Origin of the sequence: Flammeovirga aprica JL-4, assembly GCF_012844305.1 — a bacterium.
Lineage (GTDB): Bacteria > Bacteroidota > Bacteroidia > Cytophagales > Flammeovirgaceae > Flammeovirga > Flammeovirga aprica.
In genome coordinates this window covers 1-57,671 of sequence record NZ_JABANE010000015.1, presented here as the reverse complement: position 1 = coordinate 57,671, position 57,671 = coordinate 1, and the positions used below count along the sequence as shown (strand labels likewise).

Annotated in this window: 35 protein-coding genes (1 of these 35 running past the window's edge); 28 read left to right on the top strand and 7 right to left on the bottom strand. The window is 36.3% G+C overall.

What is annotated here, in order from left to right; genetic code table 11:
- The 6 genes from HHU12_RS07575 to HHU12_RS07550 all read left to right on the top strand — a co-directional run.
- Positions 1 to 1,913, top strand: the 3' portion of a protein-coding gene (locus HHU12_RS07575) for a glycoside hydrolase family 2 TIM barrel-domain containing protein (protein WP_205959814.1). The gene continues 1,387 nt to the left of window position 1, outside the view; only the last 1,913 of its 3,300 coding nucleotides appear in the window; its start codon lies off the left edge, out of view; its stop codon occupies positions 1,911 to 1,913.
- 812 nt (positions 1,914 to 2,725) lie between these two features.
- Positions 2,726 to 5,812: a SusC/RagA family TonB-linked outer membrane protein gene (locus HHU12_RS07570; RefSeq protein ID WP_169656145.1), complete on the top strand. Its 3,087-nt coding sequence runs from the start codon at positions 2,726 to 2,728 to the stop codon at positions 5,810 to 5,812.
- 17 nt (positions 5,813 to 5,829) lie between these two features.
- Entirely contained in the window at positions 5,830 to 7,563 is a 1,734-nt protein-coding gene (locus HHU12_RS07565; RefSeq protein ID WP_169656144.1) for a RagB/SusD family nutrient uptake outer membrane protein, read from the top strand.
- A 12-nt stretch (positions 7,564 to 7,575) separates the two neighbouring features.
- Positions 7,576 to 9,189 carry a hypothetical protein gene (locus HHU12_RS07560; RefSeq protein WP_205959813.1) on the top strand — a complete coding sequence of 538 codons (1,614 nt, stop codon included), beginning with the start codon at positions 7,576 to 7,578 and terminating at the stop codon, positions 9,187 to 9,189.
- 434 nt (positions 9,190 to 9,623) lie between these two features.
- Positions 9,624 to 10,550, top strand: coding sequence for a hypothetical protein (locus tag HHU12_RS07555; protein ID WP_169656142.1), 927 nt, complete (start codon positions 9,624 to 9,626; stop codon positions 10,548 to 10,550).
- Between the two features lie 404 nt (positions 10,551 to 10,954).
- A complete protein-coding gene (locus HHU12_RS07550; RefSeq protein ID WP_169656141.1) occupies positions 10,955 to 13,261 on the top strand; it encodes an Ig-like domain-containing protein in 2,307 nt (768 codons plus the stop codon).
- A 56-nt stretch (positions 13,262 to 13,317) separates the two neighbouring features.
- Here the strand turns inward: HHU12_RS07550 and HHU12_RS07545 are convergent, their stop codons facing one another.
- Together HHU12_RS07545 and HHU12_RS07540 are read right to left on the bottom strand one after the other, a co-directional pair.
- Entirely contained in the window at positions 13,318 to 13,668 is a 351-nt protein-coding gene (locus HHU12_RS07545; protein WP_169656140.1) for a helix-turn-helix domain-containing protein, read from the bottom strand.
- Between the two features lie 2 nt (positions 13,669 to 13,670).
- Complete coding sequence (locus tag HHU12_RS07540) at positions 13,671 to 13,970, bottom strand: type II toxin-antitoxin system HigB family toxin (RefSeq protein ID WP_169656139.1); 300 nt, start codon at positions 13,968 to 13,970, stop codon at positions 13,671 to 13,673.
- A gap of 268 nt (positions 13,971 to 14,238) precedes the next feature.
- Between HHU12_RS07540 and HHU12_RS07535 the strand changes: the two genes are divergently transcribed.
- The 6 genes from HHU12_RS07535 (at position 14,239) to HHU12_RS07510 (ending at position 21,567) form a co-directional block, all read left to right on the top strand.
- Positions 14,239 to 16,266 (top strand): glycoside hydrolase family 127 protein, encoded by a 2,028-nt coding sequence (locus HHU12_RS07535; RefSeq protein WP_169656138.1) that lies wholly within the window; start codon positions 14,239 to 14,241, stop codon positions 16,264 to 16,266.
- A gap of 61 nt (positions 16,267 to 16,327) precedes the next feature.
- Positions 16,328 to 17,386: an L-rhamnose/proton symporter RhaT gene (locus HHU12_RS07530; protein ID WP_169656137.1), complete on the top strand. Its 1,059-nt coding sequence runs from the start codon at positions 16,328 to 16,330 to the stop codon at positions 17,384 to 17,386.
- A 13-nt stretch (positions 17,387 to 17,399) separates the two neighbouring features.
- Positions 17,400 to 18,560, top strand: coding sequence for a mandelate racemase/muconate lactonizing enzyme family protein (locus HHU12_RS07525; RefSeq protein ID WP_169656136.1), 1,161 nt, complete (start codon positions 17,400 to 17,402; stop codon positions 18,558 to 18,560).
- Positions 18,517 to 19,980: an aldehyde dehydrogenase family protein gene (locus HHU12_RS07520; protein WP_169656135.1), complete on the top strand. Its 1,464-nt coding sequence runs from the start codon at positions 18,517 to 18,519 to the stop codon at positions 19,978 to 19,980. Before HHU12_RS07525 ends, HHU12_RS07520 begins: the two co-directional genes overlap by 44 nt.
- A 2-nt stretch (positions 19,981 to 19,982) precedes the next feature.
- Positions 19,983 to 20,942, top strand: a complete 960-nt coding sequence (locus HHU12_RS07515; RefSeq protein WP_169656134.1) for a 2-dehydro-3-deoxygalactonokinase — start codon at positions 19,983 to 19,985, stop codon at positions 20,940 to 20,942.
- A complete protein-coding gene (locus HHU12_RS07510) occupies positions 20,935 to 21,567 on the top strand; it encodes a bifunctional 4-hydroxy-2-oxoglutarate aldolase/2-dehydro-3-deoxy-phosphogluconate aldolase (RefSeq protein WP_317170459.1) in 633 nt (210 codons plus the stop codon). The genes HHU12_RS07515 and HHU12_RS07510 overlap by 8 nt, the downstream gene beginning before the upstream one ends.
- Before the next feature lie 425 nt (positions 21,568 to 21,992).
- Here the strand turns inward: HHU12_RS07510 and HHU12_RS07505 are convergent, their stop codons facing one another.
- Positions 21,993 to 22,805 (bottom strand): alpha/beta hydrolase, encoded by an 813-nt coding sequence (locus HHU12_RS07505; protein WP_169656132.1) that lies wholly within the window; start codon positions 22,803 to 22,805, stop codon positions 21,993 to 21,995.
- 396 nt (positions 22,806 to 23,201) lie between these two features.
- Here HHU12_RS07505 and HHU12_RS07500 point away from each other — a divergent pair, with 396 nt between their 5' ends.
- The 16 genes from HHU12_RS07500 (at position 23,202) to HHU12_RS07425 (ending at position 51,141) form a co-directional block, all read left to right on the top strand.
- Positions 23,202 to 25,364: a peptidase domain-containing ABC transporter gene (locus tag HHU12_RS07500; RefSeq protein WP_169656131.1), complete on the top strand. Its 2,163-nt coding sequence runs from the start codon at positions 23,202 to 23,204 to the stop codon at positions 25,362 to 25,364.
- A gap of 11 nt (positions 25,365 to 25,375) precedes the next feature.
- Positions 25,376 to 26,734 (top strand): HlyD family secretion protein, encoded by a 1,359-nt coding sequence (locus HHU12_RS07495; protein ID WP_169656130.1) that lies wholly within the window; start codon positions 25,376 to 25,378, stop codon positions 26,732 to 26,734.
- Positions 26,703 to 28,145 carry a TolC family protein gene (locus tag HHU12_RS07490; protein WP_169656129.1) on the top strand — a complete coding sequence of 481 codons (1,443 nt, stop codon included), beginning with the start codon at positions 26,703 to 26,705 and terminating at the stop codon, positions 28,143 to 28,145. The genes HHU12_RS07495 and HHU12_RS07490 overlap by 32 nt, the downstream gene beginning before the upstream one ends.
- 256 nt (positions 28,146 to 28,401) lie before the next feature.
- Positions 28,402 to 30,309 carry a transglutaminase domain-containing protein gene (locus HHU12_RS07485; RefSeq protein WP_169656128.1) on the top strand — a complete coding sequence of 636 codons (1,908 nt, stop codon included), beginning with the start codon at positions 28,402 to 28,404 and terminating at the stop codon, positions 30,307 to 30,309.
- A 492-nt stretch (positions 30,310 to 30,801) separates the two neighbouring features.
- Entirely contained in the window at positions 30,802 to 30,972 is a 171-nt protein-coding gene (locus HHU12_RS07480; protein WP_169656127.1) for a hypothetical protein, read from the top strand.
- Between the two features lie 309 nt (positions 30,973 to 31,281).
- On the top strand, positions 31,282 to 31,953 hold the full coding sequence (locus HHU12_RS07475; RefSeq protein ID WP_169656126.1) for a hypothetical protein: 672 nt from the start codon (positions 31,282 to 31,284) through the stop codon (positions 31,951 to 31,953).
- Positions 31,954 to 32,300: 347 nt separating this feature from the next.
- Positions 32,301 to 34,904 (top strand): VPS10 domain-containing protein, encoded by a 2,604-nt coding sequence (locus HHU12_RS07470; RefSeq protein WP_240970881.1) that lies wholly within the window; start codon positions 32,301 to 32,303, stop codon positions 34,902 to 34,904.
- Between the two features lie 92 nt (positions 34,905 to 34,996).
- Positions 34,997 to 38,143 (top strand): VPS10 domain-containing protein, encoded by a 3,147-nt coding sequence (locus HHU12_RS07465; RefSeq protein WP_169656125.1) that lies wholly within the window; start codon positions 34,997 to 34,999, stop codon positions 38,141 to 38,143.
- A gap of 17 nt (positions 38,144 to 38,160) precedes the next feature.
- Entirely contained in the window at positions 38,161 to 39,996 is a 1,836-nt protein-coding gene (locus tag HHU12_RS07460) for an Ig-like domain-containing protein (protein ID WP_169656124.1), read from the top strand.
- Between the two features lie 7 nt (positions 39,997 to 40,003).
- Positions 40,004 to 41,662, top strand: coding sequence for an apiosidase-like domain-containing protein (locus HHU12_RS07455; protein ID WP_205959812.1), 1,659 nt, complete (start codon positions 40,004 to 40,006; stop codon positions 41,660 to 41,662).
- Between the two features lie 12 nt (positions 41,663 to 41,674).
- Complete coding sequence (locus tag HHU12_RS07450; RefSeq protein WP_169656123.1) at positions 41,675 to 42,058, top strand: hypothetical protein; 384 nt, start codon at positions 41,675 to 41,677, stop codon at positions 42,056 to 42,058.
- A gap of 736 nt (positions 42,059 to 42,794) precedes the next feature.
- Positions 42,795 to 43,154, top strand: coding sequence for a hypothetical protein (locus HHU12_RS07445; protein ID WP_169656122.1), 360 nt, complete (start codon positions 42,795 to 42,797; stop codon positions 43,152 to 43,154).
- A gap of 172 nt (positions 43,155 to 43,326) precedes the next feature.
- Positions 43,327 to 45,855, top strand: coding sequence for a glycoside hydrolase family 2 TIM barrel-domain containing protein (locus HHU12_RS07440; protein ID WP_169656121.1), 2,529 nt, complete (start codon positions 43,327 to 43,329; stop codon positions 45,853 to 45,855).
- Between the two features lie 58 nt (positions 45,856 to 45,913).
- Positions 45,914 to 47,365, top strand: a complete 1,452-nt coding sequence (locus tag HHU12_RS07435) for a glycoside hydrolase family 28 protein (protein ID WP_169656120.1) — start codon at positions 45,914 to 45,916, stop codon at positions 47,363 to 47,365.
- A complete protein-coding gene (locus HHU12_RS07430) occupies positions 47,334 to 48,887 on the top strand; it encodes a sulfatase-like hydrolase/transferase (RefSeq protein ID WP_169656119.1) in 1,554 nt (517 codons plus the stop codon). The genes HHU12_RS07435 and HHU12_RS07430 overlap by 32 nt, the downstream gene beginning before the upstream one ends.
- Before the next feature lie 46 nt (positions 48,888 to 48,933).
- On the top strand, positions 48,934 to 51,141 hold the full coding sequence (locus HHU12_RS07425) for a glycoside hydrolase family 3 C-terminal domain-containing protein (RefSeq protein WP_169656118.1): 2,208 nt from the start codon (positions 48,934 to 48,936) through the stop codon (positions 51,139 to 51,141).
- Positions 51,142 to 51,397: 256 nt separating this feature from the next.
- On the opposite strand, the gene HHU12_RS07420 is transcribed toward HHU12_RS07425, so the two are convergent.
- From HHU12_RS07420 to HHU12_RS07405, 4 genes are all read right to left on the bottom strand, one after another.
- On the bottom strand, positions 51,398 to 52,030 hold the full coding sequence (locus HHU12_RS07420; protein WP_169656117.1) for a hypothetical protein: 633 nt from the start codon (positions 52,028 to 52,030) through the stop codon (positions 51,398 to 51,400).
- Between the two features lie 79 nt (positions 52,031 to 52,109).
- Complete coding sequence (locus HHU12_RS07415; protein ID WP_169656116.1) at positions 52,110 to 54,146, bottom strand: hypothetical protein; 2,037 nt, start codon at positions 54,144 to 54,146, stop codon at positions 52,110 to 52,112.
- A gap of 443 nt (positions 54,147 to 54,589) precedes the next feature.
- The gene (locus HHU12_RS07410; protein WP_169656115.1) at positions 54,590 to 55,204 is read right to left on the bottom strand and encodes a hypothetical protein; all 615 of its coding nucleotides are present in this window, start codon (positions 55,202 to 55,204) and stop codon (positions 54,590 to 54,592) included.
- A 253-nt stretch (positions 55,205 to 55,457) separates the two neighbouring features.
- Positions 55,458 to 56,954, bottom strand: coding sequence for an ATP-binding protein (locus HHU12_RS07405; RefSeq protein WP_169656114.1), 1,497 nt, complete (start codon positions 56,952 to 56,954; stop codon positions 55,458 to 55,460).
- Positions 56,955 to 57,671: the final 717 nt, after the last annotated feature.

Below are 57,671 nucleotides of genomic sequence, written 5' to 3'. Positions count from 1 at the left end.
ATGTGATGGATGAGGCCAATATTGAATGCCATCACTTAGGAAGTTATATTCCTAATCAGCCTTCATGGGTGGCTTCTATGATGAGTAGAGTAACAAGAATGGTGGAGAGAGACAAAAATCAGCCTTGTGTGATTTCATGGTCATTGGGCAATGAATCGGGTACTGGACCGGCATTCGCGGCAGCTGCATCTTGGATAAAAGATTTTGACCCTACACGTTTCATTCATTATGAAGGAGCACAGGGAGACCCAACTCATCCTGATTACAAAGAAGGGGATAATGTGGGTTACACTTCTCAAAATTGGGAATCAATGGCCAATCCTAGAGATGCTTTTTATGTAGATGTAGTGAGTAGAATGTACCCGAATTATGCTCAAGTGGTACATCTTTCAAAAAATAAAAATATTACAAGACCTATCGTTTTGTGTGAGTACATGCACGCTATGGGTAATTCTATGGGAGGACTTGGTGAATACTGGGATTATATCAGAGCAACTCCTAATGTAATGGGTGGTTTTATCTGGGATTTCAGAGATCAAGGCTTAGTGCATAAAAATGAGAAAGGTGAAGAGTATTATGCTTATGGAGGTGATTTTGGCGATGTTCCAAACGATCAAAATTTCTGCATCAATGGTGTTTTTGCTCCAGATTTATCACCTAATCCACATGCATATGAAGCGAGATATGTTTTTCAACCTGTAAGCATTCAATGGTCAAATAAAGAACAGCAAGAAATTGAGATTAAGAATCGTTTCTCTTTCACTGATCTTTCCGGTTATACTTTTGAATATTCTATTCAGGAAGAAGGAAAAAACATAAAAGAAGGGCAGCTTTCATCCATCAGTTGTACACCTCTCACTGCTACAAAAATCAATATCCCAATGGAAGGTATTCAATGGAATCCTCAAAAAGAATATTGGATCAATATTGAAATGAAGGAAGGGAAAGATCAGTTGTGGTGGAAGAAGGGGAATCTGGTGGCTTATGAGCAGTTGCAGTTGAAAGCAAGTGAAGAGGTCGCATCACAAGAAGTTGCTTCAGGTAAAGTAGAAGTAAAAAAGACTGCATCTCTTTTTGTACTGAAGGGAGAGAAAAGTACTGTAGAGATTGATGCGAAAACAGGTGATCTTAAATCATTTACTTATAATGGAAAAGACCTGTTGAGTAAGCCTATGCAACTGAACTTCTGGAGACCTTCTGTAGATAATGATGTAAGAGGCATAAGTGCTGGACCCATTGGAAAGTCTGCTAAGTTTTGGAAGGACATTGATCAAAGATGGACCACTGTGAAAGTGAAGTCTAAAAAAGTTGGAGAGAATGCGCTTCAAATTGATGTGAAGAAAGTCTTAAAAGACAGTGTTGAAGTAGTTGTATCTTATACGGTTTCAGACGATGCGATTGATGTGACTTCAGAGCTGACAAGATTATGTGAAGTGCCTAACCTTATTGCATTTGGTGTTCAATTTGGTATTCCAAAAACCTACAATCATGTAGCGTATTATGGTAATGGCCCTTATGAGTCCTATGAAGACAGAAAGAGAAGCAATTTGATGAATGTCTATGCAATGGAGACGAAAGATTTATATTTCCCATATATCAAACCTCAGGAGACAGGCAACCGAACAGATACAAAATGGGTGAGTTTGAGCAGTGAAGACAATCAATTGAAACTGAACAGTAATTCCTCTTTTAATTTTTCTATCTGGCCTTATTCTCCTGAAAAAATTAAAAGAGCCAAACATCAGTATGAGCTAGTGGAAGACGATTATTTCACAGTGAATGTTACCGCTGAACAAGCTGGATTGGGTGGTACTTTATCAGTCACTCAGCCACAGTACAGAATGGCTAAAAAGACCTATAGTTTAAGCTTTAGTATTCAGGGTGAATACCTGAAAAAAGATATTCAATACTAGAAAAACAAATGGTCGTAATGAGGTAAAATAAGGGGGGTAGTTCCTTTGTGTCTGCCCTCTTTACTGAAAAATCAACCATTATTTATTCTTGTATAAGTAGTTTAATAATAAATAAATAGTGTAATGCTTAGTTAAAAACGATCAATTCCATAAAAGTCTTAAGTGTAGACAGGCTTTTAGTACCTATGATAGATTTTGATGTAAAAATTTCATTTCATTTCATTGACACTAACTCCTAAGTACGATTACTTAGGAGTTTTTTATTGTAAGTAAGTACAAATTCAAAATTATCTAATACTAATTCTATTTATTGGGTAGTGCTCGTGCTCCTCTGGACTTGACTTCAAAGCCTTGACTTTTTTGCTTCGTTTATGTGTTAAGACAAAAATGAAGAAGAAGGTAGCTTGGAAGTAGAACATAAAAAGCTTGCAGAAAAATTGATTGAAAGTTGACGTTAATTTAGTTTACAGTGTGCATATCACGATTCAATTATTCTTGATGCAAATTCTTTACATAACGTCCTATAGTTGTTTTTATTCAAAAATTACCCCTAAAACAGCACTTTTTTACCCCCAAAACTATCCAAACCTAACCAAAACTAACTCCTTTTTACCCTTCCCGCCGAAGATGTTAAAAAAGTGTAAGTAAAGGGTAATTCTTACACATAAGCTCTCTCTAGTCTTGATTAATATTGTAATGTAAGATAGCAACGTTCATCTACATTAATTTTTTTCAGAGAAAGTGTGTTCAACTCACTCTTTCAATATCTGTTCATTAATCATAAAGTTATGTTATTCTTAAGTAAACTTAGTATGAATCGGAAAGTGATACCAAAAGCGGGTTTTATGACCTTCTTCTTAATGATTTTTTATACAACTATTTCTCTTGCTCAAGAAGTTGTTGTTTCAGGCCGTGTGTTAGATAGTGGTGATCCACTGCCCGGTGTGAACATAGTGGTGAAAGGTACGACAAAAGGTACAGTAACCGATTTTGATGGTAAGTTCAGCATCAATGTATTGAAAGAAGATGTATTAGTTTTTAATTACATCGGTTATGTAGGTCAAGAGCATCCAGTAGGAAGCACAACAAATTTTGACATCGATTTAAAAGAAGACCTTGAATTACTAGATGAAGTAGTTGTAGTAGGTTACGGTGTTCAGAAGAAAAAGGAAGTTACAGGTGCTGTAAACAATGTAGGTTCTGAAGCTTTAGAGAAGATGCCTACTCCAGATTTAGGAACAGCATTACAAGGACAAGTGGCAGGTGTAAACGTACAAGCATCAAGTGGTGCTCCAGGTGCTCCGGCTAACATTCAGATTAGAGGTGTAGGTTCAATCATCGGTTCAACAGAACCTTTATATATTGTGGATGGTATTCCTTACCAAAGCAACCCGAACATTGCTCCTTCGCAAATCAAGTCAGTTGACATTTTGAAAGATGGTGCATCGGCGGCGATTTATGGTGTAAGAGCATCAAACGGTGTCATCTTGATCACAACTAAAACAGGTGATCCAGGAAAAGTAAAAGTAGATTTTACAGCATGGGGAGGTTTCCAAAATATCACATCAGGAACACCATTAATGGATACGCATCAGCAGTTTTATCATGATCAATTAAGAGCAGATGCAACAGGTATTCCTTCATCAGTTTTATCTGAAAACCCAAGAGCTTTAGAAAATAATTCAGACTTTGTAGGAGCAATTCAAAACGATAATGCTTCGATTCAAAACTATGAATTGAATGTAGCTTCAGGTAAAGGTGATTTACAAATCAACGCCAATGTAAACTACTTCAATCAGGAAGGTGTAATTATCAACTCTGGTTTTGATCGTTTAGCTACTCGTTTAACGGGTTCGATGAACAAGAAGAAGTTTAAGATGTTTGCTTCAGTTGGTTTCCAAAATGAAAACAGAAGAAGAGAGCCATGGGCAATTTATGAAAGAGCGGTAACGCAAAAACCATGGAGTACACCACTTGAAGAACTGCCAACAAATGGTGATATTATTCAGATTCCAGATCAAAACGAGATTACATACAGTTATTTATCAGGAATCATGGCCAATACAGATGAGCAAAACACAAAGAGATTCAATTTAGCATTCAGTGCTTCTTATGAGATCTTAAAAGGTTTAACTTATCAAATAAGAGCAGGTGCTAACTATTTAAACTCAACAAGAAATCGTTTCCAACCAAAATATACTATTCTCGACGCAAATGGTAATTATGTAGCGGCGGCCTCAAGACCGCAAGCAAGATCAAACGAAGATTACGTATGGGATGAAAGATATACTTTAGAAAATATTTTGACTTACAATAAGTCGTTCGGAAAACACAATTTGAATTTCACAGGTGCCTATACATTAGAGCAGTATAAAAACAGACAAACAGGACTTTTGATGTCATTTGCTGAAAATGGAAACAACGCTATTCAAGTGCCAGATGCTGCGGTTTCTATCTCAAATCCACTTGGTGAAATTAATGAAACTGCTTTAATCGGTATGATGGGTAGACTTCAGTATAGCTATGATAGTAGATATTTATTATCAGTTTCATTGAGAAGAGACGGTACATCACAGTTTAGACCTGAAAATAGATTCGATGTTTTCCCTGGTATTTCATTAGGTTGGAATGTGGATCAAGAAAGCTTCTGGAATGTTGATTTCATCAGCGGATTGAAAGTGAGAGCAAGTTATGCAGAACTAGGTAACAACAGAATTGGTCCAAACCCTTATATCGCTTCAAGAGTAATTGAGCAAGGTGTGAATTACTTATACGGATACGACAAAGAATTGACGCCAGGTTTAACGCAAAGAAGATTTGCTAACCCTGATATTTCATGGGAGACATCAATTGCACAAAACATCGGTGTTGATTTAACGATGTGGAATGACAGAATTCAATTTACTGCAGATGTTTATAAAAACCAGAAGCAAAACATGATTCTTGGTCAGCACTTACCGCCATCAGCAGGTACAAACTTAACGAGAGAGAACAACGAGTCTCTTGAGTATAGAACGTTGACACTGAATGCTGGTGATATGACAAATACAGGTATTGAATTGGCATTGAACTACAAGAACCAAACAAAATTCGGTTTGAACTATAACATTGGTTTGACATTCACGAAAAATGTGAATGAAGTTACAAACTTGAACGGTATTGAAAGAGGTTATGGTGACGGTCGCCCATCACTGACTATTGGTTCAATGGACAATACAACATTTATGGCAGTTGGTCATGAAGCAGCGTCGTTCTTCTTAGTTCAAACAGATGGTATTATCAGAACAGAAGAGGAATTGAAAAAGTACCAGGAAGAACTTAACCCTACGGCTCGTTTAGGAGATGTAAGATATGTTGATCAAGATGGAGACGGTGCCATCACAGATAATGATAGAGTGTATGCAGGTTCTGGCATGCCGGACTTTGAATCAGGTATTATAGCTTCATTAGGTTACAAAGGTTTTGACTTCTTTGTTCAAGGTTACTATTCACATGGAGCAAAAATCTATAACGGTTCTAGACTATTTGCTTACTCACACAGTAGACACACTGATTTAGTGGGCATGTGGAGCCCGCAAAACCCTACTTCAGACATTCCATTAGTGACATCATTGCAAAGTGAAAACATAAGATCTCAATCAGACTTATGGTTAGAGGACGGTACTTACTTCAGAATCAGAACAATCACTTTAGGTTATGATTTGACAAATGTGATCGGTCAAGAAGCAGGTATTTCAAAAGCAAGAGTTTATATCTCTGCGGTGAATCCATTCACTTTCACAAAGTACAGAGGCTATGACCCTGAAGTAGGTGGAGAAAGACTTCAGATGAGAGGTGTAGATAGAGGTAACTACCCTGTATCAAGACAGTTCTTAATTGGTGCTCAACTTAGTTTTTAATTTAAAAAAGTATTACAATGAATGCTTTAAAGAAGATATTAATCGTAAAATTACTAGCAGGGATGTTCTTTATGACATCATGTAATCATGATGACTTTTTAACCCGAGACAATCCTAACGCTATTACGGAACAAACGTTCTGGCAAAGTGAATCAGACGCTGAAGCTGCTTTAACAACAGTATACGCCGCACTGCAGTATCAATCAATAAGTGGAGGTCACTTGACTTATGAAATGATCAGAGGTGATTTAGGAGGAACGAACGACTGGGTAAAACACTTCCCATACACTGAGTTGATCATTCCTGATAACAGTAGACCTGTTTTCAACAAATGGGCAGAGTGTTACAATGGTATTTTTAGAGCCAATCAGGTAATTGATAACATACCGACAATGGAAGTACTTTCTGAAGAAAGAAAAACTGAAATCTTATCACAAGCACGTTTTTTAAGAGCTTTCTTCTACTTCGAACTAGTGCATACTTTTGGTGGAGGTGTGATCAAAACTTCTTCTAAAATTACAGATCATAATATTCCTTTTTCTGATGCAACTGAGGTGACAAACCAAGTGATTCTAGGAGATTTGGAATATGCTATGGAGCACTTGCCACTGACTAGAGCATCAGCTGATTTAGGAAGATCAACTTGGGGTATGGCTACTACATTACTTGGTAAAGTATACTTATACAACAAAGAGTGGACAAAGGCAGCAGTAGAGTTTAAGAAAGTAATTGACTCAGGTCTTTATCAGTTGTCTTCAAACTATGCTGAAAACTTCAGACACGATGTGCTTTACAATTCTGAATCGATTATGGAAGTGCCATTTGACGGTTCAATAAACTCAGGTGCACAAGATGCAAGTAATGTGGATGACAGTGGAGATGTTTCAGGTGGTGAGTCTACAAAACTAGCACGTTGGTATGGTCCTTATTCTTTAGGTGGATGGCAAGGAATGATGCCTACTTACTGGGCACATGAATTAATGGTTGCTGATTCAGTAGCAGGTTCAAATGCTCACTCATCAAGATACAACGCCACTCTTGCAGGACGTGACGCTGAAGGATTGTATTACAACAAAACTCCAGCAGATTTAAAAACAGAAGTGCCTAGAAGATGGGGTAATGGTGAATCATCTTACGTGAAAAAATATGCGAACTGGTATCATATGGATCTTGAAAACATTGAGAACAGATCATCAATCAATTACAAGCATATGAGATTGGCAGACGTTTTCTTGATGTATGCAGAGGCTGTTTTAGAAGGTGAAGGAGACTTAAGCACAGCAATCGAGTACATCGATAAAGTAAGATCTCGTGCAGGTGTAGTGACAATCCAGGATTATATCAACAACGATGGCGGTATTCCTCAGTTGCACATCTCTCAAGAAATACATGGTGCTCATCCTATTGTACCAGCTACAATTGATAACATCAGAACTCACCTTCGTATGGTAGAACGTCCTACTGAGTTAGCGTTCGAAAACACAAGATGGAGAGACTTAGTAAGATGGGGTATGGTAAAAGATGTATTCACATCACACCATAATGATGAATTGATAAGAATCGAAAGGTTCCAGAAGAGAATTGACGACGCGAAGGAAAATGAATTACCAACTCCAGCGCCATTGCCTCCATTATACATTGAAGGTAGAGTACGTCCTGATTTTGTGAATAACTGGAACTTCTATACTTCTGGCAAACACGATTACTTCCCAATTCCATCTGCTGAAGTTCAAGCAAACGAAGCAATTTAAAAGAGATCTATCATGATAAATATGAAATATATAAAGTTATTCATTCTTTCATCACTTGCCCTATTATTAGGGGCATGTGGTGAGGAGTTGAACAATCCAACAGTAATGACACCGAGTCATAGTGTTGTGAGAGTGTCTCAAGTAGGCAATGATAATGTCATCAACATCAATCAGCATATTGATTTTGCAGATGTTTCTCAAGGCATTGAGAGCAGACAATGGATTTTCCCAGATTCTAACGTAACAGTAGATGGTAATCCACAAGATGCTCAAGTAAGAGGTACTTTCCATAAAGAAGGAAAATGGGAAGTGACATTGAGCCAAGTATTCCAGAACAACGCTTTTGTAGGTTCAGAAACTGTAGCGAGAGAAACAAATAAAATTGATACTACATTTGTGGTAACGGTAATGCCAGCTGTGAAATTGAACAGCATTAAGGCAAACTTATTATTGGCAGACGGTACACTTGGTGATGAGATTCCAATGGCGCCTGAAACACCTACAGAAATTCCATTTGGTAGTATTTTACGTTTCACTTATGATGCAACAGGTTCTCCTTCAAAAATTCAGGGAACACTTCACGGAGCTGAGCTAGTAGCTGAAAGCCCAAGTAACAACACGTTTGATGTGAAGTATGTAACATTGGATAAAGTATACAGTTTTGCACCTGTTTTCGTAAGACCTAAGCCCTACAGTGCAGACTCTTTATTAGTACTTGACTTAGTGAAGTGTGTACGTTCTGATGAGCCATTGCTTTTAGAAAACGTAACTGCTGATGCTGATAAGAAAATTAACTTAGTGTACTCAAGAGGTTTGAATGCGAACTCAGTAAAAGCTTCAGATTATTCTGTTTCAATTACTACAGCAAAAGGAGAAACGCTAACACCTGCAGTGACTGGTGCGTATGTAAACCCTGCAAATGCAAGCTACTTAGTACTTGAAATTGGAGATGAGTTAGTATACAGTAATGATGTTGTAAAAGTGACCTACACCGGAAACTCATTAGAGTCTCAAGATGCAGCAATTGCTCCTCAATTTACAAACGAAATGTTGGTAGGTTCAGAGGAAGATCTATTGAAAGCATCGGATTATGATTACAGCTATGAAAATTCAGCAATGACACACAAAGGTGCTGATCCTGCATGGTTAGGTAATGTTGTTCCAGAAATCTTGGAGCAGTCAACTGAACAAAAATCAGATGGTAATCACAGTTTGAAAGTATCTATTCCTGCAGCAACTGATTCTAGAGCAGTGATGCCTTCAGCAATTCAAACGTACTTGAACGGTGCATTACACAAGTTTGGATTCACTGAAAACGAAAACAATAAGTTGAGATTAGAATTTGATATTTACATCGAAAACAACGGCGGTGATAGACATCCTAATGCTACATTCGACTCAAATATCCGTTTCCACTTAAGTAATAAAGGTTCTGACTGGCAAGAAATGGCACATGGTTTTGCTAAAGCTGAAGAAGGTAAGTGGTTGACATTCTCAAATGTAATTGATGTGAAAAATGTAATTGCTGAGTACAACTTGATCATGAAGATTGTAAACACAGGTAGTGAGCCAGCTACACTTTACATTGATAATATCAGATTGAAAAGATACTATCCTAGACCTTAAGGATGAAGAATGCTGAATTAAGAATAAAGAGTGATTTTGATACTTAATTGTTGATTAATTAAAACATCTTTGTTATTGATTCCTTTTGAAGGAAGCTTATGATTGAAATATCTTGGGCTTCCTTCTTTTTATTCTAATTTGAGTAAAGAGGGGTGTTTGTTTCTTTCTTGGAATGGAGTGAGTTTTGTGATTCAAAACCCAGAATGGAAAACACTATGAAACTTATTTAGAATATGGTGGAATTATATTAAAACCGCTCTCTTAATTAGGGAGTCTTGGTAAAAGGTTAACTATCTGATAACAAGATGTTTTCTGAATAAAAAAGCAAATAAAAACCCCGAAAAATGTCCAATTTGGCTTTTTTCGGGGTTTTAGCTTGCCTAAATTTGAGTTACGACACAAAAAAATAGGTACAAACCAAGCTCAAATATAGTATGCAATTCGAAATATTCAAGTCAGAACAAGCTCAACCCCTTAAATATTATAAATTCAAGAATTCTGAGTTAGGAAAAATTCATTCTTGTATTCCCTGGGAAGAATTGGAGCAATTATTACCTTCTATTTCAAAAAAGGCAGGAAGGAAATCATGGTTTAATAACAGGGGAAAGTTAGCTCTTATGTTCCTCAAGTCTTATTCCGGTTTAAGTGATGAAAAATTAATTGATAGACTGAATACAGATTGGGCTTATCAGATGTTTTGCTTTCGCTTTTTAAAAGTTGATGAAACAATAAAAGACATTACTCTCCCCAGTACAACGCGTTCTTACATTTCATCAATTATTGATGTCGAAGAACTTCAATTTTCCTTATTAAAACACTGGAAAGGAGCTATTGAATTTTCTAACCTATTACTGATGGATGCTACCTGTTATGAAAGTGATGTCAGGTACCCTACAGATGTAAAATTATTATGGGAAAGTTGCCATTATATTTTTGAAAAACTGCTTTTCAGGTGCTGTGAAGAATTAAAAATAAAACGTCCCAGAAGTAAATATGTAGAGCAAAAGAGAAAATATTTGACTTACTTTAAGAGGAGAAGAAAAGGATACAAACTGACAAGAAAAAGAAAGCGTTCCTTGCTGTACTCAAACTTTAAAAAGAAAGGTCCAAAACCCTACACGAAAGAAGAAAATAGTATGGTTGAAATCATAGCAAAAGAAAGATCGACTCGTATGGAAGGGATTTTTGGAACCCATAAAAGAAGTTATGGACTCGGTAAGATAAAAGCGAGAACAGAAGCAAATGAAAAACTATGGATCGTGTTTGGTATTCTTACTTCAAATGCTGTTTTATTGGCGAAGAAAAAGGAAACGAAACTACCTGAAACAGCACAAGGAAGACAACTAAAATTAGCAGTCTAAAAAGTCATTTTCCCAATGTCCCTTGGATAAATGTGTCCATACAGTTCTTAAATAGGGTATTTTTTTGAGTTTTGTATTTAAACAAGCTGACCTTTTAGAAATGATTGAGTTTTTGAGTGAATTCTATATAAAATCACCCACTAAAATAGAAGTATTCTATCTTTTTTAGTGGGTGATGGGATCTATTTACCAAGATTCCCTAATTAAGGTTAAATATGCGCCATAAAGAGGTAATTATTAGGAAGTTGTTGTTGTGTCTAAAGTGTAAATTGAGGTGAAATAAATAAATTAATTCACAAAATGCTTAGTAATGAAATGAGAACGACTGTTTATTAGGTGTTTTTGTCGATTTATGTAAGATAGTACCAGCCTATCTGAAAGCATTTATAACCTTAGTTTAAATAATGAAACATTTACAATTAAACTATTCCCAAACTACGAAGCTACTACTCTCACTGTTGTTTTTCACTCTTTTCTCGGAGAGTGTGTTAGCACAACAACCAACAACAACTTCTAACCCTTCGGATGTATGGGAAATTCGATGGAGTGCCTCTGATGAATTCAATGGAGCTACTCCAGACTGGTCGAAATGGATCAAGACCGGCAATCTCCCTAACACCACGGCTTGGAAGTGGAACAACGATGACAATGTGAAAATTGAAAATGGAGTGGCGGCGTTGACCATGCGTCAAAACGCTAACAATGCTTCAGATGGAGGGACTTATTTTAAGTCAGGAATTCTGAAATCGTACCAAACGTTTACGTATGGATACTACGAAGCCAAGATCAAAGGAGCCGACATAGGAGAGGGCGTTTGTCCGTCTTTCTGGCTTTTCTCCAATTTTGATTATTCTGTTGGAAACGGCAAAACGGTTTACAGTGAGATTGATGTAGTGGAATTACAACAGTTTGACTGGTATGAAGGTCATCAAGATGACATTTATGACATGGATCACAACCTTCATGCAGTAGTAATGGAAAATGGAACAGGTGTCTGGAGAAGACCAAAACAACATCCTAACGAGCAATTGAACAAATACAGAGCTCCTTGGGACCCCACAAAAGATTACCATATCTATGGGTGTGAAGTGAATGAAAATGAAATTATCTGGTATGTAGATGGTATTGAGGTGGCGAGAAAACCGAATACCTACTGGTACCGCCCAATGAATGTAACTTTGTCATTGGGGTTAAGAAAACCCTTTGTGGAATTCTACAACAACAGAAACAACGCAGTCAATCCAGAGACAGATCCAGAAGCCAAAGCACTACTGCCAGGTATGCCAACAACAATGTATGTTGATTATGTAAGAGTATGGGAGAAATCCACTACTCCAGCTCCTCCAACTGTTGACGTAGGAGAAATTGGCAACCCAAGTTTTGAAGAAGGCGACCTTTCTTATTGGTCTGCAAGTATTGGTCTACAAGAAGTAGTAAGCAATACAAAATCATCAGGTTCTTATGGTGCAAAAGTGAACAACGGTAATGTAGCACAAGTGATCACTTTAGCAGCCAATACTACTTACACTATCTCTGTAGATGGTAAAGTAGGATCTAATGGAACAAGTGCATTTTTAGGCATTACAGATGCTGTATCGGGTGATTTTATCACTAATCAGGAATTCAGTTCTACTTCTTTTGAAAACAAAAGTATTTCCATCACTACGGGTGCTTCAGAACACAAGTACAGAGTTTGGTATTATTCAGATGGTGAGGCATACTGTGATAATTTCACAATTGGAACAGATGGTACGCCTCCAGCTGATGTGGATGTAAATGGAGTGTCTTTAAACAAAAACACATCAAGTATTGGAGTGGGAGAGCAAGTGCAATTAAGTGCTTCAGTTTCTCCCTCCAATGCCACTGACAAAACAGTTTCTTGGTCTACAGCTAATGCATCAGTAGCAACGGTTTCAAATGGTAATGTAACAGGAGTAGGAGCTGGTACTACAAAAATTACAGTAACCACAAGAGACGGTAACTTCAAAGCAGAATGCACAGTAACAGTAACGTCAGGTGGTGGCGGAGGTAGTGGAAGTTTACCAACTGTAGGGAGTGTAATCTGGTTGAAAACGCTTTCAGATGATTATGTAACGGTCAACACTTCTCAAGGAACAGCTTTACAAGCGACAAAATCATCAGTATCAAGTTTTGAAGAGTTTACAGTATTAGATGCAGACGGTTATTTCGCATTGCAATCTGTTGCTACTAATAAATACGTAACTGTAGCATCTGACAATACTGTCAAATGTGGAGCAACAGGTATTTTTGAAAGACAGAAATTAACTTTTGAATTGACGTCAGATGGTTATTTGATCTTGAAAGGAAAAATCAATGGTCAATACATCAGTACAAACAGTTCTGATGCTTTAGTTGCTAATCAATCGAATGCATCAAATGCTACAAAATTTACTTTTCAAAACGGCTCATCTTCAAGAGTAACTTCTACACAGCAATTGAAGCTTGAGCAAGAAATAAAAGTATATCCCAATCCTTATAATTTCGGGAACCTATACATCAACCTCAATAAAATAAATAGCGGTACGCTAAGAGTGTATGATGTTGGTGGAAGAGAATTTATAAACAAAACCTTCAACGAGGTAAACCAAATAGTTCTTAAACACGATGAATTGATGAACCATTCTGGTTTATTAATTTTCCAAATAGTCACAAAAGACGGCACTGCTACAACACGGACAATTTGTAATTAACACACTTACTAAAGGCTGGCATGATTGTCAGCCTTTTTTTTAAGTTAAAAGGTTTATTATGCTAATAGTATTTCTGCAGGAATTTTTAAATCCTTATATAATGATTTTATCATTTTGAGGCTCAAATTTCTTTTACGATTAAGCACTTCACTGACTCTGCTTTGTGATCCAAGGTATTGAACCATATCAGCTTTTGTCATACCCATTTGTTCCATACGGAATTTTATAGCATCAATGGGGTCAGGAGGGGCTATAGGATAATGTTTCATCTCGTAAGACTCTACTAAAGTGACTAACAAATCAAATTCATCTCCTTCAGGAGTATCTTTTTTGGCTCCCCAGAGTTCTTCTATTCTTTCTAATGCTTCATTATAATCAAGCTCTGATTTTATGGGTTTAATATTCATAATTAAATCGTTTTTACATCAATTTTATCATATTGTTTATGTGTTCCAATAAACCGTACGAAAACAACTTGAAATTCATATTCAATTTCAACAACTAGTCTATAATCATTGCCTTTAATATTAAAAACAACTCTACCGTCGCCAACTATACTAGCATGTTTATATTGACTCTTCAAATCATTAGAACTTTCCCATTTCGCCACTTTTACATCATGGTACCAAGCTCTCAATGAGGATTCAGAATCTGAATATTCTGGTTTTTCAAAAAACTCACGAATAGTTCTAAATGCAATGATTCTCATATGACAAATATACTGAAAATTAACAAAATCCCAAAATGGGATATTTTGATGCCTAATCATATTATGAATCTATGATAGTTATAATACTTGTGTCTAACCAATAATAACCATTATGCTAATTTTTTACCGAGAATGGATAATTTTTAAGAATTCATTCCCCTGCTTACCCTCTAATTTTACATTATGATCAAAGACTTGAAATAAGGAACTCTTCAATCTTTGGTTAATCAAGCTAATTACTCAAGAAAAGTTTAAGACTATATATTAAATGAAAAAGTTATTTGTAATGGCTTGTGCTGCTCTGATGACTCAGGTAGGTGTAGCACAGGAGAGAGGCGTTTTAGGGCAAGCAAACACCCCTAATGTAGCATTGAAAAGTATCAATTTAGGAGATTGTAAGTGGACGGAAGGTTTCTGGGCAGACAAATTTGAAGTCGCAGAAACATCTATGGTGCCTTATATGGGCGAAGTATTGACTGGTGATGTGGGACATGCTTTGAACAACTTCAAAATTGCGGCAGGTTTAAAAGAAGGAAAACACCAAGGGATGCACTGGCACGATGGTGACTTCTATAAGTGGATTGAAGCTTCAATGTATGTATATGCTCAGAATGGCGATAAAGCATTGTTGGAAGAGATCGACGGTTACATCAAAATTATTGGTGAAGCTCAAGAAGAGGACGGTTATATTCAGACGCAAGTTCAGCTGAGAAACAATGTAGACCGTTATGAAAACCGTAAGTTTCATGAGATGTACAACACAGGTCACTTATTGACTTCTGCTTGTATACATCACAGAGTTACAGGACAGTCCAACTTCTTGGATATTGCTGTGAAACATGCGGATTTCTTATATAAAACATTCAATACTGATGATCCTCGATACGGACGTTTTGGTTTTAACCAAACACAAATCATGGGATTGGTAGAGATGTACAGAACTACAGGAAATAAAAACTACTTGGACCTTGCAGAAAGATTTATCAATAACAGAGGTAAATATGAAGTAGAGGAAACACCTGAAACACAAGGTTATCCAATTGGTGATATGGTGCAGGAAAGAGTGCCATTGAGAGAGTCGGATGAGGCAGTTGGACACGCCGTTTTAGCATTGTATTACTATGCAGGTGCAGCGGATGTAGCATCTGAAACAGGAGAAAAAGCATTGGTAGACGCATTGGACAGACTTTGGGACAATGTGACAAATAAGAAAATGTATGTTACTGGTGCGGTAGGACAAGCGCATTATGGAGCATCAACAAACCGTGATAAGATTGAAGAAGGTTTTATTGATGCTTACATGATGCCAAACATGACGGCTTATAATGAAACTTGTGCCAACGTTTGTAACTCAATGTTCTCATACAGAATGTTAGGATTACATGGGGAATCAAAATATGCTGATATCATGGAGTTAGTATTGTACAACAGTGGTTTATCAGGTATTTCATTAGAAGGTAAAGATTATTTCTATTCTAACCCATTGAGAATGGTGCATGGATCTAGAGATTATTCGAAACACAACACAGAAACGCCAGTTAGAGAGCCTTACTTGGAGTGTTTCTGCTGTCCTCCAAACATTGTACGTACAATTGCAAAATCATCGAACTGGGCTTATAGTTTATCAAAAAATGGTGTAGCAGTAAACCTTTACGGAAGTAACAGACTAGAGACAAAATTACAGGATGGTTCTACAGTTATTTTAAATCAAGTAACGAATTATCCATGGGAAGGTACAGTAAATATTACTGTTGAAAAAGCGAAAAAACAGCCATTTGACGTTATGCTTAGAATTCCAAACTGGGCAGTAGGTTCAACTGTTAAAGTGAACAACGAAGCAGTGGATGTAAAAGTGGTAGAAGGAGAGTTTGCAACAATCAACAGAAAGTGGAAAAAGGGTGATATTGTCACTCTGGACATGCCAATGGAAGTGAAACTTGTAGAAGCAAATCCATTAGTAGAGGAAGCAAGAAACCAAGTAGCGGTAAAGAGAGGTCCTATTGTATACTGTGTAGAAACACCAGATTTACCGAAAGATGCAAAGATTTTGGATGTGTACTTCAAAGGAGGAGCACCGTTAAAAGTAAATTACAACAAAGACCTTTTAGGTGGTGTAGCAACAATTGAAGCACCAATTTTAATCAGAAAAGATCAAGCAAAAGAAGACATGTACTCAACAGTAGATGTACCTAAGTTTGATGAGTCATCGATACAACTTGTACCTTATTTCACTTGGAATAACAGAGGTGAAGCAGAAATGACCGTATTTATGCCAGTCATCTGGAATAATTTATAAAAGCCCCAGCAAGGAGACGATGTTCTCCTTGCTTTTCTAGTCTTAATAAACGAACGATAGAATGGATTTATTCGCAATTTTTTTAATATTATGTGCTAGTTTTTTTCAGGGGACTTTTGGCCTTGGAATGAAGCATATTGCTCCTTTAAAATGGGAGAATTGGTGGTTGGTACATGCCACTACCGCTATGATTATCCTACCCATTGCCTGGGCACTATTTGTAGAACCTAATACTTTTTCAATTATAGCTGATATCGATCAATCTGTTCTTTTCATGGCAATGCTTTTTGGCTTTTTATGGGGAATAGGAGGTATTCTTTTTGGAGTGAGTGTGGAGTATACAGGGGTGAGTATCACCTACGGAATTGTGATGGGTTTAGCCGCTTCAATGGGTTCTTTAGTGCCACTTTTCCAAATGGAAACTTTACCAGAAAATATGAATTTGGTATTGAGCGGAGTGGGCTTGCTTTTAGTAGGAGTAGGTATTACTGCAGTAGCAGGAGTGAAAAGAGATAAAGCTCAAAATAATGTATTAAATGCAGAGCAAGAGTTTGAAGAAGATGGTGATGTATTAGTCGCTGAACCTGTAGTGGCAGTTCAACCGAAAAAATCAATTCAAACAGGAGTCTTGATAGCGGTTACAAGTGGTGTGCTTTCAGCACTATTGAACGTTGGCTTTACAAATGCCTTACCCGTAGCCGATAATGCAGTTCAAAATTATGGCACTAACCCAACAGACGCAAGTTTAGTAGCATGGGTAGTGGTATTAATGGGTGCATATTTAATGAACTTCGGCTTTGCCCTTTTCAAAATGATCCAAAATAAATCATGGGGAGGTTTTGCGGTAGCAGGAAGCTCAAAAGCCTATTTATGGTCAGTTTTAGCAGGTGTATTTTGGTTTGGCGCCTTGGGTATTTATGGACAAGGAGCTGCTTTGATGGGAGACTTAGGTCCCGTTTTAGGATGGCCAATGATGCTTGGTATTTCATTGATTGTGAGTAATGTGTGGGGATATAGATCAGGAGAGTGGAAAAATGCATCCTCATCATTCAAAATTTTATTAGGAGGACTAGCAGTATTAATATTTGCGATTTGTCTATTGGGCTTCGCTAATGCTTAAATCAAAAAAGAAAATGAAAATTGTAGATATAACGCCTTACGTATTATCACAGGAACTAGAAACACCTTTTTATTTTTCCCAATGGCACTATGCCTCTAGAAAAATATGTTTGGTGAAAGTGACACTGGAAGATGGTACGTACGGTTGGGGAGAAGGATACGGTCCTGCAGATATGATCAAAACAGGGATTGATTTTCTCAAAGGATTCATCATTGGTGAGAATGTTTTGGAAAACGAAAAGATCTGGCAGATCATGTATCTCAGAACATTGGACTTTGGTAGAAGTGGTATTTTTAATTCAGCTATCAGTGCCATTGATGTTGCGTGTTGGGATTGTAAAGGAAAAGTATTGCAACAGCCTGTTTCCGTTTTATTAGGAGGGGTGAAAAACCCAATTATCCATCCTTATGCCACAGGTTTTTACTTTACGGATTCGCCAACTTTAGAAGACGATCTAATTAAAGAAGCGAACTATTACAAGGAACAAGGGTTTAGAGCGGCTAAAATGAAAGTCGGTTTAGGCATAGAAAAAGACGTTTATTATGTCAACCTATTGAAAAATGCCCTTGGTGATGATGTCAAATTAATGATCGATTCTAATCATGCTTACAATTATAGAGAAGCGTTGGAATTGTGTAAAAGAATAGAGCATTTGAATATCGGTTGGTTTGAAGAACCTGTTCACCCTGAGGATTTTAAAGGGTATAAAGCATTGCGTGAGAATACACATATTCCAATTGCAGGAGGAGAGTGTGAGTACTTGAAGCATGGTTTTAAAAGGCTTTTTGAAAACGACAGTGTAGACATCGCTCAGCCAGATATTTGTGCTACAGGCGGTCTAACTGAAGTAAAAAGAATAGCCACTCTAGCACAAAGCTACCATAAAGACATAGTGCCTCATTCGTGGGGAACTTGGATTGCCATCAGTGCGGCCATTCATTTTGTAGCCAATTTGGATCAGAACCCTGGACGTATGTTCAGAAATGCCCCAATGATTGAATTGGACAGAACAGAAAATCCATTGAGAGACGATGTGATCGAGCATCATATTGAAGTCATCAATGGAGAAATCAAAGTACCTGAATTACCAGGACTAGGAATTGAAGTAAACCAAAAATATCTAAATAAATATGGAGACAATAGTTCAAAACAAAGCCTTGAAGTTTGGCAGTAAAAAGTTATATATCAACGGAGAATTTGTAAATGGAGCTACTAACGCAACTACTTTTGCAACTTGTCCTCATGATCAACAGCCAATTTGTGAAGTAGCACAGGCTACAAAAGAAGATACAGAGTTTGCTTTGCAATCTGCCCATGAAGGTTTCTTGAAATGGTCAAAGTTACCGTTGGAAGAACGTTTAGAGTGGATCAAGAAATTACGTGATAAAATCATTGAAAACGGTGATCAGTTGAGAGAAGCTGTATGTCATGAAATGGGTAAAACTTGGGATGCATCTGTAGAAGATCTTACAAGTATCGCTGATTCATTGGCTTTTTACAGTGAGGAAATGAGAGTGAAGTCTGAGTTTGCTATTGAGGACCGTCAAGGAACACATACTCACCGTATGGTCTATCAGCCTTTGGGAGTGGTAACAGCCTTTTTAGCATGGAACTTCCCATTATTGAACCTTGGATTCAAACTAGGTCCAGCACTTGCAGCAGGTTGTTCTATTGTGATTAAAGCCTCAGAATCTTCATGTATCTCTTCTTTGATGATTGCTGAATTTGCACATCAAATTAATTTCCCGAAAGGAGTGATTACAGTGTTGTGCGGTAACCGTCAAAATGTAGGGGTGCCATTATGTGAAAGCACTATTCCAAAACTAGTCACTATGATTGGTTCTACTTTTACAGCACAAAAACTAATTGAGCAATCTGTAAAGACTTCCATCAAAAGATATTCAATGGAATGTGGTGGTAATGCACCATTTATTCTTTTCGAAGACGGTAATATGGAAGATGCCTTAGCGATCACAAAAGCCATCAAGTTTGGTGGTAATGCAGGTCAGGTATGTGTGGCACCCAACCGTTTTTATATTCACGAAAGTGTTTATGATCAATTCCTTTTACAGTTGGTAGAAGCGGCGAAAGGTACCAAATTAGGCTTCTTCAAAGAGCAAGGTATCAATATGGGACCTTTGGCCAATGCATCACAAATTGAGTCAGTAAGCCATTTTGTGAATCAATGCGTAGAGCAAGGAGGTAAGATCCTTACAGGCGGTAAAAAAGTAGAAGGAGAGGGCTGTTATTTCGAGCCAACTGTGATTGAATTAGAAAACCATAAAGCCGATATCCTTCAGCATGAAGTTTTTGGTCCTGTGTGTGTGATCATGAAGTTCTCAACTTTAGAAGAGGTATTAGAATATGCCAATGATTCAACAGCAGGTCTGGCATCTTACGTTTTCTCAGAAAATGAAGAGTTATTGGAGACGGTAGCCATGGAATTAGAGTTTGGTGAAGTACAGCAGAATGGTGTGAAATACGATATTAATCTTCCTCACTTGGGCGTGAAGAACAGTGGTATTAGCATGGACTGTTCAAAATTTGCCTTGGATGATTACTTGATTTTAAAACGTATCAGCAAAAAGCTTTAATCATGAGTTTACCCGAAACATTTATAAGTTGTGATTGGGGTACTACCAATTTGAGGTTGAGAGTGATTAACACTGCTACCTTGGACGTAATGAAAGAATTTTCTTCCAATCAAGGAGTGAAGGAATTGTATAAAAATTATTCGGAGCAAGATCTTCTGGATAAGCACAGTTACTATTCTAACTTTCTAGAACAAAAGCTTCAGGACATTACTGACCTCAATCAGAAAAATATCATTGTAGCCTCAGGTATGATTACATCATCAATGGGGATGTGTGAACTTGGCTATACTTCTATGCCGTTTTCAGCACAGGGCAAGGAAATTTTCAGTAAAGTGATTTCTATTTCAAAGGACCTTTCTGTTCTGATGATTTCAGGAGTAAAACAAGGTGATGATGTAATGCGTGGTGAAGAAGTGCAAGCACTGGGGCTGACGGAATATCTTGAAGGTATCAGTGAAGGTGTTTTGTTATTGCCAGGCACGCACAGCAAGCACCTTACTTTTCAGGAAAATACCTTCCATAAACTAGACACTTTCATGACCGGAGAAATATTCGATATGCTGACCAAGCACAGTATTCTCTCCAACTCCATTGCCAAAGGAGAATTCAATGAAACCAACAAAAAGGCATTTCAGGAAGGAGTCCAAAAAGCAGTGGCTGAAGGTATCAGTAAGAACTTATTTAAGGTAAGGGCTAAAGCGCTTTTAGATAATAGAGATAAGGTAGAAAGCTATTATTACCTCAGTGGATTACTGATCGGTGATGAGTTGGCCTACTTGAAAGATCAAAACCCAAAAGTTTGTATTGCTGCTTCAGGTATGCTGAATGAGTTATATCAGTTAGCATTAGAAGTGGTAGTAGAAGATAGAAACAGATTGGTCTTTTTTGAGGAGGATGTTCTTGAAAAAGCATTATTAATTGGACAGAAAAAAATCTTAGAACAACAATATGAGTGTGTGTAAAGTCAAGGAGTTTTCATGGACTAAATTCCATGATGCTCCAATTGTCGGTATTCTTAGAGGGGTAGACGAAACCACTTTGGAACGTATTATCCCCATTTATGTACAGGCAGGTTTAAGTACAATTGAGATCACGCTAAACACTCCAAATGCATTAGCGTTTATTGAAAAACTATCTGCCGCTTATCCTGATCTAAACGTTGGGGCAGGTACAGTTTGTGACCTTGAAGGTTTAGACAAAGCACTGGAAGCAGGAGCACAGTTCATTGTCACGCCTATTGTAGACCAAGAGGTCATCGCAAAATGTAAAAGTCTTGAGATTCCTGTTTTCTCAGGAGCATTGACGCCAACAGAAATCTACACGGCTTGGAAAGCAGGTGCGACTGCAGTAAAAATATTTCCTTGTTCTCAGTTTGGTGCTAATTACGTAAAAGACATTAAAGCACCACTCAATGAGATCAAAGTTTTACCAACAGGTGGAGTAGACAGTAAAAATATTCAATCATTCTTCAAAGCAGGAGCTTATGGAGTAGGGATGGGTGGTTCTTTGTTTCCTAAAGCATTACTAGTGGAAGGACAAGAAGACGCTTTACTATCTCACTTTACAGCTTTGAAAGATTCGTTTTAAAGAAAATAAATTGTGATGCGATTAATTGCCTTGAATAAATAGTTAATTATTCCATAGGAAGGGTTGAGTTGTGATGACTTAACCTTTCTTTTTTTCTGAAAATCTGAGAAAGAGCTCAAAAACCTTTATTGACTTATTTTGTGCTTTAGATTTTTGAACAAAAAGAAAAGAAATTGAAAATAAAAGGATGATTTTTTGAGAAAATGAAACCAAAATTTCTTACAAATTGAAAATAATTTTAATTTTTTCTTAATAAAAATCTTGGCTAACGTTCTTGAATCGAAGATTCTGAAAAATTCTTCTAGTTGCAACAAAAAAAGACAGATGAAATGTCATAAAAATTTCTTAATTTTGAATATAATTTCTATTAAGAATTAAGTGGCCCGAATAGTATTATTAGTATATTATTCGGGTTTTTTTGTGCTTTAATCTAAAAATGTAACTATTTGATCTACAATAGATTGAGTTCTTAGTATGCGAAAATGACCAGTGTTTTCTATACGTCTCAACTCGCAAACATCTCCCCACGCTTTCGCTACACTTTCCGATTGTTCAATGTTGACAACTTTATCATTTATATCGTGTAAAATCAACGCCTTTTTTACATTGGATTTTTTGACGAAATCAGAAACATTTTGATCTTTAACTTTTAAATTAAATTCAGATTCTAATTTATTGACAAGCCTTGTTTTTACTTTGTTAGTGATTCCTACAAATGCTGCAACATCATCCAAACGCTGTTCAAAGCGGTCAGGAGTAGTAAGCATTACATATTTTGAAATTTGGATATTTTCGTGATTCGCTAAACAGTGCGTAGTACCTACACTGCCAAAAGAGTGAGAAATGATCTGATGCATTTCATACTTTTCCAGCATATATTGTATGATATTACTGAAGTCAAACATGGTAGTTCTGCCTTGCTCACTAAACCCATGAGAAGGAGCGTCAAAAGCATAAACCGTATAGTCGTTATCAATCAAGCTTGGAATAATGTCAGAGAAGTTGCCTGCCTGACCTTCCCATCCATGCACAAGAAGGACTTTTTTGGAGCCATTGCCCCATTTATAAGTTTGAATGCCAATCCCATTAATTTGAACCTTATCTTTTTTAGCTTGTTCTAATACTTCAATTTCATGAGGACGAAGCTTAAAGACCTGAGGTTTTAGAATTTTTTTGTAGGCAATATTTACCACAACATTGGGTGCGGTAGTTGAAAGTAATTTGATGAGTGGTTTCATAGATCTGTCTTTTTTACAAAATTATTCTTATTTATTGTGAATAACAACTCATTCATTGATAAAAAAATAAGGGGCCAAATTGGCCCCTTATTTAACACTCTCTTACAAGAGTGCCTGTTAAAACAAACAGTTTGTGAAAATAGTTGGTGGATTAAAAGTATATCTTTAAACACTGTAACAGTGTTTTTTTTATTATTTCTTAAATAATACACACATAACATATTTTACCCTACTTGTTTAAGGAATGTTGCTTAACTTTACATTTATTAGGAGTTGAAAGGGGAAAGTTTTATAAATCTTAAATTTTGAAATATTTACTTTCACCTTATTAATTCATAAAACATTTAATGTAGTTTTGTGTTCAAGACTTAACACTACGAAACAACTTCTGTTTTTATGACAAATAAAGGATATAAAAAACTTAGTCATTTACTATCTAAACATATACAACATCAAGTCGAAGGAGATGTAATAGAGCCAATTCTAGACCCAAGCCAGGAAACGGATTTTTGGGGTAATCTTGTGCGATATGCTGATGGTATGAATCTGGCTATTATAAAAAATAAAGGGACAATCACTTCATTGGCCCAACATCTGGAAAAGAGCATTACGCCATTTGTGGCACTTTGTAAGCTTGAAGGCTCTACACTTCCTGTTATTTTTTATGTAAACGAAAGTGGTAAAACACTAGCTGCTGTAGTAGATGTTTTAGGACAGGAGACAGAAATTAACCTTACCATTGCTTTAGAAAACCTTATCAGGTTAGAATCGGGTGAAATTGAATACGCTATTCCAATTTCAAATAACCCTATTATATCTGACTCTACAACGAAGGAAAAGAGCAATTCTATTTCTCGTCTTTACAGATTGCTTTCTGCGGAGAAAAAAGACATTGCCTACATTTATATTTATGCATTACTGATTTCATTGTTTGGTTTAGTGCTTCCGTTAGGTGTACAGACTGTGATCGAACTTATAGCAGGTGGTGTGGTAATTGACTCCATCACCGTCATGATTGGTTTGGTGATTGTAGTGACCATGTTTACGGGTGGGCTACAAATTATGCAGCTGAAACTGGTGGAGACCTTGCAAAGAAGAGTTTTCGTGAAAGCGGCCTTTGAGTTTGCTTTCCGTTTACCGAGAATCAAGCTGGAGTCATTGATGGGAAGTTATGCACCAGAACTGATGAACCGTTTCTTTGATGTGCTGACCATCCAGAAGAGTTTACCGAAATTCCTGATTGATTTATCAGGAGCAATCTTGCAGATTCTTTTCGGTATGATTCTTCTTTCTTTCTATCACCCATTATTTATTGTATTCGGTATTGTATTGATTTCCCTTTTGGTGATCTTGTTTTACTACACAGGTCCAAAAGCATTGGATGCCAATATGGTAGAGTCAAAATATAAATATAAGGTAGTACATTGGCTGGAAGAAATGGCGAGAACGCTGTTGTCTTTCAAAATTGCAGGGGGTACATCATTGCCATTAGAAAGAACAGAAAACTTGACGAATCACTATTTGCATTACAGAGAAAAGCAATTCAACGTAGTGATCAATCAGTTCCTTTATGTATATATCTTTAAAACCTTAGTAACCGGTGGTTTATTAATTATTGGTTCTTGGTTAGTGATTAACAGAGAAATCAACTTAGGTCAGTTCGTTGCCTCTGAGATTGTGATTGTATTGGTACTTTCAGCATCAGAGAAGTTGGTATTGTCTATGGAAGTAGCTTATGATATGCTGACAGCTGTAGATAAAATTGCTCATGTAACAGATTTACCATTAGAAAAGAAAAACGGGGTGGTAATGCCTGTAAGAGATAGCAAAGGTTTTGAGGTGAAGGTAAAAGATTTACACTTTACATACCCTAATGGTAGAAAGGCTTTGAATGGTGTGAATTTGCATATTAATCAAGGAGAAAGATTATGCTTGCTAGGTTATAATTTCTCAGGGAAAGATGCGATGATGCTGGCATTGTCAAGTATGCTGAATGACTATAAAGGTGCGATTACTTATGATGACTACTCATTAAAAGATGTCGATCTTAACAGTATAAGAAATCAGATTTCAAAGAACCTCTCAGAAGAAGAGCTTTTTGATGGCACTATCCTCGAAAACATTTCTATGGGTAGAGAAGGTGTGACTTACGATGATGTATTGTGGGCATTAAAGAATGTAGAATTACTTGATTTTGTCAATAAACAGCCTCAAGGTTTAAATACATTGATCACAGCAGGAGGCAAGGTCTTCCCTGAAAGCGTAACAATGCGTTTCTTACTAGCGAGATGTATTGTGGACCGTCCGAAATTATTGATTCTAAACAAGACATTCCGTGAGTTGGACAGTCATGTGAGATTGAAAGTACTTTCATTCTTGATTGATAAAGAAAACCCTTGGACATTGGTATTTGTTGGTAATGACCCTATTCTTTCAAACTTATGTGACCGAGTGGCGATTATGTCGCAAGGTAAATTAGAGACAATAGGTACACTAGATGAAGTGAAGGGACACCCGAGTTTCCAGAATTGTATTTTACCACCAACAAATAACGCTTAAATCAGAAAGTTATGTTAAATATCACTCCAAAAAACTCTTCTGATCAGCAGGAATTTGACAGAAGATTTGGTTCTCTAAATACATTAAATACACCCTCTGAGGCAAAGAAAATTGCACAGTGGATCATGGCTATTATCGCTATCTTTTTTGTAGTAATGTTTTTGCCATGGCAGCAGAACATCAGAGCAAGAGGTGAAATGACGGCATTAATGCCACAAGACAGACCACAGAAAATTCAGTGTCCAATTGACGGTACAATTGCTAAATGGAATGTTGCAGAAGGTCAAGAAGTGGATTCGGGTCAGGTGTTATTGACTATTGCCGAAGTAAAAGATAAGTACATTGACCCAGATATGATTCTTCGTTTGGAAGAAGGTATTATGGCTAAAGGTGAGGCTATTGAAGCCAAAAGAGATAAAGTACAAGCCAAAGAGCGTCAATTAAGAGCTTTGGAAGAAGGTTTGATCATCAAATTAAAACAGTTTGATAACAAAATTCAACAAAGTCTACTAAAAGTTGAAAGTGATAGTATCGCCTGGCAAGCGGCTAAGGTAGACCTTAAAAACGCCGACCGTCAGTACAATGCCAATCAGGAACTTTATAATAAGGGCTTGATCTCTTTAACTAAACTAGAAGGCGTAAGAAGTAAATATCAGCAGTCAGTTTCAAAAGAAGTTGGAGCAAGAACTAAGTTCGAAATGGCAATCAACGAATACCAAAATGCAATTCTTGGTAAGAATGTCACTAGAAACGAAATGTTGGACAAAATTGCAAAAACGGATTCAGAATTAAGTACAACCCTGTCTGATATTGCAGATAGTGAAGGTGCTTTAGCAAAGGCTAGAAACGAGCTTTCAAGTATGGAAGTACGTGCTGGTATGCGTGTGATCCGTGCTCCTCAGAAAGGTATTGTAGTACAAGCGTTGAGCAGTGGTATTGGTGAAAACGTGAAAAGCGGTCAGGTATTGATGACATTGATGCCTGAAAATCCACATTTAGCAGCGGCTATTTATGTGAAAACGATGGATGTTCCATTGATTGAGGAAGGAAGACATGTTCGTTCGAGATTTGATGGATGGCCTTCAATTCAGTTCTCAGGATGGCCGAGTGTATCAGTGGGTACATTTGGTGGTAAAGTGGAAGTAGTCGATTTTGTAAATCAAGCTGACGGTACTTTTAGAATCTTAATTACACAAGATTTAAAAGAAAAAGATGATGAATGGCCAGTAGAACTCAGAATGGGTACTGGTGTATTTGGCTGGGTAATGCTTGAAGAAGTGCCAATATGGTACGAACTTTGGCGTCAGATCAATGGTTTCCCGCCTAGTTTGAAAAATTATGATACATCTGCAAAAGGAAAAAAGAAATAATATGAGAGTAGTTTTAATGGGGTTGTTATTGCACCTCAGTTTCTGTAATCTGCTGTATGCACAGGAAATTTCAGAAAATGACTCTACGGAAAGTATTCTTTCTTTAGATGATTTGTATGAAATTGTAATGGTATATCATCCCGTTGCCCAGCAAATTGCCCTACTCTCTGAGCAAGGTCAAATGCAGGTGCGATTGGGTAAAGGTTATTCAGACCCCAAGATTTATTCTAAGTATGATCAGAAGGTTTTTAAAACCAAAGATTATTATACAAAGTGGAATAGCTATGCTAAAATTCCCGTTTGGGCAGGTTCGATTAATGTAGGTTATGAAAGAAATGACGGCATTAATCTCAACCCTGAAAATGACACCAATGGTGGTAAGGGTCTGATGTATGTTGGCTTGGAACTTCCGGTCTTGAAGGGTTTGCTGATGGACGAACGTAGAGCAATGCTCAAAAAAGGTTACGCTATGCAGCAGATGACGGAAGCGGATCAGATCAAGCAAATCAACAAATTGATTCTTCAGGTAGCTAAGGATTATTGGACATGGTATTTCTCGTATCATCAATACCGTTTAGCCGAAGAAGGATATGATCTTGCTATTTTCAGAAAAGAAGCTGTTGATGAAAGAATTCGTCAGGGTGATTTGGCCAATGTAGACGGTGTAGAAGCACTAATTACAATTCAGGATAGAGAAATCAATCTTAAATTAGCCAAACTGGAATTACAGAAGGCACGTCTTGTTCTTTCTAATCATTTATGGAATGAAGAAGGAAAACCTCTGGAACTTCTTGATAACGTTCTTCCAGAAGAGTTGGGTGTTGAAGTATTGCCGGTATTGGAGAATTTACTGACTGAAGCGTCTGTGAAACATCCGGACATCGTTAAGATTCAAACCAAAACGACAATCTTGAAAGTAGATCAGCGTTTAGCCAAAGAAGCGGTAAAACCTGAGCTGAATTTAAAATACAATTATCTAGGAACCACTCCAGTAAGTGGATGGGAGTATGGTTTAGATGAAAATTATAAGTTTGGTGCCTCTTTCTCTATGCCTATTTTCTTAAGAAAAGAAAGAGCGAAATTGCAGATGACAAAGTTGAAGTTGCAAGACAACGACCTGCAGTTGATTATGACAAAGAGAGAAGTTGAAAACAACATCAGAAAAGCCTTTCTAGCCGTTCAGAACTATGTGGAACTGACGGATATGCAAAGCGAAATGTCTCAGAATTATGAGATTTTATTGCAAGGCGAAACTGAAAAATTTGATGCTGGAGAAAGTTCTGTTTTCTATATGAATGTCCGTGAAGGAAAATTATTGGAAGCACAAACGAAGCTTTTTAAAATGAAAGCGGAATATGCCAAGTCTGTTGCCGAATTAAACTGGACAACTGGCTTATCTCCAACACTTTAGTTGTGATTTAGAATTATCGAATAAAAAAATAAATGGAAAAGGATTGATGATTTCAATCCTTTTTTTAATAAAAGTTAAATATACGCATAATACTTTTGTAAATTTTTCGTTAACTTAATGTTATGAAATGATATGGCAGAGTGAACTCTTCTGTCTTTTGATTATTATTATTATACTTTTTTGACTGTAACTAAATAAAAACGAATTGATGTCCTAAGTGTGCTTTTGAACATTGGGGCAACTATTGTCTTCGGTTATGATGAACTCTCGATCTATCTACACACGTTTATTGCTCTTAACATTATTATCCTTAGGTTGTACCACAGTATTTTCACAAAACAATGCGTCCTCCACTGTTTTTGTGCCACGATATGCTGAACAATCTTTAAATGAACTGAGTAAATATTTGACTTCAAATGAAAACTCTGATTACCAAAAAGCCAAAAACATTTACGACTGGATTACCAATAACTTCCTATTGGAAGAGAGGTATAAAATCAAAAGGTATTCTATCCAGCAAATTTTGAAAAGAAGAAGGGGAACAGCAGAAGAATTTTCTAATTTATTTGATTCTCTTTGCCACAGGTCTGGGCTGGTTAGCAAGCAGATCGTGGGGTATACCTTCACAGAAAATAAACCGATCATCAAAGTGCTGTATCAGCCTAATCACTATTGGAATGCCATTCTGATAGATAAAAAGTGGTATCAAGTAGACTGTCTGTGGGGAAGTAATTATGGACGTTTAAAGAAACTTACTTTTGATATTAATGGCAATTCTGTCAACTATGAATTAAAAAAAGGGAAAGAAGCAGAAACCTATTTCTGTCCAGCACCTCAAGACCTAATCAAAACACATTTTCCCGCTGACCCTAACTGGCAATTGCTGGAAAATAGTATTACATCCAAAGAATTTATTCAAAATGACTTTTCAGGAGTAACCAATTCAAAACTGAGAAATGAAATATTGGATGAATATGCTACTTTAGAATGTTCTGATTACCTCTATCTAAGTTCAAAAAACGCTTTTGTTCATAACTCTAAAAATCATAGACAACTTGCTGTGTCTAGTTTAGAAAAAGGAAAAAATCTGGTATTTGATGTAAAAGCAACTCAAAAGGAAAAAGACTTGTTCTTTCAGAAGAAACAGATTTACTATCACGAAGCATCTTCTTCTGCATCCTCATACAGCAGTAACGTATCCTTATATTCGAAAGTCGAAAAAGAAGCACTTGTTTTGTGGATTAGACATAACATAAGTGGACCTATTGCTAAAAGAACAAAATACATCGACCGTTTTTCTTTTGATAAGCATAACATTGTGAAAAAGGAATTGCAGGAGAAAAACCTAGAAAATAATCTGAAACATTTCAAGGATAAGGTTTCTAAAAAGAACTATGCTTCACTCAAAAAACCAAGAAGAAAATCAGAACAAGATCCTTTATATTTTAAAGTGAACTTGCAACAGATAGAAGAAGCAGATTCTATCATACAAGAACTGGAGCTTAAAATAGCCAATCTGAAATCAATCAATAAGATCTTAATCGATAAAAAGAGAGAGCAGATCCTGGTAAAAAAGTCGTTGAACTATTCTCAAACTAGCTATCTACAGCAATTCAAATTACTGCTTCAAGTAGATGTTACATTGCAAGTATTAGGGCATCAATCTAGTCAGATTACAAGAGTAGATAATAGTATAGATGTATTGGTGAAATCTATAAAATCCATTGATAAAGATTTGGTATCCAATAAACTAGAGCTGTCTAAAAATATTTCTGAGTTAAAGAAGCAGATGAACACTAAACTAAGCTTGTATCGTGGGCTTTACATCGTGTCAAATGCAGAAACGGCTTACAAAAAAGAATACGATAAGGTAAACGAAAGTCTCAAAGAAGTTTTTGAAAATCAGATTAAAGCAAGAGAAGAAGAGTATGAAGCATTGGTGTGGAGTAATGATGCAATAATTGATGAGAATGAGGAATTAATGCGACAAAAGAAAATCATCAGGGATATAATAAAGATCAAATCTGATTTCAGGAAAAAGAAAATTGCATCTATTGCAAAAAGAGAAATCAGAGAAAAGAAATTCTGTGAGGAAATAACTCAAACTGTTTACGACGATTTAAATCAGATTAAAATCCATAAGAAAGAAGGGGTTTATAACTAGAAGTAAGCTGAGGTGCATGAGTAGTCGGATCTAACCTTCGTAGACCTTTTGATAGTTCAATAAGTAGCTGATCATAATTAAATATAGTTTATTAATGTAGAATGAATTGATCTCAGGTAAGGCAAAATTTACAGTCCTAGCCATAGCTAAGGCGAAAAATTTTAACGAAACCTGAGTTTAATTCAAATGCATTTAAGCTATAGATAATTTTGAACAGGTACTTATATAACTTAGAATAAATACAGAAACGTTAAAGTAACAATAAACATGTATTGTTACAGTATTTATTTTGAGTTGTTTATATGTGAAATAACGAAAGTACATTGTTATATAATTTAAAACAGGATGACTATTTTCGTTATTTAACTGTCAGTATATATTGCGTAAGTAGAGGTAAAGTCTTCAAGCGCTAAAGAGTACGTAACCGCTCTTTATTGTTTTACTAAATATGTAATATTGTTACATATCACTACCTAATCGAAATATATAGATATGAAAAAGAACCTAATCATTGCTGTATTAGTTGCCCTAGGGTTATCATCTTGTGATAATTGTGAATCTGTAATTTGCTCACAGTGCTATGAGGAACTTGGAGATTGCTCAAGTGAGCCGGCACATAAAGAATTTTGTCCTGCAAGAGGAGAAGAAGAGTATAATTATTAAAGTAACAGAGGTTTTATCTAGTTATAGAGTAGATAAACCTATTTGATAATTGTTTGATATAAGTAAGGAGGAATCAGTTTTATCATGAGGGTAGAACTGATTTTTTGTAGGTTGATGTTTACATTAATGACAAGAACAGGATTTTTGTAAATGAACAGTATAACAAAAGAGAATACCGCATTATAAAGTTGCAGTCATGTGATTTTTTTATTCAATACTAATCCTCATTAAATTATGTGAAGTTATACCAATAATTTAATTAGATCTATTATTTTGTGCATCACAAAATACAATGTAAATAACGATACTATGGCAACAGAAGAGCAAACTAAATTAGGTATTATTGAGCAGTTAAATTATCATCAGGCAAATGATCAATCTTATTTTGATGATGATTTTGACGATAAGCTGGAAGATACCCTTGTAGAGGAAGTATTACACTTTGCAAATCAAAACCCTGAAGCAATCAAAAAATACGTCAGGAGCAATATTATTTTGAATTATGTTTCAAGCAATTATTATGTATATAGAGCTATGACGTATAAGGAGGGGTCAACATGGTATCCTTTTCTTTTTGAGGAAATTAAACGAGTAGTAAAACTTGTCAATACTCATACTGTCACCATTGATGCATTAGATTGTCTCAATGGTATTTTCACATTTGATATTTATTACGATGACCATGATTTATATAATCAAATGTTGGAACATGTTACCGCCTGTCTGGATTTAAAGAGATCAGAAAAATATAATTTAGGTTTTCTTAGTTTGATATCATTTTTAGCGGTGGCTCCTGATTTTTCTGAGTTTAAAGGTTTTGAGAGATCAGAAAAGTGGATCAAAAGAGTACTCCACCTTGCCAATAATGGTCCCTTGAAAACAAAACTGATGGCACGTAGTGTGCTTGAAAAAATCTATTATGAACAGGGGATAAAAAAACTATCCTTCATGGAGAAAATATCAAGTCGTTTTATCTCTTAGTAAACCAAACAACACTATTTATATGTGTCAGTGGGCTCTCTATACTATTCGTTTAGAATTACTTCCCTGGCTTTGGCTTAAAAGCCTAGATTTTTTGTTTCGTTTTTCATCAATGGAAAAATGAGGAAGAGTGAAGCTTGAAAGTAGATCATAGAAAGTTTGTTGAAATACTTATTGAAAGTTAATGTGGTTCATATTGTGTCTTGCTGACATAGTATGAGCCATTTTTTTATGCATAAAGGGGTGAAAATTTTTCTATTTAGTGGGAGTAATTTTTTAATCGTTCTATTGACGTTTTTTTTATCTGATCTCCATTCTTTCGTCTTCTATTTTTGATGCGAAATGAAATGAGATCTATGAAGACAGACACTACTCCTAAGAAACTTTTTAGTTTACTATTATCCCTTTTTTTGCCTTGTTTACTTTGGGGACAAAGCATTGATAATTCCTATTTTAATAAAATAAGAAATGAGAAAGTAATTTCTGATACTTCTATTGTATGGAAGAACTTCGGCCCTGGAATGTCGGGCTATTGTGAGGAGTTTTGGTGCCACCCTACAGATACAAATGTGATGTTTATGGGACCCGATATGCATGTTACTTTTGGTACATGGGATGGCGGTCAATCATGGCAAACTGTAAAAGATTCAGATGGCTTGGGATATGATTTGGAGAGGACTCATGATATTCAATTTTCAAAGAACAACCCTGATTTTGGAGTAGCGATAGAAAGAGAAGGAGGAGTATATACTTCAGAAGATAGAGGAAGATCTTGGAAACAAGTAGCCGATATAGATAAGGCACATACAAAATTGGCAATTCATCCAAAGGACGATAAGACTTGGTACATTGGTGCAGGTGATTTTTGGAATGTAAAAAATAATCACCGTTCACTCAAAAATCTAAATGGCATTCAGCACAAGAGAGCTAATTATGGATATATATTAAAGACCACAAATGCTGGAAAATCCTTCAAGAGAATAGCGACAGGAATTGCAGACGATTTAGATATAGGAAGAATTATCATCCATCCTTCTCAACCCAATTTAATTTGGATAGCCACCAATCATGGTGTATTTAAGAGTAAAAATGAAGGAAAAAGCTGGAAGGCTTGTGCAGAAGGATTACCGAATAATTTGCCAAGAGATATGGTATCTTACTTTGATGAGAAAAATGAAAAATTCTCGTTATACCTTGTGGAGCAAACTTATTATAAAGAAGAAGGAAAGTCTGTAACAGCCAAAGGTGGTGTTTTTAGAAGCGATGATTTAGGGGAAAGCTGGAATGACATTACTGGAAATCTTTACTTCGATTTAAGTCAAATACATTTTACTGCTGAACATGATCGTTTTTACAGAACGATGGGCTATTGGTTTGGTATTTCAAAAAAAGAAGCGAAAGGGAAATTTACTCAGTTGCCACAAAAAACACTTTCCGTTTTCAATCGCATTGTCGTAAATCCTTTAGATCCCAATGAGATTCATGTGGCTTTTAATAAAAAGCATGATTTTACATTTGGCCCCGGAGATTTATGGTCAACAAGAGATGGCGGTAAAACATGGAAAGTGACAGCAAGACAAGGAAAGTATTGGTTGGAAAATAAGGATACAGCGTATTGGAAACAAAGAAACAATGATACAGGAAGCAATATTAAATTTGCTCATTTACAATATTATATGGATTTAGAACCTGCTCGTTCTGGCAATAGAATGTTGGCGGTCAATGCAAAAGGAGAGTTGTTTATAGGGATAGACCAACAAACATTAAAATCTACAGATCATGGCTACAGCTGGATCCAAATTGATGACGACGAGACTGCTGCTGGAAGCCAAAAATGGATAGGAAGAGGAGGAAGCAATTTACCCGGTAGATTTATGTTGTTAGAAACGGGTATTCCTGAACGAAGATTACTTTGCAGTGGTGAACATGGGCTTTGGGAAACTGCAAGTATTGGTAATTGGAAAGATCCTCAGGCAGTGGCTGTTCAACAGTTAGAAGGGCAGGTAAATCATTTTGGAATGCACTCTGTCTCTACGGTGGCTGTACATCCTAAAGACCCCAATATCATTTATATTTTGGGGTGGCGTCAAAGTCATAGAGGGAAACTTCGCCGATCAAATGATGGTGGGAAAACATGGGAAAACATCGCCACTATTTTTGATGTGGACAGTCCGCTCCATAAAAAGTTAGCCGCTCAGAACGCATTGATTATTGATCCTGAAAACCCTCAGAATATGTATTTCTGTGCCACTTATCAAATGATTTCTGAAGTAAGTGGAGGTAGAGGACCAAAGTTGACAAAAGGGCAATATGGTTTTTATCGTTCGCAAGATGGAGGTTATACATGGGAAGTGAGTAATAATGGAATGGATCATAAAGGGGCAAGTATCAGAAGAATCATCATGGACCCTGAAAATCCAACTACTTTATATGCCGCCGTAAATGACAATAATGGAGGTTTGTTTAAATCTACAGATAAAGGCAGTCAGTGGAAAAAGATGCGTATTCCATCAGAAATAAAAGCCGTCAATAATGTTTTTATAGATCGCAATACAAAACACATTTATATAAGTGCTGGAAGAAGAACGGGAGAGTACAACGAAGGTGGACTTTGGAAAAGTGAGAATAAAGGAAAAACATGGAAGAAGATCTTCAAAGCATCTTTTGTATGGCAAGCAGAAACTTCACCGGTCAATCCTGATTTAATAGTGATCAGTGTAGCTGGACAGGCGGGTGATCAGAAAGGAAAATTTAAAAATCCAGGAGTCTATTTATCTCAAAATGGAGGAAAGACTTGGAATAAAATTAACAAAGGACTCGGACAACCTAACAAAATAGTAGACGTAAAACCTGACCCTTATAATGAGAATGTACTTTGGTGTGCATCATGGGGATGTGGATGGTTTATTACGTACCTCAATAACGACGAAAAAGGCTGGCTCACTCAATAGTCAGCTTCACTCACACTTCAATTTTAATTACAAAAGTTTACACAAGTAGACTTCGCTTTTTCCCTTTTACACTTTAATAGAGCACACTATCTATGCAAAGAACAACTACTACTCTGATTTTTTTAAGCTTACTGCCTTTCCTAGGATGGGCACAAGATCCAGCTTTCTTTTCTACATTGAAAAATGAAAGAATGACTTCAAGTAACAAGATCACTTGGAGTCAGTTTGGCCCTGGAAACGCAGGTTATGTCAATTTTTTAAGGTATCACCCTACCAATCCAGATATTTGTCTGACTTCTCCAGATATGCACAATACTTATCAGACGGAGGACAATGGTAAAACATGGTACACGGTAAAAGATCCTGATGGAACAGGTCTTTATGTGAGGAGATTGGCCGATATGTACTATTCAGAAAAGGAACCGAAATTTGGATTAGCCATAGAAGGGTCACGTTGTTTTACGACAAATGATACCGGTAAAAGCTGGCAATATCAAAACAATTGTCCATGGTATGATAACGATAATCAAGGTTTTGATAAGAAAGGCTGGTACGCCAAAGTTTCAGCGATTGGTTTAGATCCTCAAGATGAAAAAGTATGGTTGGTAGGAGCAGGGGCTCACCCTAGAGGACAGTCGCATTTAGGGTGGAATACCATGACAAAAATTAATCAAGCCACTCCTAGAGGAAGAGAGAATATTCATTATAAAAAAGAATTTCAAGGGAAGATCTGGAGAACAGAAAATGCAGGTCAAAGCTGGACGGAACTGACTTCTGGAATTAATGAGAAAGCACAGTTTTGTAGAATCATTGTCCATCCCAATGACAATAATATCGTCTTTGCCGCTTCAAATTATGGTTTGTATAAATCATCGGATAAAGGAACAACTTGGTCACAAATTGGTGTAGATGCATTTGATAATAATACCATGATGGATATGGATTATTATTTCAATGCTGAAACGAAAGAATTTGTTCTGTATGTAATAGATCAAGTACGTTATTTTGCTGATGGCACTACAACTAGAAACACAGGAGGTATCTTCAAGTCGGAAGATAATGGTGATACTTGGGTAAAGAGCAATGGCAACTTGTACCTTGATTTAAACGAGTTGACCGGTGGTGTAAGTTGGAATTACTATCAATACATCCAGAAATGGTTTCAGTTTTCTACTACACAAGATGCACAGAAAGCCTATCCACAATTGCCTACAAAAGCACTGCAGTTTTTCAATTCCATCAATGTAGATCCTAGTGATCCTAACACTTTGTATGTTGGCTTTTACGATGCACAAACACAGTATTCAATTCTTCCGGGAAGGCTTTGGAAAACTGAAAACCGAGGGGAAACATGGATCAATGTAGCACGTGATTTTCAAACAGCTTGGGAAAATGATAAAGATTTCTGGACCAAAAGAAACAACCCTTTTGATGATAATATGGAAGAAGGGCATTTGATAACCTCACAACAATTCAAAGACAATTACCCTTTACGATCGATGCGTTATTGCTCTGTCAACAAACGTGGAGATGTGATGTTATTGTTCTCTCATAATACCTTTTTAAGCACAGATAAAGGTGCCACTTGGAAGCAAGTGGATGAAGATTATACAGTAGAAGGTTATTTGGTAGGAAGAGGAAACTCTAATCATCCGGGTTCAGTGATTCATCAAGACAAGCGTTTAGGTGAGGGAATCATGTATTTGGGTTCTGGAGAACATCAACTTTGGAAAACCACAGACAAACGTTTAGATGATAAAATAGCGGTAGAATTTTTAGAAGAATCTGCTGAAACTGTCTTTGCGGTGACTACTCACCCATTGGATGAAAATATTGTATTTACTACTTCTATGCGTCAAAAGCATATGGAAAATATCATGCGTTCTGAAGATGCAGGAAAGACTTGGGAAGTATGGGGAAATGCTACCGATGGAGAATGGTATATGCGTACGAATCAGTTGACCATAGATCCTCGTCAACCTGAGTTTATGTACTTTGGGGTGAATATCAATAAAGAAGTAGACTTACAGAAACAAGGTGGTTTCTTTGCTTCTACAGATGGAGGTAAGCAGTTTAATAGAAGAAATAATGGCCTGCCAACATGGCCAAAAGTAGTGGATATAGAATTTGATCCTAGAGATAATTCTTATGCGTCCCTTTTTGTGGCTTGCCAATACAATAAGGAAAAAGGAAAAGAGAAAGGTGGGCTTTTCTTCAGTAATAACAGAGGGGAGTCGTGGACACAAATTACAATTCCATCACAAATTGAAGGAGTAAATAGCATCACATTTGATCATACACAGAGAATCTACATTACAGGAGGTCGTGAAGATGGAGCTTTTGATAATGGAGGAGCTTGGTACTCGGATGATTTTGGAACAACATGGACACAGATTTTTACAGGTGAATACGGTTTTCAGTTTGATGTTTCACCCTTCGATCACAACTGCTTAGTATTGATCAATGGCGATAAATCACTAAACCCAGGAGTGTATTTAAGTGAGGACAGAGGTTTGCATTGGACTAAAAATAACTTGACGATCGGACAGCCTGACAAGATCACTGATATCGCATTTGATGTTCAGATTCCTGACCGTATCATCATGACTGTACTAGGAAGTGGTTTTCTGGAGGGAAAATATGCTGATGGTAAAGCTAGTCGTAAAATCACTGTAGAAAAGCAAACCTTAAAATTAAAACTGGATACAAATCATCAAATGAATGTTGCGACTGATGGACTCGATCAAAACACTTTGCTGTACAAGTCGGCCAATGACGAAATAGCTACTGTTTCGACAGCAGGAGAAATTGAAGCAAAATCTATCGGTTTAGTGAAGGTTTGGGTGACTTCAAATGATGGGCAATATTCTGATTATGTATTACTCACAGTAACTGAGGATGACGCTTCAGAGGGCGAAGAAGAGGAAGAAAATGAAGGAGAAGAAGGGGGAAACGAAGAGGAGGAAGAAAACCCTGAAGAAGAAGTACCAACCTCTATTGATCCCACTTCTAAAACGAACTATCAAGTTTACCCTCAGCCTATTGACAGGGTAATGAAAATAAAATCATTGACACAACCAACAACTATATATATCTACACAACAACAGGAAACTTGATTTTAAATAAGAATATTCTACCTGAAGAGAATATCAATTTAAATGCATTACATACAGGTGTGTATATCTGTAAGTTCTCCCAAAACAACACTATTTATACAATCAAATTACTCAAAAAATAACGTTAACAATTTTAATTATGAGAAGTACAAAATTTACCATTCTAACATTACTTTTAATCTGTGTTTCAAATTTTGGTTTCAGCCAGAAAAACATCCACTATGGGGAAGATTTCATTGCTTTTGAAGCGGAAGATACGGACTCTCCATTGGGAAAATGGAAGCTGAGAACACCAGAAGATCCGCTCTACTATAAAGGAGATGGAATTGAAGCACTCAACCAAACTTACATTGAGTTTACAGGAGCCTGGGCTTCTAAAGAATCTCCTTTGACGTACAAATTCACTTGTAAAAAATCAGGTGATTATAGAATGTTGATGCGTTTGTATCAACCCTTGACAGAAGATGAAAAAGGGGATCAGAAAAACGACATGTTTGTTCGTTTGGAAGGAAATTATACCAGTGCTACGACCAAACCGAAATCAGAACTAGAAAAAGACCATAAATTCTGGGGAAGAGGTGTAAGAGTTTGGGGAACTTGCCACAGCTTGGAAATTGGTTCACACGCTCATGCTACTTATGGTTTAATAGAAGGGGAGGAATATACTTTGGTGATGTCCGGAAGATCAGCCGGAGCGAGCATTGATTATATTCTTTTCTATTTGGATAACCCTCCAAAAGCAATTGGCAATCAAGATCTAGCACTGCAGTTTCCAGAGGAATACAGACCTTTTGTAACTCCAACGGGTATTTCTATTTTACCAGCAGATATTACAAAAGTCCGTAAAGGAGCATCATTGCAGTTTGATGTAGATTTACAGCCGGTCAACACACAAAAAGAAGTGACTTGGGTTTCATCTGATGAGGCTGTTTTGACAGTAGAAAATGGAAATGTCACCGCTGTAGGTGAGGTAGGAGCATCAGCAACGATTACAGTGACCACCACTAACGGAATATCTGAAAGCTTTACTTTGACAATTGAAGAATGGTATGCTTTGGCAGTAGAAAGTATTGAAGTGAACCCTAATCCTATTGTGGTTTCAGCGACTAAAACACTTCCTGTTACTTTCAACGTTCTTCCTTTTGGAGCCGATAATCCAGAAGTGGAATGGGAAATAAAAGATACATCTATTGCCACAATTGATGAAAATGGAGTCATAACAGGCGTTGCCGAAGGACAGACAACTTTGGTGGTGAAATCAAAAGAAAATAATGAAATATCAACAGAGGTAGATATTACGGTGGGGCAATATGTGGAAAGCTTTATCGAGTTCACGGATTCAGATGAGTTATTAACTACTCAATATGAGATCGGAAGTGCCATGCCTGTGAAATTTGAATATCACGCAGGAACAGGTGAAACAGTGGGTGAATCCATCAAACTAAAATTACGATATATCAAAAGTGATGGAGGATGGCAAGTGATCAGTGATATTTCAGTGGATCTGGAAGATTATATAGGTACGGTAGAAGGTGTGGTAGAAACAGAAATTCCATTGGCAGATATCAAGCCCATCACTGAAATTGCGTCTAACGAGTTCTACTATCTTTTTGTACAGATGACGACTTCAAGCGGTATAAAAAAGAATGTAGGAGTACAGCCAATTCAGATCATTAAAGGAGAAGAAAAAGAGGAAGAAGGCGGTGAGGAAACGCCTCCAGTTACAAGCATAAATAATCAAGTTCTCACGGGAACTACACTATATCCGAATCCAGCAAGCGGGGCGTTCAATATCCGTTCATATGAAAATGCATCAGGTGCATTCAGCATTATGGATATAAACGGTAAACTGATGAAACAAGGAACGTTTGTTTCCAATGTTCAGAATGATATCTCTGATCTGCCAGCGGGATTCTATTTAGTACAAATACAGGTAGCAAAAGGCAGTGCGGTCTTTAAGTTACTGATAGAATAATTAGCTTATGAAAACTTACTTTTTAACCTTGATCTGTTTAGTGGTGTTTATGCCGTTAAGTTATGGTCAAATTAAAATTTGGAAAACCAAAAAAGAAAAACAACAAATTCACACTCCTCAATGGGGTGTGAATGACATTATCTTCAAAAGTAAAAGGAAGGTAAATGATCCCCTCAAAAAAGAGATTTATGCTTTGGTGAAGGGAGAGGGTGAGAACACTCAAAAAATACCTTTGTTTTATAATGGAAATAATGAGTGGGTCTTTCGCTATTCAAGTGCAGTGGAAGGGGTGAAAACTTATGTCCTGACTTCAGAATTGAAAGAATTTGAAGGAAAGAAAGGGCAGATTACGGTCACTAAAAATGAAAAAGAGGGCCGTCATGGAGGTGTTGTTTTACATAAAGACAACCCTCAACATTTCTTCTATGAAGATGGAAAGCATTACTTCAATATGGCTTTTGAATGTGATTGGCTTTTTGCTTTGGATTATGGAAAAGAGGATTTGCCAAAGACCAAGCATCTCTTGAATGTATTGGAAGATTACCAATTCAATCAGGTGGTGATGAACGTTTATTCTTATGATGTAAAATGGAAAAAAGACCCCAAATTAGCGGATTTTCCTGAGTTTGAATACGGAGGAAGAGAAGACATTTATCCCTTTTTAGGCTCCAACTCTCAACCGGATTTTAGCACGTTAAATCTTGAGTTTTTTCAACATTTTGATCAAGTAATCTCAGAAATGCACGACAAAGAAATCGTTTCTCACTTGATGATCTATGTATGGAATAAAATGGTGAATTGGCCAGAAATGAATTCAGCTTCTGATAACTTGTATTACGACTATGTCATCAAAAGATATCAAGCCTTTCCAAACATCATTTGGGATGTTTCAAAAGAAGCACTTTTATACGGAAGGGCAACTGAAGAATACATCAACGAAAGAATTGATAGAGCTAGAAATCTGGATGCATATAACCGTCTGATCTCTGTTCATGACTTTGGATTTTGTAAAAGAAACAAAGAGAAAGTGGATTTTATATCCATGCAAAATTGGCAACATACCCTTTATCAGAATATGCTTCAAGCAAGAAACGACTTTAAAGAAAAACCTGTCTTTAACATTGAACATGGAGGCTACGAAGAAAGTCCATTCCGTGTTTTTCCAGGAGCATATATTAACGCTGAGGCATGTTTAAGAAGAAACTATCAATGCCTTTTTGCAGGAGGTTACACAACTTATTATTGGCAGGGTGCTTCATGGAATGTGGTCATTCATAATCCATTTGAACAGCCAGCCCATTTCAAAAAGCCTCATTTTGAATACTTCAAGCATATGAGAACACTTTTTGAACACTATAATTTTGAAAATTTTGTACCTCTCTCTCATCACAATTCTAGCGGGTTTAATCTCACCAACAAAAAAGATGGTGTGGTGATGATGTACACCCCAAAGGAAAATCAGTGGATTGGGGTGCATAAAGTTCTAAAGAAAAATTTTGACTATTCAAAAGCCCAACAACAGTGGTTTAATACACTGACGGGTGAATATTCAGAAAAGGAAAATTACAACACTGAACCTTTCGATTTTTGGTATGAAAGACCATGGAAAGGGGAGGCAGATGTGATACTTATAATTTCAAATTTAAAATCAAATTCAGTTAACTAAACAACGTAAATTATGAAAAAGATTATCGCTTTATCGGTATTAGTCCTTATGTCAGTAGTAGCATTTGCTCAAAACACTCCTGTTCCAAAGTGGGTGAAAAATAATGCTGAAAACTACGTCGAGTTTGCTACAAAAGAGTGGAAGCTATCAAAAGAACAACAAGAGGTGATTTATGATTACCGATTGGATTTAATGGTGAAACGCTCACAAGTTTACAAGCAAAAGAAAGAGGGAGAATTGACGCAAGAAGAAGCGAAAACAAAAATTCAAGCTATTCAGAAAGAAGCTTCTCAAAAGTTCACCAAATACTTAAACATCAAATGGAAAGAGTACTACAGAGTGGACAAGGCTTTTAACGAAGCTCAAAAAGCAAAGAAGGCGCAGAAAAGTAAATAAGCATATAAAGAATGTGGTTCGTGCACCATAGTTAAAATTATGGGCAAGAGATCAAGCAACCTCAACAAATAGTCTTGAAGGAAAACATCACTTCAGTGTTGTTGGAGTCAGTATCACTAGCCCATGACTTCAGTCGTGGTGTACGCAACACCAACTTTCGATATAGATGAATTTAAATCAGAAGAGAAACCTGCTATACATTGAAAATGTAAAAAGAGTATTGTTTAAGTACAAAGTCAAAAATAAATCATAGTTAATTCTAATTTATTTTTTGTGAGTACAACGCTAAAAAACGTATTAATAGTGGTTCTATTAAAAGTTTTTTGAAGGAAGTAATCGCAAAACAATAAATAGAATTAGTATGAGATAATTTTGAATTTGTACTTAAGATAAATTAAATCGCAGGTAGTAATGATTCAGTATTCTTTTACATCAGATTTGTGTATCGGGTTTCTCTTTTTATAAGTACAAAAAAGTCTACAACTAGCGCAAGTGTTAAACGAAGTGTCACTTGTGCTTGTAACTGCTATAAGTCTGTAGACTTATAGGAAAGTCAAATAGTTCTAAAAGTCTTCAGACTTTTTCTAGATATAGGTCCAAGTAAAGCTTTCAGCTTAAGACTTGAACCAGTTTTAGAAAAACATCAAAGACTTGCAGAAACCTCCATTGAAAGCTGACGCTAAATTAATTCACAAAAAAATTACAATCTCATTGAAATAAATAATCTAATTAAATCATGAAAAAGATCATTATCCTATCTATCCTATTATTTTCCTCCATTTTTTCATTTGCACAAACCACCCCAACCCCAGGAGAGTGGGTAAAGAAAAGTGCAGAGCATTATATAGAATTTGCAAGCAAAGAATGGAACCTTACAGAAGTTCAGAAAGAAGAAGTTTACAATTACTACCTTAACTTTTTGGCCTTTCGATCTTATTACTTCAAAAGAAAACAAGAGGGAACTTTGACCTCAGAAGAAACGACTTTATTAGTCAAATCTATCCAACAAGAAACCACTCAGAAGATCACAAAATACCTTGGGATTGACTGGAGAGAGTATTACAGAGTCAATCGAGAGTACATGAAACGAGGTTAAATGTGTGTATTTAATAAACTGATTGTGTGTTTCTTTTTTAAATTAGAGGGGGTTGAAAAAAATCATTAAAGGGGGGATAAATTTATAATATTTCAAATTGATATATTTTAAACGAACAATCTTATGCTTCCTTCATTTCTTTGTCTTAAACTAGACGTTAACAACAGAAGAAATGAAAAGAATAATTGTATTACTATTGGGACTTTGGATGATGTCGTGCTCCCAACAACAAGCAAACTTACAAAGAGAAATAGACTTTAACTTTGATTGGAAATTTACATTGGTCGAAGATACATTGCCTCCTAACAATGTGCCCTTAGCAGATCAAGATTGGAGGGATATCAGACTGCCTCATGACTGGAGTGTAGAAGCTTCTTTTGATTCCACTTTAGAAGGATGTGTGGGGTATTTACCTGGCGGTGTAGGTGTTTACCAAAAACATTTTAAAACGCCGGTTGATTTAGAAAAACAAAATGTCTTTGTCCTTTTTGATGGTGTGTATAACAATGCCACTTTTTGGATCAATGGCAAAAAATTAGGAGTCAATCCTTATGGTTACTCACCCGTTTATTACGACTTATCAAGTTACCTCAAAACCAATGGAGAAGAAAATAGTATTACCGTTCATGTAGATCATTCTCGTTTTGCGGATAGCAGATGGTATACCGGAAGTGGGATCTATAGAAATGTAAAATTGATTACGGTAGATAAATTACATATTCCAATTTGGGGTACTTTTATCACAACGCCTGAAGTAACGAAAGAGGCCTCGAAAGTGCATCTTCAAATCGAACTGGAAAATAATTACACTACGGATCAAAATGTAGAAGTAGTGACAAGCATAGTAGATGCAAAAGGAACTGAACTTTCAAAAGCAACTTCAAACACTTCTCTAAAATCGAATCAAAGAAATAAAATCACTCAAGACTTTACAGTAAAATCGCCGAAGTTATGGTCACCGGAATCACCTACGCTTTATAGTGCATTGACACAATTGAAAGTAGATGGCAAAGTAGTGGATGAATACAGCACACCTTTTGGTATTCGTACAATTGAATTTAAGGTAGATGAAGGTTTTTATTTAAATGGTGAAAATACATTGGTAAAAGGCGTTTGTTTGCATCACGATGCGGGTCTTGTAGGAACGGCAGTGCCTTTGGGTATTTGGGAACGTAGATTGAAGCTTTTGAAAGAAGGTGGAGTGAATGCAATCCGTACTTCTCACAATCCTTTCTCCAAAGAATTCTTAGACCTTTGTGACCGTATGGGTTTCCTTGTTCAGCATGAGCTATTTGATGAGTTTGATTACGCAAAAGATAAGCGACAAAATTTCCATGATCGTCATTCAGATTATGCCACAAGAGGATATGATGAGCATTTTCAGCAATGGGCGAAGAGTGATTTACAAAGAACGATGCGTAGAGATCGTAATCACCCGTCTGTATTCCAATGGAGTATCGGTAATGAGATAGAATGGACGTATTTACATTATAGATATATCACAGGGTTTTACACTGATCCTAAGAATCCGAATAAGAACAAAGGATTTTTTGGCAAACCACCAATGTTTACACCTGAAGAGTTAAAGGTGAGATATGACAATTGGGAAAAAGGGGAATATATCCTTGCTGAAACAGCCAAAAAACTAAATGATTGGGTGAAAGAAATGGATGATACTCGTCCTACTACGGCCAACTTGATTATTCCGCAAGTAAGTCATGTTAGTGGTTATGCGGATGCCGTAGATATTCCCGGTTATAGTTACAGAAACGTGATTTTCCCTTGGACGAAAAAATATTTCCCGAATACACAAGTGACTACCAACGAATGCCCTGGTACATGGGACGATTGGAAGCAGGTATTAGAGTACCCTGGCGTATTCAGTATTTTTATGTGGACGGGTATTGATTATATCGGGGAAAGAAATGAACGTTGGCCAGAGAAAAGTGCTTGGGGTGATATGTTGGACTTGGCAGGTTTTAAAGTAACGGGGTGGAATTATTTTAAGAGCATCTGGAAAGACGAACCACACATTTCCATTGGCACTTTACCATTGAAAAAATCTGGTTTTAAAGCACATGAAATGTCTGGGTTGCCCGTAGCGAAGAACAAAGGTTCATACAAATGGAGAAATAGTAACTGGCATTGGAATTATAAAAAAGGAGAAAAAGTATTGGTGGAAGTGACTTCCAATTATGCTACGGTAGAGTTGCTATTGAATGGAAAATCATTGGGCTACAGAAGTATGTCAGATAGTCCGGGTAGAATTATGCGTTGGGTAGTGCCTTTTGAAGAAGGAGAGTTGGTAGCAAGAGCAAAATTCGGAAAGGAAGAAACAGTAGCTACATTAAAGTCGGCTGGAAAACCTTCTCAATTCACTATCTCAGCAGATAAAAAACAATTGAAAGCAGATGCTTATGATGTATCACATATTGTATTTCAGTTAAAAGATAAAGAAGGAATTCCAGTGAAGACAGAGGATGTGAGGGTGACTTTTGAAGTAGAAGGAAATGCCAAACTATTAGGAGTAGACAATGGCGCTTGGACAAATATTCAAGATTTCCAATCGAATACTTTAACCACTTCCCAAGGGAGAGCCTTGACCATCATTCAAACTACCAAAGAAGCAGGCGATATTAAAATAACCGCCAAAGCGGAGGGATATCCTGATCAAACTATTAATCTTAAATCGACTCACTAATCATCACAAGCCCACGACTTAAGTCGTGGGCTTGTGATGATAGAAAATAATAAATGACATGAAAAATAACGTCTTCTTTTTGATCACTTACTTATTCTCTTTATCACTTTTTGCTCAAGAAAAAGTACTAAAAGTTACTGACTTTGGCGCAAAGGGAGATAGTACAACATTGAACACCGTTTATTTTCAACAGGCCATTGATGCTTGTGAGAAAGAGGGTGGTGGAATTGTAAAAGTTGATAGGGGAGTGTTTCGGATAGGGACTATTTTTCTAAAGGATAATGTAAAGCTGTGGGTGTCCGAAGGAGCAAAAATCATAGGGAGTGAAAACCCTTTTGATTATAAAAGTATTGCTCCTTTTGTGGATGCCACAGGACAACCGAGAGGAAAATGTTTGATCGGTGCTGAAAAAGCGAAAGGTATTGCTATTTACGGAAAAGGGGTGATTGATGGTCAGGGTGAAAACTTTTTATATGAACCTATGAATGCCACTTTGAAGGAATTAGGTGTGCCGAAGGAAAAAAGAAAACAGTTAATTGCAGATCGTCCTTTTTTAGTGAGATTGGTAGGGTGTGAAGACATCAAAATTCATCAAATCACTTTAAGACAATCTTCAGCATGGACTTTACACTTTTTTCAATGCAAAAATGCTGAGGTAGATGCTATTAATATTTACAGTCATGCCCACCGCAATAATGATGGAATTGATATAGACTCAAGCACAGATATTACGATCAAAAACGCTAAGATTGATGCGGGTGATGATGCTGTGTGTATAAAAGCAACAAGTCCACTGCCTACGCAAAATGTAGATGTGCAAGACTGTATTTTGAAAAGTGATTGGGGAGCGATCAAGTTCGGAACGGAATCAATGGGTGATTTTAAAAATATCCATATTCGTGATTGTGTGATTAAGGAAACGCTTGGAGGGGGAATTAAAATCTTAAGTGTGGATGGAGCTAATATTGAAAATGTGATCATTGAAAACATCAAAATGTACGGTGTAGATATGCCAATTTTTGTTCGTTTGGGAGAACGCTTAAGAACGTATAGAAATGCACCTCAAGAAGAAGTGGGAAGTATGAAAAATATCCTATTAAAGAACATCTATGCGGAAGTTTTACCTCAAGAAAAAACGAGGGTAAAAGTACCTAGTGGTATTTTAATAACGGGTACAGATCAGCATAAAATTGAGGACTTTCATTTAGAGAAAATTGAAATCAAAATCAAGAGTGAAAGTGAGCAATTAGAGGTGAATACGGAAGTGCCCACTTTGGAGAGAAAATACCCGGAATACATTCCTTTTGGAGTTTTGCCAGCGTATGGAATGTATGCTAGAAATATTAAAAATATAACTCTTAAAAACCTTCATTTTTATCAAGAAGGGCAGGATAAGAGGTTCCCTATTTTGTTTTCTAATGTAGAACATAATACTTCTAAAAACCTTAAAGTAAACAATGATAAAGTAACGATCCACTATGCAAACTCTGATACCGAAAAAGATTTATAAAATAGTATTTCTACTGCTCCTTTTTGGTGGAAAAGCCTTTGGTCAACAACCTAATGTAGTATTGATTTATACCGATGATCACCGCTACAGTGGTATTCATGCATTAGGAGGTCAGGCGGTAAAAACGCCTCATATGGACCAGCTTTCTGAAGAGGGAGTAGTATTTGATAACGCCTATTTGATGGGTTCTTTTGCAGGAGCGACATGTATTCCAAGCAGAGCAATGTTGCTTTCGGGTCGTCCTCTTTTTCACCTGAAAGGAGTAGGGCACCAAATCCCAAAAGAGCACACCACCATTGCGGAAGCATTTCATAATGCCGGTTATCATTCCCATATCGTTGGGAAGTGGCATCAAGACAAAGCGTCGGTATCAAGAGCGTTTGATTCGGGTGGACAAGTGATGGGGCTGGGAGCCTATTTGGTGGACCATTATAGAATGCCTCTTTGGCAATGGAACGATCAAGGTAAGTTTCCAAAAAGTGATGCTTATCTGATTTCTTATGATAAAAAACAGAATAGAATAAAGGAAAGTTTTACAGCAGAAAAGAGAGAGAAAGGTCCTTTCGGAACAGAAGAAAATGGTCCGCATACCTCTGAGATTTTTGCAGAAGACGCTATTGATTTTATTGAAAATTATAAAAAGGACAATCCATTTTTTATGTACTTGGCTTTTCATGCCCCACATGATCCAAGACAAGCCCCGAAGCGTTTTAAAAAAATGTATCCAGAGGGAAAAATCGAGCTTCCTCCTTCCTATCTGCCACAGCACCCTTTTGATAATGGACATATGTTCCTCAGAGACGAAGCACTTGCGGTATGGCCAAGAACGGAGGCCGTTTCCCAAAAAGAGCTTTCCGATTATTATGCCATTATCACACATTTAGATGAACAAATAGGTAAAGTAATAGCTTCTCTGAAAGCAAGTGGGCAGTATGAAAATACCATTATCGTTTTGGCAGGTGACAGTGGTTTGGCGGTAGGAAATCATGGTCTGATGGGGAAACAAAATGTGTATGATGAAGATGGGTTGCATATCCCTTTTATCATCAGTGGAGGTGCCATCAAAAAACGACAACGTAATAATGCCTTCTGCTATACACATGATATTTACCCCACCATTTGTGATTTGGCCAACGTGAAAATCCCTGCCTCTGTAAAAGGGAAAAGTTTACTGCCGGTCATCAACCAACAAAAGAAGCAGATCAGAGAATATACATATCATGCGTACCGTCAATTTCAGAGAGCGTATAGAAAGGGAGATTATAAACTGATTGAATACGTAAGGGCTCCTGACTTTTCAAAAAAGGACGGTCATTCGGTAAGGGGATCAAGGGTAACGCAACTTTTCAACATTAAAAATGACCCTTGGGAAACACAAGACTTATCGTTCTTTCCAGAACATCAAAATACACTAAAACAAATGCAATCTGAAATCGCACAGGTTGCTCTTAAAGAAGAAGATTATAAGGAAAAAGTAGGTTATGGTTTTGACTTTTGGGACTATTATAAGAACGTGGAATAATTTCCAAATAGAAAAACCTGATATTAATAATTAAATAATGAATGAAATGAAAGCTAAGTTTACAACAATATTATTACTACTATCATTGATAGGTACACTTCACGCACAGGAAGTGAACTTCTCTTATTTTGACGCCTCTTTACCACTGGAAGAAAGAGCAGAAATTTTGGTCAGTCAAATGACTTTGGAAGAGAAAATAGAACAATTACTAAATAGCACGCCGACAATTCCAAGGCTGAATGTTCCCGCATACGATTGGTGGAACGAGGCACTGCATGGAGTAGCAAGAAACGGTAAAGCCACGATTTTCCCTCAAGGAATAGGCATGGCGGCAACATTTGATACTTCATTGGTATTTCAAGTGGCAGATGCGATTTCTACGGAAGCAAGAGCGAAGTTTAAGATCTCCCAAGAGATGGGAAATACAAGCAAATATGCAGGCCTTACTTTCTGGACGCCCAATGTCAATATCTTCCGTGATCCACGTTGGGGAAGAGGACAGGAAACGTATGGTGAAGATCCTTTCTTGACTTCAAAAATCGGTTTGTCATTTGTAAAAGGTTTGCAAGGAACTGACAGTGAAATCTTAAAAACAGCGGCATGTGCCAAGCACTTTGCAGTGCACTCAGGGCCAGAAAGCGTAAGACATACTTTCGACGCTCAACCTACAAAGAAAGATTTATATGAAACGTACTTGCCTGCCTTTGAAGCCTTGGTAGTAGAAGGAAAAGTGGAAGGTGTAATGGGAGCTTACAATGCTGTGTACGGCGTGCCATCTTGTGCAAGCACATTTTTATTAGAGGATATTTTAAAAGAGCAATGGGGTTTTGATGGTTATGTTACTTCAGACTGTGGAGCAATAAATGGTATGTTCTATAAGATGAAATATGTGAAAAGTGCTCCTGAAGCGGCGGCAACTGGATTAAAAGCTGGGGTCAATTTGAATTGTGGTAGAACGTATTTGAAATTGAAAAAAGCAGTGGAGGAAGGCTTAATCACAGAAGAGGAAATCCATGCAAGTGCTGTACAGTTATTCAAAACAAGATTCCGTTTAGGGGTGTTTAACAAAGACAGTAATCACCCTTACTTTAATGTGAAAAAAGAACATATACACAGTGATGATCATGTGGCATTAGCAAGAAAAGCAGCGCAGAAGTCGATCGTTTTATTAAAAAACAAAGACAATATTTTACCGCTTCCAAAAGACATCAAAGTACCATACGTAACAGGTCCATTTGCCAATTCAGCAGATATGTTAATGGGTAGTTATTATGGTATTAGTCCTAATTTAGTCACTATTCTAGAAGGTATCGCTGATAAAGTTTCTTTAGGAACTTCTTTAAATTACAGAAGTGGAGCATTACCCTTCCAAAAGAACTTAAATCCTAAAAACTGGGCACCAAAAGTAGCGGCAGAGTCAGACGTTACCATTTGTGTAGTTGGTATCACAGCAGATATGGAAGGAGAGGAAGTCGATGCGATTGCCTCAGAAAATATTGGTGACCGTAAAGATTTGAAGTTGCCAGAAAACCAGCTCAATTATGTAAAGGAAATTATTGAAAGTAAAAAAGGACCATTGGTGTTAGTGGTAGCAAGTGGAAGTCCAGTTTCATTAGAAGGAATTGAAGAACATTGTGATGCAATTTTACATATCTGGTACCCTGGTGAACAAGGAGGAAACGCAGTAGCTGATATTTTATTCGGTGACGTTTCACCATCCGGAAAACTACCAATCACATTCCCTAAAAGCATCGATCAATTGCCTTCTTACGATGATTATTCGATGAAAGGAAGAACGTATAAGTTTATGAAAGAAGAGCCTTTATTCCCATTCGGGTTCGGTTTGACTTACACAGACATTGCATTGGATCAATTAGAACTTTCATCGTCAACATTAAAACAAAAAGACAAATTGCAACTCACTTTCACAGTAAGCAATACCGGAAAAGTGGACAGTGAAGAGGTAATTCAACTTTATATTTCTCCAAAAAACCAAGAGGAATTAACACCACAATACATCCTACAAGGCTTCCAAAGAATCGCCTTAAAAGCAGGAGAAACGAAAACCTATAATTTTGAATTAGCATCTGATGATTTCAAATTATTTAATGATCAAGGAGAGAAAGAATGGTTAAGAGGAGCGTATGATATCATGATTTCAAATGCATTGCCTTCAGAAAGAAGTGTGGAACTTGGAGCTTCAAAACCATTGGTGAAAACGGTGAAATTGGTGGGGAAGAAATCGAGTAAATAACAATATTAGAACGATAAAAAACTAGGGCTGTAATTGATTTTGCAGCCCTTTTTTTGTGGTGGTTTTTTAAGTACTAGGACTAAAGGAAAAGTTAAAATACCGTACACCATGAATAGATGTCATGGGCTTATGGGAAGCTAAATATTTTAATAAGATGTTGATCAATGAGTTGTCTTCCCAAAGCCTATAATTTCAATTATGGGTCTACGAAACACCTGTTTACTTTTGCCTTAGTGCTTAGTAGAAAGCTCCAATATTATGGCAATAATGAAGAATCAATTTTGAGTGCATCTTCAATATCATCAATAGGTAGGCTAATAGAGATCTCTTCTCCCACTTTATATGAGTCTTCGTCTAGAGGTAATAGGTCAATGTCTAGTCCCTCATTTGTAATTACAAAGTTGGAGTTGTGAGTTGTACTTAAATAATTGTACAAATCATTTTGTGTAAAACTATCCTCATAATTGTTTTCCAAAGCACGCTCCCAACATAATTCCTTAATCTTTTCTATATCTACTACCTCATCAAGATATAATGGACTTTCATTACTCAACTTGTAATTATAATACTTAAGCATTTTCATGGCGTAGGCACCACCTAAAGGTCGGACGTATTTCCTTATAACTAAAGAAATTATATGTGAGTTACTCCCCCCTTCAAAAGAGATGTTTAATTCGTTATCACGTCGTGGTAAATCTTCTAGTTCAATATCCTCTACACTGCACAAGTCTTTCGACTCTTCCAAATCTTCTGATATTTGTGTTTTGATTTGATGATTAATTTCTGAAATCAATGCTCCTTCACCATTTAGAATAGGGTATTCTATAGATATGCTACAATTAATTCCATTAGCCTCTTCAGGCTCTGGCTCCCAGTATATTGTTTCCACAGTTATTGTTTGTTTTGAATGGTTATTATTTTGACTCTTTACCTGATTACAACTAATGATGATCAAAAGAAGAATAGTATTAAATAGAACTTTCATCGATGATGGCCTGAATACGTTTTGGTTTGAATACATGTTTTTTTACTTTCTTAAGAATTTCTACTTCTGAAGCACTTTTTATTTCATCAAGTGTACAAATTTTCTTTTCAATGATATAATCTCGTACTCCTTTGGAGACTTTTACACCCGCACCACCAATACCATCATTGATGGCCATATTAATTAATGAAGTGGTAGACTTTGCAGAAGTAAGCACTGTATTTACTTTTTTACCAGACAAGTTTAGACTTCCTTCTGTTAGGCTCCCCAGCTTCGAATCATTTTTGATGGCCTTATAATCAGCTGATTTTTTATAAGTATCGATCTCTTTTTTACCAAGAAATGTCGATTGTTTTGTTTTTCCGTCCGTTAACTTTTTGACTACTTTAAGATGTGGGACATTTGCTGTGCTTCTAAAACTGAGTTTTGCCGCGGGCTTCACGTACATATTCGCTGCAAGTTTAATCTGAGCCTCCTGCACTTTTGTATCATGTCCTGCCATAATTAAACTTCCAATCAATTTTTCATTACTTCTAATGTAGTCTTCAGCGGTGATTCCTCTTAATTTATCTCCTGTTATCTCATCTACAGCAACGATGGTACTTTTTACTATTTTACCATTTTTCTCAAGGTATTCTACATCAATACCGTAATCCTGGAAATAAGTTTTAAAAGTAGAAGGGTAATCTTTCTTCATAAGTGCAAGCAATGAATTGAAACTTCTACCACCGCCAGCAAATTGAATAAAGCCATAGGAAATAACAGCCTGATCATAGGAGTTGATTGCATCAAAATTACCTTCATGCGTGGAGACATATTTTAAAGCCTTGGCTTGTATGTCTGTTAATCCAAATTTTTTAATGGTAGCAAGATCTACTCCTTGTGCTTTTGCCTTACCCATAATCGAAAGCCCATCCATATTTACAGCATCACCACTTCTTACAAGATTACTGAATGAGTAAGATTGTGTTTTGCCATTTGCCTTAAAAGATAATTTAAACTTTTTGTAAGCGTCTAATAGTAAATAAGTAGAGTCCCCTTTATTGACCACACCTTTAGTAAAACCGGTATTTTCAAGAAAGTTTTCTTTCTTTTTTCTGCCATTTTTTTTCCATTGTTCATTCGCATTTTCTTTGAACTTAGGATGCACTTTTTTGGTTCTCCAATGCTTTATTTTTTTCCAATTTTGGAAAACTTCAATGGCTTTAATGGTCAGTTTTAAGTGCTCTTTCTTGAGTGATTCTTTTCCTTGTAAATAACTATCAGGGTGTTTTTTGAAGATAGCATCACTTCTTTCAGAGTTTTCCTCATCAAACTTTAAAATGCCTAATTCAATCAGTGCATCTTGAACAAGGGTGATGTCTTCGACTTTGTTACCATCATCAATATCACCCACATTCCCTTCAATCTTACTCAAGTCAATTTCTTCAGAAACATCTATGTTTATCGAGTTTCTTTTTTGTTTGATAGCGTTGAGTTGAGTTTCGCTTACTGATGCTTTTTGAATATTCATCAGCTGTAAAGTCTTGCCAGCAGGAGTGACTTTTCCGGAAGGCTTTTTTCTGCTGTCTGCATAACCCACATATTCTACTGTAGCTTCATAACTTTTTATAGCTTCAATTGTATGAGGAATATCTGTATCCTTAACTTTATCAGTATCTTTTTTCTCCTTGAATAAATCTACGCTTTCTTCATCAAAACAACCTTCAGAAAGGAAGCCCAAGTTCATTAATTTCTTTTGAATTTTTTTGACATCAGACACTAAATTTGCCCCTCCAGCACCAACACTTGAGGTCAAGGTAATTTGAGTAGGAGCGGTCTCCTCTTTTTTCGATTGATCTGTTGAATTTTTTAATTGCTGAGAAACCCGTTTCCAGTTTTCTTTATTTTTTTGATCATAATTTTTTAGGGCGTTCTCTTTCTGTTCTTGCGTTAATGTACTCACATGTTGTTGAGTTTCTTCCTCCTCAGATAACTGTAAATGTTCTTGACGCTGGTCATATTGCTTATTTCTTATCATGACTATTTAGTTTATTTGTTTTTGGGAATATTACATTCGACTTCCTGTATGTACAGCCGTTCTACCTAAGCGTTGTTCCATTAGAATTCCTGCAGGGGCTGAATCTCTGCAAATACCAAATTTGGAATCTCGTTTGAAATATTCTTTTCAATAAAAGACAGATAAATTTCATTGTATCAACTTATTTTTAATAAGACCTAATTCTCTTAGAAAGGTATTACTAAGGCTAGTTTCGGTTTTTATTAAGAAGCTTTGATTTGTATTCATAATTACAAACATCTGTACTTTTCAAAAATTGTAATATCTTTTTCGTATGTTAGAAACCAATTACTACCAACGGTATACCAACCTTTTCTTAATGATGCTTTTATTGGCTTATTTTTTAAAAAGACTTCCGTCTTGATCTGACGTCTTAACACTAAGAACAGTGGGGAACAATGAGATCAAAGATCTTTATGTTTTGAGAAAAAAATATTTTCTTTACCATCTATTCCTATATCATAATAAGTTACATTGACATTAAAAAGGTATTCCATATCACAATCAAAATCAGAAAATTTAAATTCTTTATCAATGACATAAAAATTATTCTCACCGTGTAAAGAATCAATAGTACCTGCAGAAAGTAATGATATATCTGTTTCATTATTAATATAATAAGAAACCCTAGACACTCGTGTTCTAGGTATATTAACAAGTTTTGAATACAATTTAAATCCATTCTTTTCTTTTATAACTGAAAAATCTAAAAATGGTGTACCCTTATATGTTGATATCAAATCCGTAGAATCATAACTTACCGTTAGAATTTCTTCTCTTTTTGAAAAGTATTTAAAAGTTTTGAAGGGATGCCCTACTATATGTCCTTCATTATCTCTTATATAGTATTCCTCATAAAAATGTAAATAAATCGAATCAAGATAACCATCTTTTTTAAAAGCATATAAAAGAGTTAAACCGTTATCATCTCTTTCAAGTACCAGATCATTTTTTGGTGAACTCTTAGTACAAGAGTTGAGAATAAAAACTAAAAATAAAAATTTAAATAAATCTCTCATCTTACTTCTTCTTTCTAGGCATATAAACACCGGGACGTACTTCTTTATAATAAATAGTATCCCCAGGTTTTATGTTTTCTGCACCATGATAATCTTTTGAAATTTCATATTGTATTTTTTTATCATCAGGTGGTTTATTGAAATTAAGCCAACCGACCTCTACCAATGTAGATAAAAGTTCAGCTATTCCAGGTGAGGAATTTTTATCATCAATGATTTCGGTGTTCCCTGCTCTTATATCATTTTTGGAGTATTACATTCGACTTCCTGTATGTACAGCCGTTCTACCTAAACGTTGTTCCATTAGAAGTCCTGCAGGGGCTGAATCTCTGCAAATACCGAATTTCGAATCTCGTTTGAAATATTCTTTTTGTAAATGCTTTTCAATAAGAGTCTGATCTATTTCATAAATGTCTTTATCAATACACTCAATAATAACATTGGACATTGCGGAGGCGATGTTAGCACCCGTAACTTGAAATTCTTCTGAAAGTTTCTCAAGAATACCTTCTTTGAAATTAAAAGGTGGAGTGATTGCATTCGACCAAAGCTGTAGTCTCTCTGATTGAAGTGGAAAACCAAATTCAATAATTTCGGATATTCTTCGTAGCATCGCTTTGTCAAAGTGTGTACGGATATCCCTAACGTTAGTAGCAAGAATAACTATTCCATCAAAACGCTCTACCCTTTGTAGCAGGTAAGACATTTCTTGATTTGAGTATTTATCCTTAGCGTCATTGATGTTCTCACTTCTTTTGGTGAACAGCGCATCAGCTTCGTCAATAAATAAAATAGCGTCTTGTCCATCAAGTTTTTGAAAAACTCTCTCCATGGCTTTCTCAAATTCACCAATATATTTAGAAACAACCCTTGAGATATCTAAAGTGTAGGTAGATAAACCATATCTTTTACCAAGCGTTGTAGCCGTAAGTGTTTTACCAGTACCAGGAGGGCCTGCAAAAACATACATTTTATTGGTCTTGATTTTCTTATAAAACGGCTGTTCTTTTTGCCCTTTTACCTTATCTTGAATTCTCAACCAAGTAATAAAGGGATCTAAACTTTCTTTTGTACCGTTGGTGAGTACCACTTCATCAAATTCCATGGAAGAAGTGGCTAATTTTGCAGGAAAGCCAATTTCACTATCCAAAGGAGGATATTTACCACCATGTAAAAACACAACAAAATGTTCTGTTATTTTGATCACAGAAGACATCTTTCCATAAATCTTATCCTTCGAGAAAAGGTATTCAAATGAAATAACATCATTTTTGATAAAAGGGTGATCTTCACTTGTGAAATATAAGAACATTTGCTCCGTAGCTTCTGGAAAGTAAAGATTTAAAAATGCCCTAAAAAAAGGAGTGAACCTTTTCTTTTCTTGATCTAAACCACCTGGAAAGTCATTGATGAGATTGATATCGTCTGATGAAATAAAAAATGGAGTGAATATTTCGTGTTTATATTCCCAAGCATAAGCAAATATCAATAATATGAGGTCATCTTTATTGAGGTTGAGTTTTTTATCAAGCTGAAACAAATAACTACCCGGAAATTGATGGGTAATGGCTTCAAAATGATCAATGTCTGGTGTGGCAAATTGCACGTCTTGATCATTTGCCTCTTTCTCTACAGAATATTGATCAATGGTGTATCGAATGTGCATACTTAGAACATCAACACAAGCTTTTAAAGCTTCTGATAAATCCTCTGTAGTTATTCCTTCGGGTTGTATATTGATGGTTTGCATTTTAATTAGTTTATTCCCAGACTCATTAAAAAATCACCAAATCATCTTATTTAGTATTTAGATTGAAGTTTTGTAGTTAGTTAATTTGCTGGAAAAGTGTATTTAATAACTGATTTTATGTATTACAAACATATTAAAGTTTTTAGACAATAGAAATTTATAAACCTTTAATCTTGCTTTATTCTAATCCATTTAATCTGATTCTTGTTCCTCCAAAACCTAAATCTTATACTTTGTTATTTGTAGTTTCTTTTTTTTCTATTTAAAGGGGATTTTTGTACACCATAGTTAAAACTATGGGCAGGTAATAGCCAAACTTATCATGATTAGAATCTTGAAGGCTGATAACGAAGACAAAACTTTAGTGTTGGTGGAGTCAATATCACTTGCCCATGACTTCAGTCATGGTGCACGTTATTTTGTTTTGATACTTAAGTACTAGGGTAGAAGTTAATGGGATATTTCAGTGAAGAATTAAGAAGAAAATGAACCGTGTTATTACCTGTAAAATGGTTCTTGTTGTGGCTCTACAGAGTGGTACCCTTTCAATTTACATATTCGATAAATGTAGGGATGTTGCACTGCAACGTCCATTGAACCACAATACGGACCACTTAACTTTTCCCTGTTTCAAGTGTTAAGCGACAGCGTACTAACTTAGCATTGTCAAAAGGAAATAAAACTCCTCAGAATAATATTTTGGATTTTCGAGGAGTT

Excerpts from the sequence above, each read along its gene's own strand:
- HHU12_RS07570 (WP_169656145.1), top strand. The coding sequence starts at position 2,726 with ATGAATCGGAAAGTGATACCAAAAGCGGGTTTTATGACCTTCTTCTTA.
- HHU12_RS07565 (WP_169656144.1), top strand. The coding sequence starts at position 5,830 with ATGAATGCTTTAAAGAAGATATTAATCGTAAAATTACTAGCAGGGATG.
- HHU12_RS07560 (WP_205959813.1), top strand. The coding sequence starts at position 7,576 with ATGATAAATATGAAATATATAAAGTTATTCATTCTTTCATCACTTGCC.
- HHU12_RS07555 (WP_169656142.1), top strand. The coding sequence starts at position 9,624 with ATGCAATTCGAAATATTCAAGTCAGAACAAGCTCAACCCCTTAAATAT.
- HHU12_RS07550 (WP_169656141.1), top strand. The coding sequence starts at position 10,955 with ATGAAACATTTACAATTAAACTATTCCCAAACTACGAAGCTACTACTC.
- HHU12_RS07545 (WP_169656140.1), bottom strand. The coding sequence starts at position 13,668 with ATGAATATTAAACCCATAAAATCAGAGCTTGATTATAATGAAGCATTA.
- HHU12_RS07540 (WP_169656139.1), bottom strand. The coding sequence starts at position 13,970 with ATGAGAATCATTGCATTTAGAACTATTCGTGAGTTTTTTGAAAAACCA.
- HHU12_RS07535 (WP_169656138.1), top strand. The coding sequence starts at position 14,239 with ATGAAAAAGTTATTTGTAATGGCTTGTGCTGCTCTGATGACTCAGGTA.
- HHU12_RS07530 (WP_169656137.1), top strand. The coding sequence starts at position 16,328 with ATGGATTTATTCGCAATTTTTTTAATATTATGTGCTAGTTTTTTTCAG.
- HHU12_RS07525 (WP_169656136.1), top strand. The coding sequence starts at position 17,400 with ATGAAAATTGTAGATATAACGCCTTACGTATTATCACAGGAACTAGAA.
- HHU12_RS07520 (WP_169656135.1), top strand. The coding sequence starts at position 18,517 with ATGGAGACAATAGTTCAAAACAAAGCCTTGAAGTTTGGCAGTAAAAAG.
- HHU12_RS07515 (WP_169656134.1), top strand. The coding sequence starts at position 19,983 with ATGAGTTTACCCGAAACATTTATAAGTTGTGATTGGGGTACTACCAAT.
- HHU12_RS07505 (WP_169656132.1), bottom strand. The coding sequence starts at position 22,805 with ATGAAACCACTCATCAAATTACTTTCAACTACCGCACCCAATGTTGTG.
- HHU12_RS07500 (WP_169656131.1), top strand. The coding sequence starts at position 23,202 with ATGACAAATAAAGGATATAAAAAACTTAGTCATTTACTATCTAAACAT.
- HHU12_RS07495 (WP_169656130.1), top strand. The coding sequence starts at position 25,376 with ATGTTAAATATCACTCCAAAAAACTCTTCTGATCAGCAGGAATTTGAC.
- HHU12_RS07490 (WP_169656129.1), top strand. The coding sequence starts at position 26,703 with ATGATACATCTGCAAAAGGAAAAAAGAAATAATATGAGAGTAGTTTTA.
- HHU12_RS07485 (WP_169656128.1), top strand. The coding sequence starts at position 28,402 with ATGATGAACTCTCGATCTATCTACACACGTTTATTGCTCTTAACATTA.
- HHU12_RS07480 (WP_169656127.1), top strand. The coding sequence starts at position 30,802 with ATGAAAAAGAACCTAATCATTGCTGTATTAGTTGCCCTAGGGTTATCA.
- HHU12_RS07475 (WP_169656126.1), top strand. The coding sequence starts at position 31,282 with ATGGCAACAGAAGAGCAAACTAAATTAGGTATTATTGAGCAGTTAAAT.
- HHU12_RS07470 (WP_240970881.1), top strand. The coding sequence starts at position 32,301 with ATGAGATCTATGAAGACAGACACTACTCCTAAGAAACTTTTTAGTTTA.
- HHU12_RS07465 (WP_169656125.1), top strand. The coding sequence starts at position 34,997 with ATGCAAAGAACAACTACTACTCTGATTTTTTTAAGCTTACTGCCTTTC.
- HHU12_RS07460 (WP_169656124.1), top strand. The coding sequence starts at position 38,161 with ATGAGAAGTACAAAATTTACCATTCTAACATTACTTTTAATCTGTGTT.
- HHU12_RS07455 (WP_205959812.1), top strand. The coding sequence starts at position 40,004 with ATGAAAACTTACTTTTTAACCTTGATCTGTTTAGTGGTGTTTATGCCG.
- HHU12_RS07450 (WP_169656123.1), top strand. The coding sequence starts at position 41,675 with ATGAAAAAGATTATCGCTTTATCGGTATTAGTCCTTATGTCAGTAGTA.
- HHU12_RS07445 (WP_169656122.1), top strand. The coding sequence starts at position 42,795 with ATGAAAAAGATCATTATCCTATCTATCCTATTATTTTCCTCCATTTTT.
- HHU12_RS07440 (WP_169656121.1), top strand. The coding sequence starts at position 43,327 with ATGAAAAGAATAATTGTATTACTATTGGGACTTTGGATGATGTCGTGC.
- HHU12_RS07435 (WP_169656120.1), top strand. The coding sequence starts at position 45,914 with ATGAAAAATAACGTCTTCTTTTTGATCACTTACTTATTCTCTTTATCA.
- HHU12_RS07430 (WP_169656119.1), top strand. The coding sequence starts at position 47,334 with ATGCAAACTCTGATACCGAAAAAGATTTATAAAATAGTATTTCTACTG.
- HHU12_RS07425 (WP_169656118.1), top strand. The coding sequence starts at position 48,934 with ATGAAAGCTAAGTTTACAACAATATTATTACTACTATCATTGATAGGT.
- HHU12_RS07415 (WP_169656116.1), bottom strand. The coding sequence starts at position 54,146 with ATGATAAGAAATAAGCAATATGACCAGCGTCAAGAACATTTACAGTTA.
- HHU12_RS07410 (WP_169656115.1), bottom strand. The coding sequence starts at position 55,204 with ATGAGAGATTTATTTAAATTTTTATTTTTAGTTTTTATTCTCAACTCT.
- HHU12_RS07405 (WP_169656114.1), bottom strand. The coding sequence starts at position 56,954 with ATGCAAACCATCAATATACAACCCGAAGGAATAACTACAGAGGATTTA.